This is a genomic window from Alkalihalobacillus pseudalcaliphilus (assembly GCF_028610675.1).
In the GTDB taxonomy this organism is placed as follows: domain Bacteria; phylum Bacillota; class Bacilli; order Bacillales; family Bacillaceae_D; genus Alkalihalobacillus; species Alkalihalobacillus pseudalcaliphilus.
The window spans coordinates 1-57,671 of record NZ_JAQQWS010000015.1 but is presented as its reverse complement, the minus strand read 5'-3'; the positions used below and the strand labels follow the sequence as shown (position 1 = coordinate 57,671).

Genomic DNA, 57,671 nt, shown 5'->3' with positions numbered 1-57,671 from the left:
ATTCAGGGATACCAGCTTTAATCGCAGATAGACGTGCTGGATTTTGACCAAGGCCTGCTTGCAGTACGTTACCCATAATTACTTCATCAATTTCATTGACATCGAGACCAGAGCGAGTAATGGATTCTTTTAATACTGTAGCTCCTAAATCAATAGCAGATACACTTTTTAATGAACCTAGGAAACTACCAATCGGTGTACGAACAGGTTGAACGAGTACAACGTTTTCAGCCATTATTCGCTCACTCCTTTAGCTAAATGCTCAGCCACTGTAAATTCGGCTTCTGTAATCGAACGAATTTCTTCTACAGATTCGTCACTAAGAATTTCGATTAACATCATGCCTTTGTCAGTAAAGTCAAAGACAGCACGGTCAGTGATTAAGCGGCTAACCACTTCTGTACCTGTTAAAGGAAGGTCACACTGCTTTTTCACTTTTGCTTCTCCAGCTTTATTCACATGGTCCATAATGACGATAACGCGTTTGGCTCCTTGAACGAGGTCCATCGCGCCACCCATACCTTTGACCATTTTTCCAGGTATCATCCAGTTTGCCAAATCACCTTGTTCAGAAACTTCCATACCACCTAAGATAGCTAGATCAATATGGCCACCACGGATCATACCAAATGACTCAGCATTATCGAAAAATGCAGCACCTGTTTGGGCCGTCACCGTCTCCTTACCAGCATTAATTAGGTCAGGATCTTCTTCACCTTCGACAGGGTAAGGTCCAATACCTAATAAGCCGTTTTCTGATTGTAGAAAAACAGATATGTCATCTGGAATTTCATTGGCTAAAAGTGTCGGCATACCAATACCTAAATTCACATACATACCATCTTGAATCTCTTGTGCTGCACGCTTAATAATTCGTTCACGAGGTTTTAACATGTCTTATCCTCCTTAATTCACTTGTTTTGGACGAGTTGTTTTACGTTCAATTCGTTTTTCATAGTTTTCACCTTGGACAATATGTTGTACATAAATGCTAGGTGTATGAATAAAGTTCGGATCTAGTTCTCCAGGTGCCACGATTTCTTCCACTTCAGCAATCGTTATCTTGGCTGCAGTAGCTGCTAATGGGTTAAAGTTTCGAGCTGTTTTACGATAAATAAGATTGCCGAATGTGTCACCCTTCCATGCTTTAACAAGAGCAACATCACCGATAATCGCTTCTTCAAGAACATAGGTCTTACCATTAAATTCTTTTAGTTCTTTTCCTTCAGCTACTTTTGTTCCTACACCGGTCGGGGTATAAAATCCAGGAATACCGGCACCACCAGCTCGGATTCTTTCAGCTAAAGTACCTTGAGGCACAAGTTCGACCTCTAATTCTCCATTGAGAAATTGTGTTTCAAAGAGTTTATTTTCACCAACATAGGAAGCAACCATTTTCTTAATTTGACGGTTAGCTAGAAGTAGACCGAGACCCCAATCGTCTACACCACAGTTGTTACTTACGAATGTTAAGTCTTTTACGCCGCTTTCAGCTAAAGCTAAAATGGCTTTTTCGGGGATGCCACATAAACCAAAACCACCAGCAATGACGGTATCTCCATCCTTAATAACGGAGATGAGTTCTTCCATTGAGTTCGCTTGCTTTGAGCTCATAATCAGCACTCCTTTAACGATTTTTTAAAAATATAATAAGTTAGATTGAAAGCGTTTACTTCATATAAGATCTACTTTACTAAAAATTCTACTATTAGTAAAATGAATAAATAAGATAACTATCATTCTTCAATGGAATAATTGTGGAGGTAAAGATGGATATAAAAGAAGTGCGTTGTTTTTTAAAAGTATGTGAACATCTTAGCTTTTCGAAAGCAAGTAAGGATTTACATTTGTCGCAATCGGCATTAAGTAAGATTATTCAGGGTATGGAGGATGAATTAGGATTTCGCTTGTTTGACCGTTCAACAAGACATTTGTATATGACAAACGAAGGAAAGGCGGTTATTCCTTATGCGAAAAAGCTATTAAGGCAAATGGAAGATTTTATGCATGTTGCTTCTGAGCAGCACCAAGCACAGTCTGGTCATATTCGCTTTGGCTTACCACCTGTCATTGGTTCTAGTTTTTTTCCGAAAATGATTGCGATGTTCAGAAAACAGTACCCCGGTATTGAGCTTGAAATTGTGGAAGAAGGCTCAAGGATTGTTGAGCAAAGAATTCTAGACGGACAGCTTGATATGGGGGTAGCTATTTTACCGATAACGAATAATGGCTTAGAAGTAACACCTATCATAGAGCGTAAACTGAAGCTGGTTGTATCAAATAATCATCGGCTAGCTAATAAACAACAAGTATGTGTTAAAGATTTAAGTAATGAGGGTTTTCTTATCTTTAGTCGTGGATTTGCTTTGTATGACCGCGTACGCGATGCCTGTATACAAGCTGGTTTTGAACCTCAAATCATTCAAGAAAGTACACAATGGGATTTTATGATGAAGATGGTTTCGGTAGGTAATGGAATTTGTATATTACCCGAAACGCTTTGTGAGCATGTAAGTCATTATCAATGTAAAGCTATTGATGTATTGGAACCAGTGATCCGTTGGGATTTAGCATTGATAAGAAGGAAAGAGAGCTACTTATTTTCAGCGATGTCAACGTGGATGAGTTTCATCAAAGAATCGTTAGAATCAAGTAGAGGATGGAATGAAGTAAATTAAAAAAACTGGATTGAAAAGTCACCCTTACCCTTATTTAATGAGAGGTTTGTTTTCTCAGCCAAACATAACAAAGGCCGGTGACATGCCACAAGGGAGAGTCACCGACCAATTAATTTATCAAAGAAGGCTAATGAATTTGTCTTTTTTTATCTAAAAGAATATGAACCCTATTGAAATTGGAATGAAGGCCCAGAATAAAATAACGAGGCAGAAGCCCATGATATCTCTAACTTTTAAACCGGCAATAGCAAGTGCTGGTAAAGCCCAAAATGGTTGAATCATATTGGTCCAAGCATCTCCCCACGCTACAGCCATCGCAACCTTTGCAGTATCGGCACCGAGCTCAATGGCAGCAGGGATCATGATCGGTCCTTGTACGGCCCACTGTCCACCACCAGATGGAACGAAGAAGTTAATGATACCAGCACTAATGAAAGTCAGTAGTGGGAAGGTTGCTTCAGTTGAGAAATGGACGAACCATTCTGCGATTTGTGCAGACAAACCTGATTCGACCATCATACCCATAATCCCAGCGTAGAATGGGAACTGGATGATGACCCCACCAGCGTTTTTCACTCCATCGGTGACAGACTTTAAAAATCTTCGTGGAGTACGGTGGAATAGAATGCCTAGAAATAACATAATAAAGTTAACGATATTAATATTTAAATCAAATCCATTTGAGGCAAAGTGATAAACGATAAACGCTAAGCCTAAAATACCGATAAGGAGAGAAAGGACCTGACTGTTCTCCATTTTTTCTGCAGGAGTATTAGCTTTTTCTTCTGTAGCCGCTTCTTCAGAATTCTTATCTAAGTTTAAGAAAGCAGGGTCAATGATGGTTTTTTCTTTAATTGCTCGTGAGGATAAATAGTTAACAATCGGTAATGTTGCTACTAATGTAATGACAATAAATAAGTTATAAGGCGATAATAGCGTTTGTGTTACAGGAATTGAACCAATAGTATCAAATAAAAAATGGTTATCGGTTGCAATGGTAAGTGGAATGGATGCTGAAAATCCACCGTGCCAGACCAAGAACCCACTATACGCAGAGGCAACAAGGATACGGTAATCAACGGTAGGTACTTGCTTAACAACATGTTTGGCAAATAAAGCACCAATTACAAGTCCGAATCCATAGTTAATTAAACAAGCAATGGAAGCAACAAGTGTAACTAAAACAATCGCTTGACCTGGTGTATGAGCAAGTAGAGCTAAGCGACTCATTAAGTTAGCCATGATTTTCGAGCTGGCTAAAATGTAACCAGTGATAACAATTAAAGCCATTTGCATCGTAAAGGCTAATAAGTCCCAGAATCCTACACCCCAATAATTGACCATATCTACTGTAGAACTGTCCGTCATAAAGATACCAAGTACAAATACAATAAGTGTTAAAATAATGGCAAAAATAAATGCATCAGGTAAAAAACGTTGAACCATTCGGTCAAAAAATCGAATGATAGCTCCAAACATAATAACTCACTCCTTTAAAAATATAGTAAAAACAAAGTGAAAGCGCTTACTATTGACTTATAATCTTTATTTATAGCATAGGACTTGAGGAAGTCAATTAGTAAATTTATAATTTTGAATATTATAACGTGTTAAACTCACTAGTGTTAGGCATTATGAATAATTGGAATGATATTGTGGTTTTTAGGAATAAGCGGATTAGACAAAAAAAGGATACATCAAAAGAGAGTCGCTCTGTTTGATGTATCCTTCTATAGGTACTTTTAGTATATCTGTAACCATCAATTTTTAATCAACTGAAGGAAATAAGGAATAAATATGGAACATTTACAAAGGGATTAAGAGGAGGGGTTGGTTTTGAAGAGTATACTAGTTGCTTTGATTGTCACGACTATGCTCCTGATTGGGTGTCAGGTTCAGTCAGAAACGAACCAAGAGCAACCAAATGATTCACAAGCATATAGGGAAATGATGGTAAAAGAAAATGACTATTTTAAAGTCTCTATATCTATACCTATCCATGTACAAATAAACTCTGAATTTATGGTCGAAGTGGAGCTGACCTATTTAGGGGATGAAGATTTAGAATTGTGGCAAGGACCGTCACCTTTACAATTAGAATTTGATGGGGATGAGAAACAGTCTGATTACCACTCTATTGCTATTCAATCTATATATTCAAAAGGTAATTTAGAGAAAATTAATAAGCAAGTGAACCCTAATCAAGCAGGTACATTTGAACTCTCTTTCCAATGGACTTTTGAGGGCGATGGAGTAGAGGAGCTTATAGATGGATTAGCCATTGAGCCGATCGATATTCATGTAGAGTAAATGGAAAATATGGAATAGGTGTCTGGAGGGAGAAACTAGAAGCGAAGGAGATGTTAGATGATGGAGTGGAGTGCGCCAGGTAGATGGCTTGCTTGGATGGGCTTTATACTGTTTATAGTTGCGTTACTTATTCGTTTTGAAATGATCCATTTTATTGAACTTGAAAATAAGATGTCGACGCAAGTACTAGTTATAGGTGTAGCATTACTACTTCTTAGTTTTGTATTTCGTAAAAGAACCTAAGGGGTAAATACCTGCACCATATACATTTAAGAAGCTATCATCGTTTTTTAACTGATTTAACCCTTTTAGACGTATTTAATATCACAACACCGCCAATAATGGGACTAATCCTGAAAAAGTTAAGATGTTAAAAGGGTCATTCCATATGATAATTCCAATGATTGCAGTAAGTGCTCTCCCGACTCCTGACCATATCGCGTAAGCCAAACTTAAGGGAATGTTTAAGACATAAAGAAAGAAAATAAAAGGCTGCGATAAACCCAAGAACAACCGCTATAGAAGGAGCCATTTTTTGAATTCGCTCTGACACTTTTAGCATGGTTGTTTCCAAAACTTCAAATATAATTGAAAAAGCTAATAATACAAGGGTTCATAACATAACCAACCGCCTTTGCTAACCTTTGCATATTGGGCAATGTTAGCAAGTGTAAAAGAGGTAAAATCATATTCAAGGAAATAGGATGTTGCTGCTTCTAGAATATGTTTTTTGGTTTGCTCTGCTTTAGTTTGCATATTGTTTTTCTCCTTTCCATTTATAAAACCGTCCAGACGGTCTTTTTGTTTGTGCACTGTTCTTTTTTAATGCAACGAATACGGAATCCATTTAGATAAAGATATAAAGACAAGGGTTCTTTTAAGCAGAACCCTTGTTATAGACGGAAAATCATGGTGTTTGCTCAGGGTTGAAGCTTCCGAATACGACTTTTTTCATATAGGTAGCAACTTCAATAGGTGATTGTTTCATACCTGTATCAAGCCAATGCTGAATAACACCGAGTTGAGAGGAGACGGAAATGGCACTAATATAATCGATTGGAACGGAAGAAGGGAGTGCCGCAGAATGTTTGATGATTAGCCTTTCCATGTTTTCCATCATCTCTTTTTTTAGTTTTACATGAAATCCAGGGTCTCCTTTTGGACCTAATAGTACAGACATCACTTCGGCATGCTGTTGAACACATTCGAGGAGTTTAACCATGTATGGGGATGGCTCGTTAGAGAAGCGACCATTTTTAATGAAATTTTGATAGTGCACAAATGTTTCGCTTCTTACCTTTTTAAATTCTTCAATGATTTCCATTTCCGACTTTTCGAGCAGGTCATATTTATCGCGATAATGTAAATAAAATGTGCCTCGGTTTATATTCGCTTTTTCTGTTATATCACGCACGGTTAGGCCTTCAAAACCTTTTGTATTCATCAATTGGGTAAGGGCCTCACGAATCATCTTTTTAGTCCGAACGATACGTCGATCTTCTTTCGTTTTTTCCACAATAAAAACATCCTTTTAAATAATTTGTTATTATTCAACAAAAACTAATGATATGTTGAGAAAGTAACAATTTTACCCTTTTTGTTTATTGAATTATAAATGCTTTGATCTATAATGGTCAATGTAGACATTATCGAACACAGTGTTGATAATTGTCGCATAGAAATGGGGAGTAAGGATGGAACATTCGAAAGAGATCATTAAGCCGGATTATACATTAATTGTTGTTTTGTTAGCCGGGGCTTTTGTGGCCTTTTTAGCTAATACGTTATTAAATATTGCGCTGCCGTCTATTATGAATGAATTCCAAATATCGCCTTCAACTGTTCAATGGGTGACAACGGGTTATATGCTTGTAAACGGTGTTTTAATTCCGATTACAGCTTTTTTAATTCAACGCTTTTCTACAAAAAAGTTATTCTTAACAGCTATGATCCTATTTACGTTAGGAACACTTGTTGGTGGTTTTGCACCTAATTTTGGCTTTTTATTAGCGGGACGTATGATTCAAGCATCTGGTTCGGCCATTATGATGCCATTATTAATGAATGTTATGCTTAACAGTTTTCCTGTTGAAAAACGGGGGCAGGCTATGGGTGTATTTGGTCTAGTTATGGTTTTTGCACCTGCGATTGGGCCAACACTTTCAGGCTATTTAATTCAATACTATGATTGGCCGATTTTATTTCATATCATTTCGCCAGTAGCTTTATTAGTTTTAATTGTGGCTGCTTTTAAAATTAAGGAAAAAAATGACCAAATTGACATTAAAATCGATGTCATTTCTGTTATTTTGTCAACAATAGGTTTCGGTGGGATATTATATGGTTTTAGCTCTGCTGGTGATCGAGGTTGGTCAGATACAATTGTATTAGTCACCTTAATTGCTGGTGCCGTGTCGTTAGTTATATATGTAATAAGACAATCACAGCTGGAAAAACCGATGTTAGACTTTGGTGTATATAAGTATCCGATGTTTTCATTGTCATCGGCTATCTCAATTACAATGAACTTAGCACTATTTTCAGGTATGCTTTTGATGCCGATTTATTTACAAATTATTCGAGGCTTTACGCCGTTGGAAGCTGGATTATTAATGCTCCCAGGAGCGATTGTAATGGGCTTAATGTCACCTATTACGGGCCGTTTATTTGATAAGTTTGGAGCGAAAACGCTAGCGATTATCGGTCTATCCATTACACTTATATCTAATTATATTTTTAGCCAATTAACGATGGAGATTTCTTATACAACTTTGGTGTTTATTTTTACTATTAGAATGTTTGGAATGTCGATGGTCATGATGCCTGTTATGACAAATGGACTTAACCAATTACCTAACCGTATGAACCCGCATGGAACGGCAATGAATAGCACCTTAAATCAGGTCTCTGGTGCAATCGGTTCTGCTTTGTTAGTTACGGTTATGCAAACGAAAGCGAATGTTGCAGAGGGGCGGTTAGCCAACGAAATTTTACCGATTAATAATAGTGCTGAAGCTTTGGAACAAGCCAAGTTACAAATAAGTTTGATTTCGCAGTTAGAAGGTATTAATTTTGCATTTTTTGTTTCAACACTTATCTTAGCGGTTACTTTATGTTTGGCCTTCTTTATTAAGCGTCCTGTGCCAGCTGAGAATGAGGAAAAGCAGACCATAAAAGGAATGTAACCAATAAAAAGAACTTTCCGATAACATGTACGGAAAGTTTTTTTATTAGAGTAACGAGTAACCTTTAAATGTTAGAATATTTAAAAAGGGGTGTGTGTATGGAACTGAATATAAAACAAATAGTTGAAGAATTAGGACTTGACGAACCAATGAAGGAAATACAATTCATTCAAACAAAACATCGAATGAAACTGGCTCATTTTTGGGATATCAAAAAAGGTGACAATGTGTTAGAAATTGGTTGTGGACAAGGTGATATGACAGCAGTACTTGCTGCTTGTGTTGGTGAGAGTGGTGCAGTGGATGCTATTGATAAAGCAAAACCAGATTATGGTTCACCTTTAACGTTAGGTCAGGCTATGGATAAAATAAAGGCAACAAAGCTAGGCGAACAGATTCATGTCGAATTTGACCAAGATATTCTGTTAGATGATGTTCATTTCCCGAGAAATATGTACGATCAAATCGTATTTTCTCATAGTTCATGGTATATGGCGTCGGAAGCTGAAGTATTTGAGCTTTTTAAGAAATTACGTCCATTAGGTAAGCGGTTATGTTTTGCAGAGTGGTCTACACATATTGAAGAAATGGTTCAGTATCCCCATTTATTAGCTGCCATGATTCAGTCCCAATATGAGGCCTATAAGAAATCAAGTCAAGCAAATATTCGTACCTTACTTACCCCTGAGAAAATAATAAGTTTAGCTAATTTAGCAGGCTGGGAAATTGCTCATAAAACGATTATTCATTCACTAGACCTTCAGGATGGACAGTGGGAAGTTCAATATGTTTGTGAGGACTTTGAAAAACAGATGAATGCGATTAATGATATGCCTGATAAAGTAAAAGAAAATTTGCGTGCACAGTGGCAAATTCTAAAAACTTGTCACGAGAACATGAACCAAATAATAAAGCCATTACCTGTGTTTGCCTTTACAGCCGAATAAGTTGAAATTTATTCTTCTGAAACCAGACCAAATTTTTCATCACATGTGAAACTTTTTGATGGACATACTTTAAATACAGTCCATTGGAGAGGTAGGTGAAAAGTGATGAAGAAGTGGTTAATAGGTACAGTTTCTACTGCAATGGCATTAACGATGCTAACGGCTTGTGGTGGAACAGAAGAGCCAAATGATCCAATGCTGGACGAGAATGTTCCTACTGAAGATCCAGTAATTGAAGATGATCTAAATGATGATTTAAACGATGATTTAGATGGCGACCTTGACAATGATGGAGTTGACACCCAGGGAATGCGTGGGAAATACCGTCGTAATCAAGTAGAGCCTTATGATATCAGGATTGATCGTAATGATATGAGAGATTATGATCATAACTAATAAGTAAAGTTAGAAACCCTGCAATTTTTGCAGGGTTTTTATATTTGAGCCATTTACATAAAATCGAAAAAGGGTGAAGAGGTTAGACGCGGAAGATGTGGGAAAAGCGAAGAAGTAGCAACATAAGCAGAGCAAAAGCATTGCAATGTTGTAGGAGAAGCGAGGAAGTAACAACATAAGCGGAGAAAAAGGATTGCAATGTTGTAGGAAAAGCGAGGAAGTAACAACATAAGCGGAGAAAAAGGATTGCAATGTTGTAGGAAAAGCGAGGAAGTAACAACATAAGCGGAGAAAAAGGATTGCAATGTTGTAGGAAAAGCGAAGAAGTAGCAACATAAGCCAAGTAAAAGCATTGCTATGTTACTAGCAATGCTTTTACCTGGTGGCTTTTTATTCAACAATGACTTTGGGGATTCTCACACTTCGCCACCAACAAAAATGAAAGTTGGATATTGCCTTTAACATTTTGGCTCTTTATTCACCTTGTTCTTGTTCTTTTTTACTATTTGTTGTAAGAATGCTTTTGAACTTGAGAATCAGCATTAACCGAGCGGACGAAAACATGCGTAGACTCCCATGGGACGTAGTGGCAAATCCGAAATCCACTAGCGAAGCTAGTTAGTTCGGTGCCACCCCATAGGACGCGGAGCATGATTTTCGGTAGCGGCAATTAGTGCTCCGCATTCCAGCGTTAGTTCATACAAAAATACAGCAATTTCAAGGAATACGATCTATAATAAGATTATTCATTTCGGATGACGGAATTTTAGGGCTATGCCCTTTTTATTGCGACTAAATAGAGAAAATAGAAAGAAGGTAGTAGGGATGGAGAGAAACCCCACTGGAAAAAAACGAATAGCATTGGCTTTCATCCTCGGCTCATTAGCCATGCTTGGGCCTTTTAATATCGACATGTATCTCCCTAGTTTCCCAGAGATTGGTGCTGACTTAGGGGCAAGAGCTTCACTTGTTCAGTTTAGTTTAACAACGTTTTTAATAGGTTTAGCAGTGGGACAGCTTATTGTGGGTCCCATTAGTGACTCTATTGGACGAAGAAAGCCATTATTAATTTCTTTAACCTTATTTTCTTTAGCTTCATTAGTCTGCGCACTGGCACCAAATATCACCGTTCTTATTATTGGGAGGTTCCTTCAAGGCTTAACAGCCTCAGCGGGTATCGTTTTGTCGCGGGCGGTTGTGAGTGACGTGTTCACAGGAAGGGAGTTCACGAAATTTTTTGCGTTATTAATGGTCATTAATTCTACAGCACCTATGATCGCACCAATGGCAGGTGGAGCTGTCTTATTATTACCGTTCGCAACGTGGCATACGATTTTTTATTTCTTAAGTGTCTTAGGTTTATGTATTGTGTTTATTGTTGCGACTAAGTTAAAGGAATCATTGTCTGTAGAGAGAAGACAACCTGTATCAATAGGAAATTCAATTCGTACGATGGGTAGTTTAATTCGAGATCGGTCCTATATTGGTTATGCATTAATAGTCGGAATCATACACGGTGGAAGTTTTGCTTATGTGGCAGGAACACCGTTTGTTTATCAAGGAATATATGGGGTGTCACCTCAAGTATTTAGTATATTATTTGGTATTAATGGTTTAGCTATTATTGCGGGTAGCTTTTCAGTAGGTAAGTTAAGTGAGAAGTATGAAGAAAGAAGTTTATTAAAGGTCGGTGTAATCATTGCTATTAGTGCTAATACATTGTTACTAACGATGGCCATTGTAAAAGGACCATTAGTCATGATTGTGCTGGCGATTTTTCTCTATATGTCTTCTATTGGTATTATTATTACAAGTGCCACTACATTAGCGATGCGTACACAAAGGCATCGAGCGGGGAGTGCTAGTGCATTAATTGGAATGCTACCACTCATTGTAGGTTCGGTGATGGCACCCCTTGTAGGTATTAATGAGAGTTCGGCAGTGCCAATGGGAGCGATTATGTTTACAACATCGGCAATTGGCGTCATTATCTTTTTTACACTAACAGGAAAAGGAAATTCTACGCAACATATTCATAAAGTAAGCTAATGGCATCATAGAAATGAAGCATACGTTTTGGAGGCGTATGCTTTTTTGGTTTATTGTGTGAGGCTACCGATAAGTACAAGCAAATCAATTGTAATAAGCTTGTCTGCATGTGTATTAATAAAGTCTTGTTTTTGTTGAGCGTTAGCACGCCAAGTTAAAGGAGTCATATAAACCAATGCCGTTAATTCATCTCGGTCTAATTTAACTTGATAGGTCACTCTCTTTTCTTCGAACTGTGGGAAATGCTCTTGAAAAAGAGAGAGTGTGTCATCATTTTGATACGTTTCTTTTTGTTGGTTTTCATAAAAGAACGTTCGTAGTTCGCTTAAATAATTTGAAGCAGGTATTACCTTAATTAAAGTTCCTTCGTTCTTTAATATACGCTTAAATTCCTCATAATTAGACGGTGAAAGAATATTTAATAAGAGATCAAAACTTTTGGATTGAAATGGCGATTTAGCGAGATCGCCAACAAGCCATATTTTATGTGTATAGGCTTTTGCTGCTGCTATGATACCTTCTTTAGCGATGTCTAACCCAAATCCAGTATAATTCGTTAACTTTTCATGTTGTAATAATGTATGTAAGTGAGAGCCTTCTCCACAGCCGATATCAAGTAGAGTAAGTGGATGTGACTGTTTAATCGTATTGGATTGGATGATTTGGACTAATTCTTCGTGTAAAGGGTGGAAGAATGGTGTTTTGGCAATCAGGTGTTGACGGTGTTCGAATAACTTTTTGTCATAGTCTGTTTTTGAAGGTTGTGTCATTAGATTTAAGTAACCTTGTTTTGTGAAATCAAAGCTGTGATTATTCTGGCAGGTGAAGCTTTTGAGTTGTTCGACTGTAATTGGTTTTTCGCAAAGTGGACATCTAAAGTGATGTTCAAATTTTTGGACGAGCTCTGCGTTTATGATTTTTTTACTTTTTGTCAAAGTAGGAAACACCTCTTACTTTATTTATAGATAAGGGGATTTTATCATACTAAAAGGACGTTACATAATTTTTTGTATGAAAGTGGACTTAGGGGCGATAGGTTGTGCCTTGAAGTTAGCTAGTCATCCATCTTGCGATAGACGGCCTTAACAGGACAATGCTCCCTTTTTGGTCGTGCGGAATCCTAATCGTGATGGAGTTGTAAACGGGCCAACTGTTTAAATAGTCGCCACTACTTTCATCTTTGTTGGTGGCGAAATGAATGGGGCTTCGCCATGTGCGTTTTGTATGAAAGTTACCCTCCGCTAGGGCTGGTGCAGGCTTCTTAATTAGTGTGCTTCCCATACAAATTAATAAAAAGTAATCAAGAGCAATAGGGTTTGCATGTGCGTTGCTCGTCGCTAGGGGGTTACTCTTTGTTTTGTAGTTTTTTGTATAAAAAATAGTAGGTGTAAAGAAGTTTGAAACTTATCTTTAGTTGAGTCGTATATAGTAGAAGTGGTTGAAAAAATGGAGCATTTTAATAGGGAGATGTGAAATTTTTGAATCAATGAATAATAGTATAAACTTCTAATACTTTCGTGTTAAAATAGTATCATTACATTTATTTCAGGAGGATCAGAATGGGTAAAAGGATATTACTTTTCTTATTAACAAACATATTGGTCATGACGACAATTTTAGTTGTCTGGTCGGCAATTATTTATTTCACTGATTGGAACTTATCATTCCAAACAGCTGATGGTGGCATTAGTTTTGGAGCGATTATGCTCTTTAGTATTATCGTTGGTTTTTCCGGATCTTTTATCTCATTAGCGATGTCACGTTGGGTTGCAAAAATGATGATGAAGGTGCAAGTGTTAGACCCAAATGGAAACTTGTCTCCAACTGAACGTTCTGTTGTTGAAAAAGTTCACCGTCTTTCACGTGCGGCAGGATTAACACACATGCCTGAAGTAGGTATTTATCAATCTTCAGAAGTAAACGCGTTTGCAACGGGACCATCGAAGAAACGTTCATTAGTTGCTGTATCAACGGGATTATTACAAGCTATGGATGAAGATGCGGTTGAAGGTGTTATTGCCCATGAAGTTGCTCACGTTGCAAACGGTGATATGGTCACGATGACTTTACTACAAGGTATCGTCAATACATTTGTTGTATTCTTAGCTAGAATTATTGCGATCGTTGCTTCTCGACTCGTTCCTGAACAGTATTCGTTTATTGTTCACTTTGCTTCAATTATTGTGTTCCAAATTTTATTCACTATCTTAGGGAGTATCGTTGTGAACGCATATTCTCGTCATCGTGAATTCCACGCAGACCGCGGGGGTGGTGACTTAGCAGGTAATGACAAAATGGCACATGCCCTTCGTTCATTAAAAGCACATATGGAACGTGCACGTATTGAAAACGATCGTACGGATGATTCTGCAGTCGCTACGATGAAAATTAACGGAAAAAGAAAGTCAAACCTTTTCTCCACACACCCTGATATTGATGAGCGTATCGCTCGTTTAGAGGCACGTTAATGAGGAAAAAACCTCTCCTAAATGGAGAGGTTTTTGTTTTTTTGAGATTTAAACAAACGTTTGATTAAAATAGATCAACCTATGAGCTTTTTCATTTTGACAAGGCGGACATCTTGTTCTTCCTCTGTTGCCAAGTCAAACTTCTTGAGCAGATGAAAGAGTTCGTTTAATTCGTCCTGTGGTTTTTCGATACGTAAATAATCTGCTAACTGCTGAAAGAAATCTTGTCTTAAAAAGGTTTCTTGAGAATATAGTTTTTTGATTACATCTTCACGGGAATGATCGAGATTACATGAGCCCATCGTAACGCCTCCTTATTCTATAATTCTTTCTGGATGTGAATACACATTAAAAGAACCGTTTCGTATAAAGCCTACTGCCGTAATATTTAAGTCATTGGCAAGTTGTATCGCTAAGTCAGTTGGAGCTGATTTTGATAAGACGATTCCAACACCTATCTTTGCTGCCTTGGTTAATATCTCTGAGGAGATGCGTCCACTAAACACAAGGACTTTATCTCGTATTGGAATTTGGTTTAAGAGTGAATAGCCAAATAACTTATCTAGTGCATTATGCCGACCGATATCAGTACGGCTAACAATTAAATCTTCGCTCGTACAAAGTGCTGCATTGTGGACCCCACCAGTTTGTTTGAAAACAGTACTTTCCTCTTGCATGGTGGTCATAAGGTTTATACATTGTTGAGCCGTTAACTTTGTTTTAGACGTAGACGTTTTAGCTGTTCGTACATCGTTTTGAAAGTAAAATTGACGACTCTTTCCACAACAAGAGCCAATAAATCTTTTTGAAAAGGTTTGTTGACTAATGATCTTCTCTTGATGTAGCTGTATATGTGCGAATCCTTGGCTTGCATCGATCTTCATATCTTTAATATCTTTTCTAAAACGAATAACACCCTCAGACGCTAAAAAGCCAATGACAAGCTCTTCTAAGTGGTAAGGGCTACAGACCATTGTGGCAAACTCTTCGCCATTGATCATGATGGTTAATGGAAATTCAACAACAATTTCATCTTCCATTGCTGAAAAATGCTCTTGTCTATACCGTTGTATTTCACGTTTAATCGTCAAAGAACCTTCCATATTCATCAACCTACTTCCTCAAGCTATTGCTTTCATCTAATCACAAAACAAAAAAGCTGACAAGAAAAATGCTAAAGTTTCTTCTCTTATTGAGGGGCAAATAGTTGAACGCGGACATCTCATTTATATAACTCACATGGGTTACCAGCTAACTTTAAGGCACAACTCAACGTACCTAAGTAACTTTCACACAAAATTTTGAGAAATTATATTGAAAAAGAATGATAAACAAGGTATTATTTACATGAAGCATTCATAAATTTGTAACATTTAAGTGCAGGAATAGCGTACCTGTTTGCTGGCTTAAATTGATACATATTGTCTGTAAGCGATTTCTATTGGGGATTAAGTAGCGTAACCTGCTTAAAACTAATCGTCGCCACTTTAAAAGAGGATAGCTTATTTAGCTATATTCTTAGAAGTGACGACGGTTTTTTTATTGAAAAGGGAGGAATAAACAGTGAGTCAGAACGGAAAAAAATTAAAGAACAGGTGGCTGATTGCATTAGCGGCAGTAGGGATTCATATCTCTATCGGTTCGGTTTATGCGTGGAGTGTATTTACGAACCCATTACATGATCAATTTGGTTGGGGATTAAGTTCTATTTCGTTAACATTTAGTATTGCCATTCTTTTCTTAGGACTTTCAGCAGCATTTATGGGTCATTTTGTAGAGAAATATGGACCAAGGGTTTCTGGAATGGTATCGGCTAGCTTTTTTGGGATAGGTATGGTTGGTGCTGGTTTTGCAACAGCGATGGAATCATTATGGTTATTATATGTATCTTATGGAGTATTAGGTGGGATTGGCCTCGGGGTAGGTTATATTACACCGGTTTCAACACTTGTAAAGTGGTTCCCAGACCGTCGTGGTCTTGCAACTGGTTTAGCTATAATGGGATTTGGCTTTGCAGCAATGATTGCTAGTCCAATTATGGAATCATTAATTGATTCTGTAGGGATTTCACAAACATTTTACACACTTGGAGCTGTTTATTTTGTGATTATGATTTGTGCCGCTCTATATCTAGAGCGTCCACCAGAAGGTTATATGAAGGAATTTGCTCAGGGTGGTTCAAAGGTAAAACAAGATTTATCACAATTGACAGCAAATGAGGCTGTGAAAACTAGAAGATTCTGGTTCTTGTGGTTAATGTTATTTATTAATGTTACGTGTGGTATTGCGATCTTAGCAGTAGCCTCTCCAATGGCTCAAGAGTTAGCTGGTTTGTCAGTAGCAGCTGCAGCAACAATGGTTGGTATCATGGGTGTATTTAATGGTTTAGGTCGAATTGGATGGGCATCAATCTCAGATTATATCGGTAGACCTGCGGTTTATACGACATTCTTTGCGATTCAAATCGCTACGTTCTTTTTATTACCAAGCATTACGTCGGCCATTGTATTTCAAATTATTTTATTCCTTATTATGACTTGTTATGGTGGAGGATTTGCTTCCATTCCAGCATACATTGGTGACATATTTGGAACTAAACAATTAGGTGCTATTCATGGATATATTCTAACAGCTTGGGCAGCTGCTGGTTTAGTAGGACCAATGGTTGCAAGTTGGATTCGTGAAGCGACAGATAGTTATGCGGGTACGTTGTATATTTTTGGCGGAATGTTTATAGTTGCATTAATTGTTTCTCTTGTGATAAGAATTGATATAAAGAAATTAAGAGAGGCAAATCAAGCGAAGCAAATAGCTAGCTAACAATTATTTGTCACTCGAATAGACGAGGGTGAACAATGAATAAATACGAGGCTGAATTTAGTAATCTGGTTCGTGCTTTTCGAAAGAAGCATATGGGTAAAGGGCCTAGCAAAATAAGTACAACCTTTTGTAAAAACTGGGCGATTTGCGAAATGGAGGGTAACCTCTCTCCGGTAGAAAAGTTTATTGCGACAGCAGATGAAGGGAAGCAAATGCTTCGTGCAGCTAGAACAGAAATGGTTAAAGAGATGTATCGAAAGAATCCACCGGTAGAAATGGAAGAATTTCTCCAATCGAAATTGGTTGAACTTTTTGTAGATATCGATATTGAAAGAGATTTTGGTATGTCGATATTTGTGTTCAAGGATGATATTGAGGAGAGGTTTAACAACAAGAAATAGATATGGTTAGGGCACTTAGTAGCGTTCCTGCAAAAGGCTAAACCATCGATCGCTACTAAATTAAACCTTAATAGCAATCGGTGGTTTTTGTCTTTTTTAGGCTTTCGTTATTGTTGGTAAGAAATGAAGCATATGTTATGAAAAGAACCAATTTTTTAGGAGTTGATTGAAATGGGTAAGACAAAACATACAGGACCAATTAAATTGCCAAAAACACCTAAGCCAGATTTGTGGGTAAGTAAGGTACCATTTGGGTTAGGAAAGGTAAAGCCTCATCACTTTACAGATACAATGAAAGTTGTTTGGAAAAACAAGGATAACTTAAACTATGCAAAAAATATTATCACAAAAGGTGTGTGTGACGGCTGTGCTCTAGGAGTAAGTGGTCTTTATGATCAAACTTTAGCTGGGCCACACGTTTGTACGACGCGATTAAATGTATTACGTCTAAACACAATGCCTCCAATGAAAGAAGAAGTGGTTCATGCTGATATAGATGAACTTCGCAAATATTCGAGTGCGGAATTACGTGAGCTAGGTCGTATTCCTTATCCACTTATTCGTCGTCCAGGAGAGCGTAAGTTTTCTCGAATTGATTGGGATTCGGCGATGGATATGATTGCTGATAAGATGAAGAAGCTAGATCCAAAGAATTATGGGTTCTTCTTAACATCTCGTGGGATTACTAATGAATCCTATTATGTGGCTTCAAAAGTATCCAGATTTTTAGGAACTAATAATATTGACAATGCATCACGTATTTGTCACTCTCCATCTAAGACCGCTCTAAAGCGTTCATTAGGTATTGGTGCAGCAAGCTGTAACTATAAAGATTGGATCGGTTCTGATGTCATCGTATTCTGGGGTTCAGTTGCAGCAAATAACCAGCCTGTCTCCACAAAATATATGTATGCAGCGAAACGTAAAGGGACGAAAATTATCTGTATTAACCCTTATCGTGAGCCGGCAATGGAAAACTACTGGATTCCTTCAGTTGGAGAATCCGCTTTATTTGGTACAAAAATTGCGGATGATTTCTATCAAGTAAATATTGGTGGAGATATTGCGTTCATGCACGGTATTATGAAGCACTGGTTTGAAATGGAAGAAAAAGAACATGGTTCAGCGATTGATCACAGCTTTGTTCAAGAGCATGTAAATGGCTATGAAGAATTAAAGCAAAAGGTCCAAGAGCAATCGTGGGATGAAATTGTAGAATCCTCAGGTGTAACGAAAGAACGTATCGGTGAATTAGCGTTATTATTAGCAAAAAGTAAATCAGGTATTTTTGTTTGGTCCCTTGGTTTAACGATGCATACCTTTGCTTCTGATAATATCTCACAAGTCGCTAACCTTTCATTATTACGTGGCTTCTTAGGCCGTGAACATTCAGGCGTTATGCCAATTCGTGGACACTCTAGTGTTCAAGGTAGTGGAGAGATGGGTGCTGATCCATTCGTATTACCTGGTGGCGATTTTGATGATAAGAATGTTGAGCGTATTGAGAAACTTTGGAATTTTGAACTACCAAAATGGCAAGGTGATGTACTAGGTGTCTCATTAGAAAATTGTCTACTGCCAGAAGACCATGAGCGAAAGGTTAAGCTATATTACTTATCAGGTGGTAACTTCCTTGAGACGATGCCAGATCCGAATTTCGTTGAGAAGGCATTAAGTAACTTGGATATTCGTGTGCACCAAGACATTATTTTTAATACTTCTACACTTGTAGATGCCAAAGAAGCCGTTATTGTTTTACCTGCAAAAACTCGTTATGAGCAAGATGGTGGCGGTACGTCGACATCAACAGAGCGTATGGTATACTTCTCTCCGAAAATTGAAGGGAATAAATTTGAGATTGAAGAAGCACGTTCTGAGTGGAAGATTTATATCGATTTAGCAAAACGTGTGAAGCCAGAAACGGCTCATCTTGTTGATTTTGCAGATGGTGATGCGATTCGAGCGGAGATGGCCGTAGCTAATCCAAACTATGATGGCGTTCAAAACTTGAAGAAACAAGGCGATGTCTTCCAATGGGGTGGAGCTTGGTTATGTGAAGACGGCATTTGTCCTACTCCAGATGGCAAAGGTAACTTAATCCCAGTAGACATTCCTGATTTGAATAAAGTTGCTGGTGATTTCTATGTAACAACTAGACGTGGAAAGCAATTTAACTCTATGGTGTATAGTGAAACAGATGGCTTTAATAATGCAGAGCGTTATGATGTATTATTAAATGCTGAAGATGCAAAGGATTTAAGCATTTCTGAGCGTGAGCTGGTTGTGGTTTATAACCAACATGGCGTATTTACTGGAAAAGCAAAGTTTGTTGATATTGCACGTGGTAACTTAGAGGTTCACTTCCCAGAAGGCAATTTCTTATTACCTAAAGGTGTCTATGAAAAGCTTGCAAAGATTCCTAGTTACAATGTCGCTGTAAAGCTTGAGAAGGCTGAAAGATTTAACGCAAGAAAAGATATCGACTACTTAGAAAAGCCAGTAGAAGATCTAGAAATGACGGCAAACTAAGTACGTGAAATGAAGCTACACATCCGATTACGAGCGGTGTGTAGCTTTTTTATAGATCACAAAGGATCTTGAAGGAATGGATCATGATACTGTGGAGTAAGTAAAAAAGACCGCTAGAGCAGTCTTTTTAAAATCATAAATTTGTTGTTATTAATTTTTTTCGAAAAGAGGTGATAAGCACCATCAATATGAAAAGGATTATTGAAAAAGTAAAGAGTGTATAGAGTGTTACTTGGATAGGATAGTGATCCATAATACCGCCGATAAGCCTTGGTAATAAAGCCCCGCCTAAACCTCCAAGAGCCAACATTAAGCTCGTCGTTCGATCTTCTAATCCTGGTATTCCGTCATTGACCACTAACAGCCCGAGTGAGAAAATCCCACCCATCATAATCCCTGTTAAGAAGATAGCGAATAAGCTTATGATATAGGTCGAAGACATAGCGAACAAACCTAGCGTTAATGTCTGTCCAAAACAAGTGATAACAAACAAGCGATGGAAGCCCACTTTATCTATAACAAATATCATAATAAAGCGACTAATGGTCATCGCACCCCAAAAAATGGTGATAGATAATGCGAGAACAGAAGCAGATAGATCGGTAGTTATGCTTAGTATAGAAGGTAAATAGTTTGGAAAGGTCATCTCAAGACCGACATACAAGAAGAAAAAGAATGAACCTAATAGTACCATACCGTATGTATGCTTAGGATATTTTTGTACTTGAATATTCGTATCCGTTTTCTTCTCTTTAATAAGCAGATATTCATATTCATCGAATCTGATAAACACCCAAAGAATAAGTGTAATAGAGACGATAATACTAATCACAATAAACAGTTCATTCCATTGTCCAACCGCAATAAAAATAGCAGCAAGAATGGGTACAGTTAATGCGCCTATTCCAAATAAGGACTCAGTTAATACCATAATAGAAGCTTTCTTTTCTTTTAATTTCCCAACAATTAAACCGGCTATCGTCGTCTCGATTAGACCTATTCCAGCTCCTCCGAGGGGGGCGATGGCTAACAACGCAGTCCAAGGGATGAGTAAGCCTAGGGCTAGCTGGGAGAACGCAAAAAGAAATAAAGATAGGATTAACGTTTTTCTCCTACCGAGAGTTCTAATCAATTTGGGAGCAAATAAAACTCCAACTAAAAAACCTAAAAATTGATTCATAATCAATTGGCCGCCATCACTATAATCAAGATGATAGTGAGTAATCATCTGTTCTAAAACCGAGCCGATGATGATATGACCAAAGCCAGTTAATAAATAAGCTAAACAAATCATCCATATAAATTTACGCATCAATTTCTCCCCTAAATATATTCTTTATAACTTAACACTTATTAAAGTAACTTTAATAAGTGTTAAGTCTACAATAAAATCAGTATAGTGACAACACTTTTTATAGCAAAGAAGCGGTATGATATGATAAAAATAAAGAAAGTACGCTGTAAAGAGTGAGGGTATGATGAAATCTAACCATAAGGACGTTAAAAAGTTAAATAAGAATAAAGTGAGGACGGTATTAAGGAATAGAAAATCAACAACGAAAGCAATCATTGCACAAGAAACAGGGCTAACTGTCGTAACCATTCAATCATTGCTTAAAGAGCTCATGGTCGAGAAAGAGGTCATAAAAGGCACTTTAACTCCGTCTACAGGAGGAAGACCTGCCTCCTCATTTGTTTATAATCAAAATTTTAAGTTAGGTTTAGTTGTTTTGTTAAGAGAGTACGAGGGAGAGGATTATCTTTTCTTGGATGTAATCGATTTATTCGGAGACTCCATATTTAATGAGGTAATTAAATCACCAAACTATTATTACGTAGATATCCTCTATGCGATCGAATCTGTGCTCAATCAATTTAGAGCGATTGTCACTATTGGAATCGGTATTCCAGGTCAGTCTGATCATGGAATCATTACGGTGAGTAGTCATGAATTATTAAAGAATGTTAATTTAATCACCAAAGTAGAAGATGCATGCAAACTCCCTACCTTTCTCATCAATGATATTAATGCTGCTATATATGGGTTCAGTTATTTAAAACCGACATATAGGAAGTCCTCCCTAATTGGGATTTATTTTCCAAAGAAATCGCCGCCAGGAATGGGAATTATGCATAAGGGTCTTATTGTAGAAGGAAAAAATGGGATGGCTGGTGAGATTAAATATTTACCCATTCAAGTCGATTGGGACAAGCTATCAGAAGCAAAAGAAGCGGATTTTATCAAGGTTTTCTGTCAGGTCATGCACATTATCAATGTAGTATTAGCACCAGAAGTTTCAGTTATTTACCAAGATTTGATAAGTAGTGAAACGCTATCTAAAGAGTGGGCAGATTATTGTCAAAGAAACGAGATGCCGTCCACACCTTTCTTAACGTTCTCTAACGAATTCCATACAGACTTTTATGAAGGCGTTAAATTAAATACGTTAAAACGTATCATTTATCAAATAGAAAAAGTTTAGATATCAATATGTTTAGCGATTCACTTAAATTTGGTTTTAAGCCTTGACTGGGGAATTTTGTTTATCTTGATTATGCACCTTTATATTAGTAAATTTGTTTGCACTTTGATTTATGTAAGAAAGTTACATGGTGGTGCACATTTCTCGAGATAAGTTGACATTTCGGTCTTTGTTTTTGGTCCGTTTTTGAAAATCGAAATGACCTCACAGACGAATGAATTCGTCTGAAGGTTCATTTCGATTTTCAAAACTTCACGCAGTCGCGTGAAGTAGCCAAGCAAGCTTGGCTAACGATCCAAAAACAATTGGATTTTAATTGCTAATTCTGATGAGTGACTACTCTCTCTTTTTTGTTGGTGGTGGCTGTTTGTATGGTGCGCTGAATCTTCTTGGGGGGCTCTTACGAGCGATACCCAGAAAGAGCGGGGCTACAGCCGAATGTGAGAATCCTCAAAATCATATTGAATCAAGTACTAACAGTTAAAGAGCAAAACCACAAGCAAGAAAGTGGTGCTTGCCTTTGTTTTCTGCTTTGGTAGCGCTTCATTCACTTTGTTTTTTTGTACTTAATCATTTTAGAATATTATAAGAATTATTTTGAACTTGAGAATTAGTAGTAAACCAGCCGACGAAAATATGCGGAGACTCCCGTGGGACGTAGTGGCAGAGCTGAGATCCAGCGGCGTAGCCGATTAGCTCAGTGCCACGTGATTGTCTCGGAGCATGATTTTCGGGAGCGATGAGCAAAGCTCCGCACCCCGAGTATCAGCACTAACTTTCATACAAAAGTAATCATTGACAAAAATTAATTAGAAAATTAAGATTAAATTACGAAAGCGCTTTCGGAAGAGGGTTAATTATGACAACAATTTATGATATTGCCAAAAAAACAGGTTTTTCAATTACAACAGTTTCTCGAGCACTTAATAATTATTCTGACGTAAGTGAAAAAACAAAAAAGAAAATTTTAGACGCTGTAGAAGAGATGGGCTATTATCCTAATTCAATCGCACGGTCGCTCACGACTAAAAAATCGTGGACAATTGGTATTATCTTCTCAGAGGATTTAGGCATTGGGGTCAAGCATCCATTTTTTAATGCGGTGATTGAAGCTTTTAAACAAGCCGTTGAAAAGTATGGTTACGATATTATTTTTTTAAGCAAACGTATAGGAGGAGAAAATAAGAGTTATGTCGACCATGCCAAATATCGCGGTGTTGATGGAGTCGCCATTTTCAGCACTCATTTTGACGATGAAGAAGTCAACAAGTTGATAGACTCTCCTTTACCATCGGTAGTATTTGATTTACATAGTCATAAGACAAGTGTTGTATACAGTAATAATCAGCATGGTAGTGAGTTAGCGGTTGAGCATTTACTTCAATTGGGGCATAGGAGAATTGCTCATATACACGGTCATTTTAATACGTTTGCTGGCCAAGAGCGATATAAAGGCTTCATGGCAGCTATGGCATCAAACAATCAAGGAATCCCAGAAGACTATATCGTAAATGGACACTACTTTTCACATGAGGGTGGCTATAGAGCGATGCAAAAGCTATTGAGCTTACAACAACCACCAACGGCCGTAGTTGTATCAGGCGATATAATGGCTATAGGGGCCATTAATGCGATCCAAAATCAAGGGTTGCGCGTGCCAGAAGATATTTCTATCATCGGGTTTGATGATATTGAATTTGCCAAGTATGTCACACCTGCATTAACAACCGTTAAGCAAGACATGGAGCTTTTGGGGGAAAGTGCAGCAGAGGCTCTTCTAAAACAAATCAATGAGAAAAGCAAAGTGTACTCAGCATTAACCATTCCAGTTGAACTAATAGTAAGAAGCTCAACGGCGACCGTTCGGGAATAATGTTGAAGCGACTTGATTACTCGGATAGTTTGGAGTAATAAGTTGTGCTTTTATTTTTCGAAAGCGGTTTCGGATATAAGTTAAATACATTGAGAGGGGTGATATAGATATAAAATAAGTAGATAAATAGATGCTTACTTATGAAATGTAAACGCTTTATTTGGTATCTATCTTTATATTCTTTTATTTATTAGAAACAAATCAGTTTTTGTCGAAAGCGGTTTCGGTTAATCGAATTTCAAAAATTTTAGGGGGAACATTCCATGAAAAAGCTCTTATTGATTAGTTTTTCTTTTTGTATCCTTATGACATTAGCTGCTTGTAATGTGTTTAGCTCTGGTAATAGCGATAAGCTCGTTATTTGGTCCTTTACAGATGAGTTGGAGAAGGAAGGAGCGATTGCTGCTTATGAAGAGAAATATGGTGTTAAGGTTGAATTAACGATCGTACCGATTGAGGACTACCCGACGAAACTCAGACCTGTATTAGAAAGCGGTAAGGGTGCCCCTGATATTTTCACGGGGGAATTGGCTTTTATCAAGGAATGGGTGGAACAAGATTATTGGGAGAATCTTTCACAGGAGCCCTATAACGTTGAGCAGTGGAAAGATGATTATGTTGAGTATGTTTTTGAACTTGGTCGTAGTTCAGAAGGTGATATAAAGGCCGTATCCTGGCAAACAACCCCAGGTGGGATTTTCTACAGAAGGAGTATCGCTAGTGAGGTTTTAGGGACGGATGATCCACAAGTAATAGGCGAGATGTTTGCGACAATGGATGGTGTGTATGAGGTTGGTGAAAAGTTAAAGGCGTCAGGTTATCGCTTATTCCCTGACGAAGGGGCTATTCGTTGGTTTGCACAAGGTCAAAATCCTGAGGCATGGGTAAATGAAAATGATGAACTTATTATGACTGAGGGTAGACTCAATCATTTTGATTATGCTAAAGAGCTGAGAGAAAAGGATTATACAGCATTCGCTCCAGAGTGGTCACCGGCTTGGTTTGCATCAATGGATGGACCGATTAATTATAACGCTGGATGGGATGAGGTCGATGAAAATACAACAGATGAAGTAGAGGTATTTGCCTTTGCCCTACCTACTTGGGGTCTTCACAGTGTTTTAAAAGAAAATACGGAAGAAACGATTGGTGACTGGGGCTTAACAAGTGGTCCAAATCCTTATTTCTGGGGTGGAACGTGGTTAGGAATCTATCAAAATTCGGAAAAGAAAGATGAGGCATGGGACTTCATTCAAATGATGACACATGACGATGAGTTTTTAACGGAATGGGCGCAGCAGACAGGTGATGTGCTTTCTTATTTACCAGTTACAGAGAAAATAAAGGATGAGTTTAAAGAACCATTTTTAGCAGAACAAAATAACTATACGTTCTTTTTAGAAGAAGCACAGTCTATTAATCCAAATATCATAACACGGTATGACCAGCAGATTGATACGTTGTTTGGTAATGCGGTTAGTGAATATGTCGAGGGTACGAAGACAAAAGAAGAAGCAATTCAAGAGTTTTATAATCTTGTGAAAAACGCCTACCCGCATATACAAGCACCTGAGTAAGCGTTGGTGAAGTGGGGGTAATTATCGATATGTTAGATTACTCCCACGAATATGTAGAAGGAAAGAAAATTCAACAAAGAAAGGTGTTTGGTATGAAAAAGGTCGACAACTATGGCTACTTGTTTATCTTGCCCTTTTTTATCATTTTTATCATTTTTAGTATTTATCCAATTATCCTTACATTCTACTATAGCTTTACCAATTATTCTGGTATGGGTGCTCCAGATATTATCGGCTTATCCAACTATGCTAGGCTTTTGACTGATTCGTATTTTGTTCAAGCTTTTTATAATACGATTTATATTTGGGGTATTAATTTCTTCTTTCAAATTGTGATTGCTTTATTGCTAGCGTTGTTATTTTCTGATATTCGTTTAAAGCTCAAAGGGCTTGGCTTCTTTAGAGCGGTATTTTACTTACCTAATTTGATTACCATAGCGTCTGTCGCTTTATTATTTGGGATTTTGTTAGGGTGGCACCATGGAACCATCAATCATTTATTGCTCCAGCTAGGCTTAATATCGGAGCCGATTAATTGGTTGAACAACCCAACAACTGCTAGGTGGTCTGTTGCCCTAATCGGGGCATGGATGTGGTTTGGTCATACCTTTATCATCTTGATGGCAGGTATTTCAGGAATATCAAAAGATTATTTTGAATCGGCATTAATTGATGGGGCCAACCGTCTCCAAACATTTACAAAAATAACATTACCGTTATTAAAACCAATTTTACTTTATGTGCTCATTACTTCGTTAATTGGTGGACTACAAATTTTTGACCTACCGATGTTAATTACTGATGGCTTAGGTTCACCAGAAGGGTCCTTAAATACCATGGTTCTTTACTTATACAATCAAGCCTTCCGTTATAACAACTTTGGCTATGCTGCTGCAGTTGCCTATGGTCTTTTCCTGATTACGGTCTTGTTCTCATACATTACTTTCAAATCGATGTATAGGAATACGACGAATAAGGGGGCAGGGCGATGACAAAGCGTGGAATGGTAAAAGTTATCATTTACACCGCTCTAATTCTTTTGGCGGTAATTAGTTTAATTCCTTTTTATATGATGATTATCAATGCAACGAGATCGAATGGTGAAATATTACGACAAGGCTTTACACTTATACCTAGTGGATCATTAAAGGACAACTATGAAGTTCTGATTAGCTATATGAATGTTTGGCGTGGTTTTTTTAATAGCTTATTTGTCGCTGTAAGTGTGACGATTCTTAGTTCCTATTTTTCAGCACTGACGGCCTATGGGTTTGCCATGTATAACTTTAAAGGGAAAAATATCCTGTTTGTGACCATTTTAGTTTTAATGATGGTCCCAGGTCAGCTTGGCTTAATCGGTTTTTTTGACTTAATAAAAACACTAGGCTTTTTAGATACGTATATCCCTTTAATATTACCATCGATTGCTGCACCTTTTGTTGTCTTTTTTATGCGTCAATTTCTTGTTACAACGTTGCATATGTCTTTAGTTGAAGCGGCAAGAATAGATGGGGCAAGTGAGCTGCATATTTTCCACCGAATCGCGATGCCTATTATGATGCCAGCAATTGCGACGATGGCGATTTTTACCTTTATAGGTTCTTGGAATAATTACATCTTACCACTTGTGGTTTTATTTAGTCCTGAAAAATATACATTGCCAGTGATGATGGGTGCTTTAAGAGGTTCGCAAGTTGCACAAAATTTAGGAGCTATGTATTTAGGGATTGCGATTTCGGTCATTCCTATTATGATAGCATTTCTATTTTTATCAAAATATATCATAAGTAGTATTTCAGCAGGTGCAGTGAAAGAATAATAGACGAGGTGTTATGAATTGCTTAAATTTGATGATGAGTTTATCTTTGGGACAGCGACTTCTTCTTTTCAGATAGAGGGTGCGACATATCGGGACGGAAGGACGCCTTCTATTTGGGATGAATTCTGCAAAAAACCTGGTAAGGTAAGGAACGGAGATACAGGGGATGTTGCGTGTGAGCATTATATTCGATACGAAGAAGATATTGAATTAATTAAGGAGCTTGGTGTTAATTCCTATCGTTTTTCAATTGCTTGGCCACGTATTTTCCCTGAGCAAGGTGTTTTTAATGAAGCAGGTATGGCATTTTATCGGAATTTAGTCATAGGGCTAGTCGATGCAGGCATTAAGCCTGTTGCTACTTTATATCACTGGGATTTACCGATGTGGGCTTATGAGAAAGGTGGCTGGCTCAACAGAGAATCAGTGGTTTGGTTTTTAGAATATGCACAAAAGTGCTTTGAAGAGCTTGATTCATATGTTGATAGCTGGATTACTCATAATGAGCCATGGTGTGCGAGCTTCTTAAGTTACCATCTTGGTGTGCATGCTCCGGGTCATCGAAATATAGAAGAGGGTTTAAAGGCTGCCCATTATATTCTGCTCTCCCATGGGAAAGTTGTTGAGTATTATAAAAACCAATTCCATGGTCAAAAGCCAATTGGTATAACATTAAATTTAGCACCTGTTTATTCCGCATCGGAATCATTTGAGGATCAGCTCGCGGCCAATAATAAAGATGGTTATACGAATCGTTGGTTTTTAGATGCTATTTTTAAGGGGACTTATCCGGCTGATATGGTGAATTTATTCTCTAAGCAAGTTCATAGTTTTAGTTTTATAGAGAAAGATGATTTAGAGGTGATTTCCATTCCGTGTGATTTTTTTGGAATTAACTATTATGCGAGAGAATTAGTGGAGTTTGATAGTCTGTCTCCTACATTAAGTACAGAGGCTTATTCCAATTATCCGAAAACAGGGATGGGTTGGGATGTATCTCCAAAAGAATTTAAAGAGCTAATTTACCGTTTGCGTAAAGAGTATACTGAGCTTCCTATTTATATTACAGAAAACGGAGCAGCGTATGATGATGTACTCCTTGATGATGGGCGAGTTCATGACGCGGAGAGAACGAAATATTTGGAGGAGCACTTACAAGCCATCCATGAATTAAATGAAGATGGACAGAGGGTGGCTGGATATTATTTATGGTCACTATTTGATAACTTTGAATGGGCTTTTGGTTATGAGAAGCGGTTCGGCATTATGTATGTCGATTTTAATACTCAAAAGCGGTACTGGAAGGACAGTGCTAGAAGGTATCAAGAAATAGTCAGTAAGAGAGAACTATCGATGCAAATATCAGTAAAATAATGACAAGGCTTCCTTAGGAGATGCTCTAGGGGAGTCTTTTTGTTGTGGTGTTCATTATAAGTTTGGATTATTTTTCCAATATAAAAACTACATAAAATTGGTATTTAGAGGGGAGATTGTAACCAAGAAAGTTAAATTTTTGTAAGGGGTGATGGTCTTTGGCAGAGCAAGAACAAAAATCGACCATGTCAAGGAGACGATTCATTAAGAATTCTGGCTTAGTTGCTGGTGGTTTAGTAGGTGGAGGGATCATTGGTGGTTTAATCGGGGCTAACACAAATGGTGGCAATCAAACGGTTAACCCGGAGACTGATGGAGAGCAAACTGGTGATGCGGTTAACTATCAGCAAGCTCCTCTTTATTTTTCTAATTTAGAAAGGTTTGCTGTATTAGAAGCCGCCTGTGAAAGAATATTTCCAGAAGATGAGAATGGTCCAGGTGCGATCGGCTTGGGAGTCCCTTTCTTCATTGATCATCAATTAGCGGGAGCGTGGGGACATAATACGAAGGAGTATATGCAAGGTCCTTTTTATCCAGGCTCGCAGTTCCAAGGTTATCAAACCGCCTTATTAAGGCATGAAGTATTTGATGAAGGAATAACAGCTATGCAAAAGTATAGTGCAGACCAATATGATGGAGCATTATTTAATGAGTTGGAAGGAGAGCAGCAGGACGAAATATTGACCGTTTTTGCCAATGGAGAAGTCGACATGCATGGTGTGACATCCGATACCTTTTTCCGCTTACTACGTGCAGCGACATTAGAAGGAGCTTATGCAGATCCGGCCTACGGAGGAAATAAAAATATGCAGGGTTGGCTTATGAAGGGCTTCCCGGGTCATCAGATGAGCTATTTAAATAATATTGAAGCCGAAGAGTTTGTGGAGTATGAGCCTAGTAGTTTAAGAAGTTATACGAATCATCATTAAAAGGGGGTATGTATAAATGGCAACAGAATTACCGAAAAAGGAAGCTGTTATCGTTGGTATGGGTTGGACAGGAAGTATTATTGCTGCCGAGTTAGCTAAAGAGGGTGTTGAAGTACTTGGTCTAGAACGTGGTAAGGCAAGAGACTTAAAAGACTATTTTGTCGTTCATGATGAACTACGCTATGCGATGCGTTATGAACTGATGCAGGATTTATCGAAGGAAACGATTACGTTTAGACATCATTTAGACGAGCAAGCTTTGCCAATGCGACAAATTGGTTCTTTTTTACTGGGAGAAGGTTCGGGCGGTTCAGGTGTGCATTGGAATGGACAAACGTATCGTTTTTTACCGTATGATTTTGAAATCCGGTCGCAAACCATTGAAAAGTATGGAGAAGATAAAATTAATCAGCTTGGCCTACAATTACAAGATTGGGGAATCACGTATGAAGAGTTAGAGCCATATTTTTATGAATTTGAGCGTGCCGCTGGTATTAGTGGAGAGCCTAACCCTCTTTTACCCGAACGAGCGAATGAGTATCCGAATCCACCGATGAAGGATACGCCGATTATTAGAAAGTTTAAAGAAGCGACAACGAATTTGGGGTATCATCCAAGTCATGTTCCTTCATCTAATATGAGTCAAACTTACGAAAATCAATATGGGGCAACATTACCCGCCTGTCAGTATTGTGGTTTCTGTGAGCGATTTGGCTGTGAATATGGGGCAAAAGGAGATCCAACTGTAGCGGTTATCCCTTTTGCAAAGGAAACAGGGAATTTTGAGTTGCGTAACTTTGCCAACGTCACGGAAGTCATTTATGAGGGAGGCAAAGCGACAGGTGTTCGATTTATTGATGTCAAAACAAAGGAAGAGTTTATTCAACCAGCTGATGTTGTCATTTTAACGGGCTATGTCATGACAAATACTCGTTTATTATTAACATCGAATATAGGTCGTCCGTATAACCCTGAAACCGGTGAAGGTGTTATCGGTAAGAATTATTGCTATCAATTATTGCCAGGTGTGACAGGCTTCTTTGATGATGATCGCTTTAATTCTTATATGGGAGCAGGAGCATTAGGGGCAAATATCGATGATTTTAATGGAGATTTCTTTGACCATTCTAATCTCGATTTTATTCATGGTGGTAATATTGCCTGTACACAAACAGGAGCAAGACCTATTGCATCCAATCCTGTTCCCGCAGGGACGCCAAGTTGGGGGAAAGAGTTTAAGGCGGCTTCCATCAATTATTATACGAGGTCAATCAGTATTTCAGCCCAGGGTGCTTCTATGCCTGTACGTGAAAACTATCTCGACCTTGATCCGACCTATACGGATGCATATGGTATTCCGTTATTACGGATGACTTATAACTTTACTGATCAAGATCGAAATTTATATCACTATATTGGCGAGCGCTTAGATGAAATTATGTTAGAGATGGGAGCTTCAGAGATTAGCGAACGAGCAAATCTAGAGCATTATGACATTGTTCCATACCAAACGACACACAATACAGGTGGTGTTATTATGGGTTCTGATCCAGCTACCTCTGCTGTTAATAATTATTTGCAGATGTGGGATGCTGAGAATATCTTTGTAGTTGGAGCTTCTGCATTTGCCCATAACAGTGGATATAATCCAACTGGAACAGTAGGAGCCCTTGCTTACCGAGCGGCAGAAGGTATTTTAAAATACCGAAGCGAGGGTGGAAGTTTAGTTTAGTTTTGATGGCTTATAAGAATCAGTGAAATGGTGAATGGAAAGAGCCGTCAATGTTGTGTGCAACTGAATTACGCGACAATGAAGCCGGAAAAAGAGCCGACAATGCTGAGGAAACGGAAATACGTAGCAATGGAGTCATGAAAAGAGCTGACAACGCTGTACAAATCAAAATACACAGCATCAAGTTGAAAAAAAGCTTAATGCAGCTGAACTAGAAATACGAAGAAATGGAACTTCACTAAATAAGTGATTTTGCTTTTTAGCTGGCGGAACTTTAATTAATTGAATTTTCCTTGCTTGGTGGCTTTTATGTCATTTGATATTAGCTTTTCCGTGACTTTAATCAATAGCCTTTTGAGGAAAAGAGCACATCAGCTTTAGTACACTTTCATACAAAGAAAGGAGTAATCACAATGGGCATTCCTAATATTGGTATACCAGGGTTAATTATTATTTTGGTCATTACGTTAATCATTTTTGGACCAAAAAAATTACCCGAAATTGGGGCGGCGTTTGGTCAAACCCTATCAGAATTCAAACGCTCAGCCAATAACATCATGTCAGATGATCAAAACAATGACATAAAAAAAGACACAGAATCAAATGAAACAAAGTAGTCGAATTCACATTTAAAGGGATGATAGTATGCAGAGTGAACAACTAGAAGCACAGCAGGCACAGCAATCGCTTGTCGAGCATTTAACGGATTTACGAAAAGCGGTCATCTACTCTGTCATTTTTTTCTTGCTCTGTTTCATTGGGATTTTACTTTATATTAATAAAGTGATTCCGCTCATCACAAATGATCATAAATTGGTGATGCTTGGACCTTTAGATGTGATTCGCTTTTATACTGGTATTGCAGGAAGTCTTAGTCTTGGGCTTTCTGCACCCTTTATAGGCTATCAAGTCTGGAGATTCGCCAAACCTGCTCTAACGGAACAAGAGAGTAAGACAGCATTAACTTTTATTCCAAGTCTATTTATTAGTTTTCTCGTTGGTTTAACATTTGGTGCTTTTGTTATTTTTCCAACCGTCTATTCATTTCTTATGAGCTTAGGTGTCAAGAATTTTGAAATTATGATTACGGCAAAAGAATATTTCTCGTTTTTAATGATGACGACGATTCCGCTTGGATTTTTGTTTGAAATCCCACTGCTGTTTATGTTCTTAACATCAATAGGTATCGTCACACCGATGAAGCTAAAAGAAGTGAGGAAATATGGGTATCTATTAATGGCTGTAGTGTCGGCACTAATCACACCACCGGATTTCTTCTCGCAGTTAATGGTCCTCTTTCCGTTAATGATGTTATATGAGGCAGGTATTTTATTGTCCAAGGTGTCCTATAAAAAGAGACAGAAGAAATTAACAGAAGCAGAAGAGGAAAGCCTTTTAGTAGAACCAAATAAAGCGTGAAGAAAAAAAGAGCTAATGCCGTAGCTCTTTTTTTACTTCTATAAATGTTCACCTACTTCGAGTGTCGGAGCGAGAACGTTAACAGATTCCGGGTATTTAATGCCCATCCCGGTGTTTAAGCAAACGACTTTTTCTTGCGCTTGAATCCAATTATTGGCTCGTAGTTTTTTTACTGCTGCAAAAGTGGCAGCTCCTTCTGGACAGATAAATGCCCCTTCAAGCTCTGCTATTTCTTTTTGCTCAGCTGAAATCTCACCATCTTCAATGGCGATGGCTGTTCCGTTTGTTTCATAAATTGCCTCTAAGATGAGAAAATCACCTAATGCTTTAGGGACATTGATCCCAAAAGCTGCGGTTGAGGCATTTGGCCACATTTCTGACTCCTCTTGATTGTTCTCAAAAGCTTTTACAATCGGAGCACAGCCCTTCGCTTGCACGGCTACTAGTCGAGGTAGTTTATCTTGCTCCAACCAGCCAATTTCGATTAGTTCTTTAAATGCTTTGTAAATGCCAATAAGGCCAACACCTCCACCAGTCGGATAAAGAATGACATCAGGAACTTGCCAATCAAATTGTTCAGCAATCTCAAAGCCCATCGTTTTCTTTCCTTCAATTCTGTAAGGCTCTTTGAGTGTAGAGACGTCAAACCAATCTTTTCCTTGAACGGACTCTGCGACGACTTTACCTGCATCACTTATGAGGCCATCCATTAAATATAAATTAGCCCCCGAAATTGATACTTCATTTCTTGTAATTAGTGGTGCATCTAAAGGCATGACAATATGACTTTTTAAGCCAGCTCTTGCTGCATATAAGGCCCATGCTGCACCGGCATTTCCGTTTGTTGGCATGGCAATTTCGGATAAACCTAATTCTTTTGCTTTAGAAACCCCCACAGCTGCACCCCTCGCTTTAAAAGATCCTGTAGGAAGTAAGCCCTCATCTTTCATCCATAAATGTTGAATTCCCAACTTCTGACCATAACGGTTCATGGCTACAATTGGCGTCATACCCTCTCCCATACTCGTTATATAATCGGGATTCTTAATAGGCAATAATTCGTGATAACGCCAAAGAGTCGGTTGACGGTCTTTTAAGATGTCATGAGAAAGCTCTTCTTTCATTTTAGGATAATGATAACTAACAAGTAAGGGTGAACCACATACACATAAATTACGCACTTGATCGCTAGAACAAGTAAGTGAACATTTGGGGCAGAATAGATGGGAAACATAGCTAAAGGTCATGGGCTTCCTCCTCATTTATAATAAAATAATCTTCATATATGGTTAAATCAACAGGACAAAATATTAAAGGGAAATGTTAACAAAAAAAATAGCTAATTAGTTATATACCCTTTCCAGCAAGCATCAAACAACGTTAAAAGAGGTGCTGCGGCTTATATGAAATCCCACCGATATAGTGAGAATCAAATGGGTATAGTAAAATAAATATATAAAAGAAGTGGAACATGAAAAAGCTCAAGTAACAAAGTTAAAAACTGTGGTTTGAATTTGATTGATATCAAACGGCAGTTTTTTTATCTACCCGTATCTATTTTAAATAAAATAACGTTTATAACAATAAGAGTGACTTGAAAGGAGGCATTCATATGGAAGTGGTAATGGAGAGTCAAGAAAGTCAACAGAAACGGAAGGGTTTGGAATTAGAGCAGAAGCTGCAACTTTTTTATCCTGCTTTTTTTCACTATTGTTTGAAACTGACTTCAAACAAATGGGACGCAGAAGATTTAATGCAAGGTTCAATCATGAAAGTATTAAATGTAGACTATCAAGACATTAATTATCGTTTATTAACAAAGGTCGCCTCTCGCCTTTGGATTGATCAGTGGCGGAAAAGAAAGTTTGATTATGATGAAAACATCTATGTAAATGATGTAGCAATCGGTACTTTCACTAGCGTGGAAGAGGTAGAAGCAGCAATGGAAAAGCTGGTCAATGTTTTGACGAAGCGACAGCAAGTTCTATTTTTGTTGGTGGAGGTTTTCCAATTTAGGGCCAATGAAGTAGCAGCGTTTTTTCAAACGACAGAAGGGGCGATTAAAGCGGCCTTGCATAGGATGCGAAAAAGACTAGAAACAAGCAAAGGGAAGAGGAAGGCAGATTTTTCAGCCATTCGAGTTCAGGCACTTGCCGAGGCATTTCGTAAAAGTGATATTAAAGCGTTGATTCTGCTTGGAACGGAAGAGGAAAGTTACTTGCATATGGTTCGACAAAACCAACAGTGTCAGGCAACGAACAAATTTAATAGTAGAACAGGCAATGATTATGGCCATTTATTTATGGCTGCATAAAAGGAGGGTGATTATGGCAACATTTATTCCGCATGTTATAGAACAAACACAAACAGGTGAAAGAGGATATGATATTTATTCTAGATTGTTGAAAGACCGAATTGTCTTTTTAGGTTCTGCCATTGATGATCAAGTAGCAAATAGCATTGTCGCACAGCTTTTATTTTTAGCATCTGATGATGAAGGAAAAGACATTTCTCTTTATATTAACAGTCCGGGTGGTTCTATTTCAGCTGGATTGGCGATTTTTGATACGATGCACTATATAAAACCAAAAGTTAGTACCATTTGTACGGGGTTGGCTGCATCCATGGCTGCGTTTTTATTAATAGCAGGTGAAAAGGGCAAGCGTTTAGCACTCCCTAATTCCGAGGTTATGATCCATCAGCCAAGCGGGGGAGCTCAAGGGCAGGCAAGTGATATCGAAATATCAGCGAGAAGAATTATTCGTATGAAAAAGCATATGAATAAGATAATGGCAGAGCGAACGGGGCAAACTATAGAAAGGATTGAGAAAGATAGCGAACGTGATTATTTTATGACCGCGGAGGAAGCCGTGGCATATGGCGTAGTAGATCGAATTATTGACAGAAACTAACGGTAAATGGAATTAAAAAGCGAAAGACATGTTAGCTCGTTTAACATGTCTTTCGCTTATATTTGGTGTTAGGTAAGTTGTATGAAGTAGTGGAACTGGAACGCTTTTTTACATTTTGATTTCTCATGGCTTTCATATAATTATCTTCATTTTTATTAAAGATATGATAAGCATTGTTGCTTCATCTAATGGAATATGAATGAAGATCGGAACCACATTTTGCTGTGGAAGTTACTTTAATTATAACGTCTTGTCGGCCTTCTATATTAGGTGCCTGTATCTTTTTAACTTCTACTGCATTTTTCCTTGATAGGTTACAGCTTTCGTTATGGTCTCCTTATGTTTTGAAATGAACAGAATTAAACTAAATGAAATAGAGCAATTGGTTTATATAATTGAGGTTATCTTTTGCTTATCAGCCATCTATTCTAATTAATAAAACAATGTAAAAGGATATTTAGTTAAAGTGACATATACATAGAACAAAAATAGGTTGGCAAACTAAAGAAAACTCATTGGATAAATAGAGGAGGAACAATGGCACACGCTAGCAGGAAAATCCGAAGAAGGAATGTCATATCAGGGTTATTATTTGGGGCAGGATTAGTTGCATTTATAGACGAGGTTATATTTCACCAATTATTAAGGTGGCATCACTTTTATGATTTATCTTCTACTAGTATAGGTTTAATTTCAGACGGTATTTTTCATGCATTTAGTTGGTTTGCTACTATTTTTGGTTTATTTTTATTCGCTGATTTAAGAAGGAGAGATGATTTCATCTCCCGATTATGGTTTGCTGGAACTTTTATAGGGATTGGATTCTTTCAATTATATGATGGTTTTATCCAGCATAAATTATTAGGCATTCATCAGATTCGTTATGTTGATAATGTGTGGGTGTACGATATTGTTTGGAATTTGCTAGCATTACTGATTTTGGTAGTTGGATTAACTCTTCTTAGAGGAAGTGAACGGAAAAGTGAGATAGTAGGAAATGGCACATGATCATTTAGAAATGGAGTATTTTACTTTTATGTCCATGTCGATTAGTTTATTCTGTGCACTTATTTTTATAGGCTACTTTACTTTGGCATTAATACAGAAGAATTATAAACGCAGGTGGCCGTGGTCTAGAATCTTTTATATGTTTATAGCTTGCAGTTGTCTAATTATGCTGATTTTTTCCCCTATCGTTGAACAATCTCATGAGTATTTCAGCTTTCATATGCTTGTACATCTCGTAGTAGGAATGTTTGCACCTTTAATGATTGTACTTGCAGCTCCTTTTGTTTTAATAGTGAGGAGTTTACCTGTGAGAGTAGCTAGAATCATGATTAGGATATGTAAAAGCTTGTATTTTCGAATCGTTTTAAATCCTTATATTAGTGGGGTTATTAATATCGGTGGTTTATGGGTTTTGTATACGACGCCCTTGTATACGCTCATGCACGAGTATGCTTTGCTTAATATCATCATCCACTTACATATATTTATAGCTGGTTATTTTTTTACGTTATCTTTAGTTTATATTGAACCTGTTTTTCATCGCAAAAAATATTATCATCGTTTTATTGCTTTGATAATAAGTATCGCATTACATGGAATGTTAGCGAAATATCTCTATATTCATCCTCCTGTAGGGGTAGATGTTGTAGAGGCTCAAAAAGGGGTGCTACTGATGTACTATGGTGGAGATATAGTAGATGGGATCATTATGTTTATTATAGGCTACCAATGGTACTTGGAAAATAAGATGGGGCTAATCGTCAAAGAGGAATCTGTACAAGCTTAGTAGTCAAAAGCTAATATGTTTCGAATAAAAAATATAATTAAGAAGAAACTAATCTCAGTACGGCAATTTATAAAACAGGAGTGTATGATATGTCATATGTGAAGTCGTTTATAATAAAATGGTTTATTAGTACGGTAATTATAGGTGTAATTTTTGGGTTTGCAGGATTAAATATGGGGACAATCCTAACAATTAGTACGATATTAACGGCTGTTGCTTATTTAGGTGATTTATTTATTATGCCACGAATCGGGAATAATTGGGCTACAATCACCGATTTTTTCTTAGCTTGGGCAGGAATTGCCCTATTAGCAGATTTATTAACAACCATGCCGATCGCTCTTTATTCATTTATTACAGCAGTATTAATTGCAATAGCAGAGTTTTTTTACCACCCTTATCTGTTACAGCAGATGTCTCGTGATCAGAGCAATCACCAAGTCAAATCGATGGATGTCCAGACAGAGTTTGGTGAAGATATGGATGTAAGGGATGAGTTAGAGAGGGAGCGAAAGGATTAATTAATATTTGTTGACGGTTTTATTTAAAGTAAATTAAAAACGAAACGATAACCAAACGTAGCAACAACACAAAATTAGTGATTTAGAGAAGTAGATGCTCTCTTTTAGGGCTCTGCTTTTTTATTTTTGAATTTAAAAGGGCTTTAGTATGAAAAAAGCTATAAGATCTACATTATAGGCTATTGAAAATTGAAAAACATGTATAATCATAATAAATAAAATTATTAGTTTATTATATATTAGGGGGGATGATGAGATGATTGGAGTAATTGCTCCCTACTCTCAGTTTAAAGAAGATATAGAGAAAGTAGCAAAGAAATTACAGGTTGATATCGTTGTTGAAATTGGGGCATTACGAATTGGTTTGAAAAAGGCCCTCAAACTAATACAAGAATTTGGCGTAAAAGTTATGATCGCTCGTGGTCCAACAGCCGATTTTTTTAGAGAACACCTCGACATTCCTATTATCAAAATTGAGGTTAATAACTTCGATATTTTGAAAACGCTTAATCATGCAAAGCAGTTAAACAAAGAAGTTGTTTTGATTGACCATGTGAGTAACAAAGAACGAGTTGATTTAAAAACGATCGCACATATTGCTAATGTAAATATAAGCTTAAGGCAGTATACAAATGAAAGGCAAATCACGAAGCATATTTTAGAGATGGCTAAGTTTGAGGGTGATAAAACGATCATTGGAACCGCGGAATGTATGGATATTACTGCTAAAAGTAAAGGCATGCAGTCTTTTATCGTTTTTTCTCAGTCAGACTCTCTGACAGAAGGAATTCTGAGAGCGCAGGAAGCTTTAGAAAACTATTTAAAAGAGGAAATCAAACAGAAGCATTTAGAATCTATTATTTCTCATAGTCAAAGCGGGATTGTTTCGACGAATCGCCAAGGTATCGTTTTTGTCTGTAATGATGTAGCTGCAGATAGCCTAGGAATAAGTCCTAACGAAATCATTGGTAGGAATCTAGGTAATATTCAAATGCCATTATTCAAAAAGCTACTTGGAGATTTTACTGAAGTAACGAAACGTGTCATTAATCATGGGAATCAAAAATTTTTAATCGATCGTTTCCATTTGTACGAACAAAGTGTCGTTATTATGTTCCAAAAAACAGAGAGTATTTTGCAGATTGATACGAAGGTGAGAAGTGAATTATACCACCGAAGATTTTATGCGAAATATTCCTTTGATGATATTGTGTTTAAAAGTAATAAGATGAGTGAAACAATTTCATTGGCTAAGTCGTATGCAGGTGTTGATAGTAATGTCTTAATTTATGGTGAAAGTGGAACAGGAAAAGAGTTAGTAGCTCAAAGTATTCATAAAGCAAGTGAAAGAAAGGAGGGACCATTCATAGCGGTGAACTGTGGTGCATTTCCAGAAAACCTTTTAGAAAGCGAAATTTTTGGATATGAAGAGGGAGCTTTTACTGGAGCTAGAAAGGGAGGAAAGCCTGGACTATTTGAAATGGCCCATAATGGCACGATATTTCTTGATGAAATTGGAGAAATGGCGATGTCTTTACAAACGCGCTTATTGAGGGTCTTACAGGAAAGAGAAGTAAGACGAATTGGTGGTGTTAAGATTATTCCGGTCAATGTAAGGGTCGTTGCTGCGACAAACAAAGACCTCATTCATTCGATTCGGCAAAATCAATTCAGAAGTGACCTTTATTACCGGTTGAATATTTTATATATTCAAATCCCGCCTTTAAGAGAACGGAAAGAGGATTTAGATATTCTTATTAATAGGTTTTTATTAAAATATCAAAGTCATCCGCAGGTGATTAGTGAGCAGCAACGTCATCAATTAATGCAATACCAGTGGCCGGGGAATATTCGAGAATTGGAGAACTTTATTGAGAGAATTATTGCGGTGCCACCTTCCTTGCATTATCAATTATACGATGATTTACTAAGTGTTCAGTTTAAAGAGGATAAGGAAATACAAAGTGGGAATCAGGATATTGAAACTGAAAAGAATTACATTAAAGTTAAAATTAATCGATTAGAAGAGATGGAAAAGCAAATATTTATTAAATTATACGATCATTACGGCCGAAATAAGAAATTATTAGCAGAGAACCTAGGAATTAGTCGGACGACATTATGGAAAAAACTTAACCAATAGCGATAATGAAATGTTCATTATTTGTGCGTTGTTTAAAAAATGAACAAATTTGTTCAGAAAGTGAACGTTAGCGTTTGTTTATTTTTCTAGAGTAAGAGAACTCACGAAAAAAATAATGGTAATTTTGCTGATAAACCGTGGAGATTTTTTAAATTTTTACGGTTTTTTTATTTTTGGCACAAAAAATGCAATAAGTACAAGTGAATAAAAAAAATGGAGGTATGTAGAGATGGATCATTTTTTAAACCCACCACAACCTGAGGATATGGACTTGAAATTTGTAAAGTACGAAAAGAAAGATGGTGTAGCGACGGTCACGATTAATCGTCCAGACGTTTATAACTGCTTAAACTTTAGAACGTTAAGAGAGATGGCTCACGTATTTGAAATCGCTTCTTGGGATGATGAAGTAGGTGTTGTTGTTTTAACAGGAGAAGGAGATAGGGCTTTTTGTACAGGTGCCGATATGAAAGAACAAAACAATGAAATTTTAGAACGCCCAAGAAATTACTGGAAATGGATGGGGCAATTTATTGAAGCTCATAAAAAACTTTTAGATATAGGTAAACCAACGATTGCTAGGTTAAACGGGATAACGGTTGGTGGAGGAAATGAATTTAATATGAATTGTGATTTGGCAATTATGGCTGACCATGCTTATATCAGGCAAGTAGGTAACTCTCATGGTAGTGTTGCAGCTGGAGGAGCAACACAATGGTTACCGATTATGGTTGGTGATCGTAGAGCCCGAGAAATACTTTGGTTAAATGAAGAAATCACAGCGGATAAAGCATTAGAATGGGGTCTTGTTAATCAGGTTGTTCCTTATGACCAACTAGATGAGGCTGTTCATACGATGGCACAGAAGTTATTAAATAAACTACCTGAATGTGTACGTTATACAAAGGAGCAATCTAACTTCTGGAAAAAGATGCCGCTTGATATGACGGTTGGTCATGCTAGAGATTGGTTAACTGTTCATACAGCAAACTTTGAAACACATGAAGCGATGCGAGCTTTTGTCGAGAAGAGAAAGCCTGATTATGCGATGCTTCGTGAAAGATTGAGTAGTGGAGATTCTTATGAACATAAATGGGGTGCTCCTTCTGTTGAATGTACTGAATGTGGAACGAAGGATATTCCTGAGCACTTTAAGCATTGCGGCGTTTGTGGATCCTTATTAAATAAATAATGAGAATGGGTGTCTCTTAGCTTAGGGGCACCCGGTATTTGTAAGCGTTTTATCCGAATGGAAGATGGGGGAGGGTAAGGCAGTGAAGAAGAATTTATCAGAACGAATAGCTGATTGGTATAGTCGATTTTTTCCTGATGCGTTTATATTTGCCCTTGTTCTAACACTAATTGCACTCGTTGCTTCTGCTTTGTTTACAGAATCTACGACATTTGAAGTATTAGGTTATTGGTTTGATGGTTTTCCAATGTTATTTACATTTGCTTTTCAGTTAATTATTACTTATGCGGCTGCTCTTGTTTTAGTAGATACACCTTTTGTGAAGAAAAGAATTAAGCAAATGGCTAGTCGAGTAAAGTCGCCAACGACGGCCTATGTATCAACAAGTATTGTTGGGGCATTAACCTCATTTTTAGGTTGGTATTTTGGTCCTGTCATCACGTCTTTATATGCCAGAGCTTTAGGTCAGAATGTACAAGGTGTTGATTACCGACTTCTAGCAGCTGTTGCTTATTGCTCCTTTACGATTTCCTTAACCGGTATATCTGGGACGATTCCACTTTTTGTGGCGACAGAAGGTAATTTGACAGATTTATTAGGTGGTATTTATACCCTTGATCAGACGACTTTTTCAACGTTAAACCTAGTTACGGCGTTTGCGATCGTGACGGTTACAACGGTTATGTTTTATTTCATTGGAAGAAATAAAAAGGATATCGTCACTTATGAAGACTTAGCAGTTGTTAAAAAAGGTGAGGTTGCCGCAACAGCTGAAGAAGAAGAGGAAGTAATGACTAAGCAAGCGAAAAAGGATTTATCCTTCGCTGAGAAATTAAATGTATTTCGACCGTTTTTACTTTCAATTGGTGTGCTTGGTTTAGTTTATCTCATTTATTTCTTTGCGCAGAATGGATTAAATGGTATGAACTTAAATTCTGTAGCTTTCATCGCTATTGTCTTAGGTTTTCTAGCCCAAAAAAATCCAACAACCTATATCGAATCCTTTACGAAGAATTTGCCTATTACTAGTAGTATCGCTTTACAATTTCCGATATACGGCGGTATTGCGGCTGTCCTCATTGAGACAGGTATCGCTAATAACATTACTGCATTTTTGGTTAGCTTTGGAAATGAAGTCACATTCCCAATTATCACATTCCTTGTAACGAGTTTTATTAACCTTTTCGTTCCATCAGCAGGTGCCCAATTTACAGCGACTGCACCATTTATTATCCCAGCAGCTGTGGAGTTAGGCGTCGACATTCCAAGAACGATTATGGCAATCACATTTGGTGACCTATGGACAAACTTAGTTCAGCCTTTCTGGGCATTGCTTTATTTCCCAATTTTAGCGTTAGGAACTCGCTTAACTGTGCGTGATTTTATGGGATATTGTTTTCCAATTTTCCTTGCAGTGGGGGCAATTTGGATATTGGGATTATTATTTTTACCGTTATAAACAGGATCGATGGATATCTAGAAGGAGGCACTATTGTGAAGACAACAAAAAAGACTCCGTACTACTATCAAGCTGTTAATTTTGAGAAGCTTGTTAATGCGTATGAGCCGCCACTAGAGTTTATGGATGGAGCATGGAAGTGGAGTCGTGCACAAATAGAGGATAATCAGCTTAAACGATTAAAGGAAACATTAAAAAAAGGGGCAGAAATCCCATTTTACCAAAGGCTTTGGGCGAAGCATGATTTCACTCCAGAAGATATTCAGAGCTTAGAAGACATGCATAAAATTCCTCTATATACGATTGATGATATTCGAGAGAGTATTCAATTAGAGCCACCGTTTGGTGATTATCAAAAATATCATTTTGATGATGGTACACATGAGCCTTTAAGATTTTATACGAGTGGTGGTACGACTGGTGCACCGAGGCCAACGATTTATTCTGCTTGGGACCGCGAAGTAGGGGCTATTTTAAGTGCAAGAACGTTCTATTTACATGGTATTCGTCCTGGTGATGCGGTGATGAATTCATGGGCATATTCGACACATAATGCCGCTTGGATTATGGATCATGGGTTATGGCAATGGTTAGGTTGTACACCCATAACGACAGGAACAGGAAATGTTACGCCAACAGAAAAACAAGTCGAGTTCTTGCAAACCTTTGGTGTTTCTTCTATTTTGGCGACTTCAGATTATCTTGTCCATATTGGAAACACAGCGAAAAAGATGGGAATAGATCCAAAAGAAGATTTGCACATTAAGACATTATCTGGATTTGGAGCGAAAGAGCCTGTACAGGACGTATTCGGATGTCCTGTCTACGATTCTTATGCCTTCCATGAGGTCCAGTATGTGGCAGCAGAGTGTGAGGCAGAGGAAGGGCTTCATATTTTCGAAGATGCTTTTATTATTGAGGTCGTTGACTTTGAAACAGGTGAACCGTTGCCGCCTGGTTATCGTGGCAATATTGTAGTGACGGCTCTATATAAAACGGGGACCCAACAAATTCGTTATAACATTCAAGATATTTCAGCAAGTTATGAGATGAAGTTATGTTCATGTGGAAGCTGGCATAAGAAAATCGATTATTTTAAAGGTAGAAGTGACAATATGATTAAACTCAGAGGCATTAATGTTTGGCCAGAAGCCTTAGGTGACATTGTCTCCAAAAGTGAAAAAACGAATGGGGAATATTTTTGCTTACTTGAACGTTTGGAATCAAATGGTCAAGCAGCTCGTGATGAGATGACTATTTTAGTCGAGCCTAAATTTGTGAGTAGTGATCGCTCAGCATTACAAACTGAATTAGAAGGCCAGCTTAAGCAAAAAATAGGTGTGAAAATTAATGTGAATATTGTCGAACCGGATTCGTTAAGAGAGCTAACAGGTCATGGTGTTAGAGCCAAATTAAAACGGTTTGAGGATCGACGATAGGAGGACCGAAACCATGGACACTACGGGAAAGGTGAAAGGAATAGTTATAAAGGAACATGGTTCTCTTAATCAATTGGACTATAACACAGAATTAGAAAGAGCCCCCCTTCTTAACGAAGAGATTAGCATTAAGGTTTCCTATTGTGGGATAAACCATTTAGATGTGTGGTTACGAGAAGGTGGAAATGGAGAAAAGTTGTCTTTACCTCGAATTCCTGGTGCTGATGTTGTTGGCAGAATTGAAGAAGTGGGGAAAGGGGTAACACATTTACATGTCGGCGATTATGTCACGGTTTATCCTGGAAAAGGTTGTGGTTTATGCGAAAGCTGTAGTCATGGACAAGAAACAGCTTGTCGACATTTTCAAATTTTAGGCTATCACTTTGATGGTGGTTATAGCCAATATGTTCATGTTCAAGCGAAGCGAGCTGTGAAGGTGGCCAAGGAGGATATTCGTTCTTGGGCAGGTGTCCCGGTTTCTTATGTAACCGCTTGGAATGCTTTAGTGACCAAAGCACAAATGAAAGCAAGTGATACCGTTGTTATTTGGGGTGCATCTGGAGGGCTAGGGTTTGCGGCCCTTTCCATTGCAAAAGCTTTTGGTGCTTCCATCATAGGTATCGTAAGCTCTCAGGAAAAAATAGATGCATTAAGAAAACTAGGCTTTGATGATGTGACGTTTATTTTAAGAGATGAACAAACGGCGTCAAATGTAAGAAAGGCTACAGGCAAGGCTGGGGCAGATGTAGTCTTAGATCATGTTGGAGCCAAGACCTTTCAAATAAGCTTAAAAATGTTAAAACGGAATGGTAGGCTGGCATTTTGTGGTGTTACTACCGGGTCAATGGCCGAAGTCGATTTACGTCTTATTTTTGGTAAACAAATAATGATTACAGGTTCTTGGATGGGTGATTTACAAGATTTCCATGAATTAGTTAGATTCCTAGAGAGGACGAGAGCTTTCCCACATATCGATCAAGTTTTTCAATTAGAAGACATTCAATCCGCACAACAACGTTTGCTGGATGGGAAGCATATCGGAAAAATTTTGCTAGAGGTATAAATAGAGTGGAGGGGAATTATATGAAGATATTAGTAGTAGGTTCCGGCGTTATGGGTACAGGGATCGCTTATGCAGCCGCAATCAGTGGATTCGAAACGACGATTCACGATGTGAGTAACGAGAGCTTGAAGAAAGCTGAGTCTTCGATTACGGATTTACTTAGTAGACAACTAGCTAAAGGTTATCTGACAGAGGAACAAAAAGCTTTCGTTGAAAATCATTTAATCTATGAAACGAATTTAGAGAAATGTGCTGGCGATACGGATTTCGTGATTGAAGCTGTACCAGAAGTAAAAGGAATTAAACAAAAAGTTTTTGAGCAACTAGATCGCTTTACGAAAAAAGAAACGCTTTTAGCTACCAATACATCAACTATGAGTCCTACGGAAATAGGTTCATATACAGAACGTCCTGATAAAGTGATTGCGATGCACTTTTTTAATCCCGTTCATCGAATGAAACTCGTTGAAATAGCTCGTGGGCTAGAGACGAGTGATGAAACCGTAGAAGTGGTAAAAGATGTAGCGATCAAAATGCAAAAGGATGTTGTTGTGATTAATGAGATGCCTGGTTTTGTTACGAGTAGAATTAGTAGCCTCGTTGGTAACGAAGCTTTTAATATGCTCATGGAAGGTGTAGGTACTCCTGAAGAGATTGATCGGGCGATTGAGCTTGGCTTAAATTATCCAATGGGACCATTTAAATTAGGTGATTTGGTGGGGCTTGATACTCGATTAAATAACTTACAATATTTGCATGAAACATTAGGGGAGCGCTTTAAGCCAAGTCCGCTTTTAGTTAAATATGTTAAGGCTGGACGTTTGGGGAGAAAGACAGGTAAAGGTGTTTATAGTTATGAGTAGAGAGGGGGATAAAGCTTGAATTACCAATACTTGCAATTAGACATCAAGGATTACATTGGCACGATTCAAATTTATCGTCCAGAAAAAAGGAATGCGATGGACCCGCAGAGTTGGGATGAGCTAGATCAAGCGGTAAAGGAGTTAAATACGAATCCGCTTGTACATGTGATCGTCATTACTGGTCATGACAAAACTTTCGTAGCTGGAGCAGATATCCAATGGATTCACGATCGCAAGCCTATGGATATATATGGGTTAGCTGTACAGGACATTTTATTAAACGTATATAGATCACAGAAACCAACGATTGCGGCAATTAATGGCTATGCTTTAGGCGGAGGCTGTGAATTAGCTTTAGCATGTGATATTCGAGTAGGCTGCGTGGAGGCAAAATTTGGTCAGCCTGAAGTGAATCTTGGTATCTTACCTGCTGGTGGGGGAACACAGCAGTTAACTAAAATTGTCGGATTAGCAAAAGCGAAAGAGTTAATTTTAACCGGGGATATTATTGATGCCGAAGAAGCACATCGGTTAGGGCTATTAAATCATGTCGTTTCTAAGGAGATTTTAATGGATAAAACCTATGAAATTGCCCGCAAGATTGCCAGTAAGTCAGCCGTAACGGTGAAGATGTTAAAAATTGCACTAAATGAAAGTCCAACGAGTGACTTGTCATCAGGTCTTGCCTTAGAGAAATCTTTGCAAGCGGTTTTGTTTGGAACGGAAGATAAAAAAGAAGGAACGCGTGCCTTTTTAGAAAAAAGGAAACCACAATTCAAAGGGTCGTGATGTGTAAGAATCACCTTGGGGAAACAAGGTATTACAAGGACAAAGCCATCGACAAATACAGCCTGCTCCTTCTATTAGGAGGAGGCTTACTTTTTCAATTGATGGGACTTGTGAAAGTTTCGAATTTACGGGGTTATGCGATGTAAAAGCGTGTGCAAGCCCGAGTAATTCCCTCACTTAGTTTTCCTGGACATTATGTAAATAGGTATTCTGAAATTCAAATAAAAATAAATAAATGGAGGAATATAATCATGGTTAGAGAAGTTGTTATTGTTGATGCTGTGAGAACCCCAATAGGAAGATATAAGGGAGGGTTAAAATCTGTTCGACCTGATGATCTAGGAGCAATCGTTGTTAAGGCTCTTATTGAGCGGAATCCACAGTTGAATCCTATCGAGATCGAAGAAGTGATTTTTGGGAATGCCAACGGTGCAGGTGAGGATAATCGTAATGTCGCAAGGATGTCAGCTCTTTTAGCTGGATTACCTGTTGAGGTTGGTGGTACGACCTTAAATCGACTTTGTGGGTCAGGTCTAGATGCGGTTAATTATGCAGCACGAGCTATTGCTGTAGGTGAGGGTGATATTTTTATAGCTGGTGGAACAGAAAGTATGACACGAGCTCCTTTTGTGAGCGGGAAGGCGGAAAGTGATTATCCACGTGGAAATATCACGATGTATGATACAACGATTGGCTGGCGTTTTATTAATCCGCTTTTAGATGAAATGTACGGAACGGACTCAATGCCTCAAACTGCTGAGAATGTTGCTGAGCAATTTGATATTAGTCGTGAGGCACAAGATACCTTTGCTTATAAAAGTCAACAAAAAGCGAAAAAGGCGATGGGTGAAGGGAAGTTCGATGATGAGATTGTTCCTGTCACCATTACCGACCGTAAAGGTAACGTAAAGATTATTGATAAGGATGAACATCCAAGACCTGAAACGACTTTAGAGAAGCTAGGTACACTTAGGCCGATATTTAAAAATGGGACGGTAACGGCGGGTAATGCCTCAGGTGTGAATGATGGTGCGTCGGCCTTACTTATAATGAGTGAGGAAAAGGCAAATCAGTTGGGGTTAAAACCGTTAGTCAAATATAAGGCATCTGCTATTGCTGGTCTTGATCCGCGCATTATGGGGATCGGGCCAATATTTGCTACGAGGAAAGCCCTAGAGAGAGCAGGTTTAACGGTGCAGGACTTGGATTTGGTAGAGTTGAACGAGGCATTTGCATCGCAGTCACTAGAATGTATAAAACAATTGGAGCTAGAAGAAGAGATTGTCAACGTAAATGGCGGGGCTATTGCTTTTGGTCATCCATTAGGTGCGAGTGGCGCACGAATTTTGACAACACTTATTTATGAAATGAAAAGAAGAAACGCCCAAAATGGACTAGCGACGATGTGTATCGGGGTTGGTCAAGGGATTGCCACGATTGTTGAGAATATTAAGGTGCATTGATTTTTTATGGGAGGGCAAGACTGTGAGTAAAGTGATATACGAAGAGAATAATCATATTGGCTATGTGACTTTTAATCGACCAGAGTCTTTAAATTGTTTTGATTTTGAAACATTAAACCAACTCCAAGAGATTGTCGATTCTTTACATATTAATAACGAGGTACGCGTCGTTATTTTTACTGGAGCGGGAGAAAAGGCATTTAGTGCAGGAGCTGATTTAAAAGAAAGGAAAACGCTTAATCAGACGGAGGTTAAGCGGAATGTTAAAGCGATTCGAGATGTCTTTTCTGCAATAGCTGCATTACCGCAACCGACTATAGCTGCTATCAATGGCTATGCACTTGGTGGAGGGCTTGAGTTAGCATTAGCTTGTGATTTTCGTTACGCTGTGCAAAGTGCAACACTAGGATTAACAGAGGTGAGCTGGGCGATTATTCCTGGAGCAGGTGGCACACAGCGTTTAACTAGATTAATAGGAACATCGAAGGCTATGGAATTAATATTAACAGCTAAAAAGTTCGATGCTGAGGAAGCCTTGCAGCTAGGAGTCGTTAATGGCGTAGCGGAGCGATCCGAACTGTTTTCTATTTGTGAGAAATTAGCATACGCGATTACGGCTAATGGTCCGATCGCTGTACAACAAGCTAAATATGCGATTTTACATGGTAGTGAAGTGAGCTTGCAATCAGGACTTGCCATTGAACAGAAAGCGTATGAGGTAATTATTCCAACGAAGGATCGTATCGAGGCTTTAGAAGCATTTGCGGAGAAAAGGAAACCAAATTTTAAAGGTAAATAAATGTATTTGGTTCATACTGCTAACATTAGAAAAAGCGAAAAGCTAGTGGTAGCTCTTCGCTTTTTTAGTTTGAAATTTTCGAGGACCACGTTATAGCTTGTAATCTTGTCTTTTTGTTTGATATAAAACAATGTTCGAACGTATGGCCTCTACATTGTTGTCTAAAAGTATATAATACCGTGCTCAATGTCTATTAATAGGTAGAAATCTAGTGAATGGTATAATCATAGGAAATGGATAAATTCCACTCGTGACGTGGGAGAAATCCCCTGCCATATTTGGATTGCTTGCATATATTGCTAATACATTGATAGAAAAGAAGTCTATCAGTGATGCCATCTTAGAGGAGGAATAGATATGTGTAATTACGGAAATTGTTATTATGATAGCGAATCCAAATGGGATGATGAGCCAATCCGTTGCGACTATGACGCTTATTCCGGAAAGTATTTACCACGAGGTAATAGTAATTTCGTAGGTGTAAGTATGAATGGATATATGGGTGCCAACACGCTTCCAATAGCAAATGGTTTAGCTAATTGGCCAAGCAAAAAGGTCCCTTTACACTGTACAGAGCTTTCATTACGTTTTAAAGAGAATGACGGGCTTGGTACGATTAGAAAGCTTAATCTCGATTTTGCCGAATGTACGCCAGTTACTAACGAACCAGAGGAAGAGGAAGAGAATGGGGAGGTAAACGGTAACGCGGAGTAAAATAGCAATGGTAACGCAGTGAACTTTGAGATGTGATGGCACTTAAGTAACGGTGTAGGCGCTTTGCTTATTGTTCACCTCAAGAAATAGGATATCAACATTTGATCCCAGAAAAATTAAAGAGACCTCTACACTTCTTAGAAAGAGGTAAATAACAAGAACTTGTTTTCTATTAAATGACACGATAATGTTGTTAGGGCGATATGAGCCATCCTCAATATAGAGCATTTCTATATAAGGATGGCTTTTTTTATTAAAATAACTGGAAATGGGTAGTGGTTTGATTTTGTCCATTTATATACAGGATAAGCTCATGTTCACCGGAATAGTGAGTACGTGTAGATAGATTCATAAAGGAATGACTTCTTGTGTATGTGTGATCACCGTGAGCGAACGTTTTTTCTGTTAATTTAAAACGTTTATAATAAAGCTTACCGTTTTTCTTTCTGTAACCAATTGCATATTCGATGCGCAGATTCGTAGGCTGTAAGTTTGGTTGATGAAACGTAAATGTAAAAGAAAGTTTATCGCCAATTTTGATATTTTTCTGTAAATCGAAGCTTATAACTTGGATACCAGAAATAGGTGGGAAACCAAATAGCGCTAAAATATCTGGGTCGCTTTGTTTAAGTAAAGTTCGGCAACCATGTTTTAAAATCCAGTCTGTATGTTTATGTTGGCCATACCACTGACTTGCTAATTTCTTCACAAGCTGAGGATGATCTTTTGAGATGTCATTTAAGTGATTAGCAACGCTTTTTCTAACGTATAAACTTGTATCCGTCTTTAAATCTTCTAAGATAGGTAAAACAGGGGAAGGATCTTTTTTCAATTGGTGTAAGGGTTTGGCCCAAGGTAGCCTAGGGCGTGCACCTTCACTCGCTAAACGTCGGACATGCTCATCGTTATCATGAGCCCATTCATACATAAGAGCAAGCATTGTATCTTGATCCTTTTCAATAAAAGGACGAACAGCAAATTCAGAGCTGGAATAGGGAGTAAATTCTTTTAACGCTTGAACCGATAGTTTCCAATTGTCTTGTCCATAAACTTCAATAAAATCAGGGAAAAATAAATAACCGAAGCCTTCGCATTTTGGTGCGATTTCTCGTAAGTAACCGATAGCTTTTTCATAGGGATGAATGGTTTGACCAATGGCTGTCGCAATTCGCCTTATTCTTTGTTTCAGCTCAAGGTCTTCCCAATCACTTGTAAAAATCAACTCATAAAATTGTTGGTCAGGAAAATTTGGATACACGTTTTTCATGTTGGTGACAAAGGGTAGTAAATAGTCTTTTGTATAAAGGTTTTTGAGTGGTTCCATGGCGCCTCCTTGAAATGAAGTTTTGTTTCTTTGATTATAGAACATATATTCGCTATTTTCAAATTAGGATGAAAAAAGACTTCCAAGTAAGAGTCGGAAGTCTTTTAAATGAAAGTTATTTATGGGCAATAGGTTGTGCCTTGAAGTTAGCTGGTCATCCATCTTGCGATAGATGACTTAACAGGAGACTCCTACCTTTTTGTGCGTACGACTCCTCATGGTGATGGAGTTGTAAACGGGCCAACAGTTTGAACAGTCGCCACTACTTTCATCTATGTTGGTGGCGGAGTGAATGAAGAGCCACCAGTTTGAAGAGCGAAACACGATTTCCTATTTGTGGTGAGTTGCGGTTTTGGCACCGTTTGAGCGGGGATAGGGCAATTTCCTTCCTTTGTATCACAAAAATTACAAAAGAGGTTGATCACAACCTACGTGATTAGTTTGTGATCGTAGAGTTGCTGATTTCTGTTAGAATGCTCCGTTACCACCACCGCTACCGCCTGCGCCTGATCCACTAGAGGAATGACTAGAGCTACCGCTATCCGTTATATAGAATGCTTGATTAGAGTTACGAGTGCTTTGTGAGATGATTGCTCCCAGATATAAGTAGGAGAGCGGGTCGGCGTGTGAATAAACGTTGTGATTGGTCGCCGTGACATTAGCTTGATTCTTAAAGCTTTCAACGAGTTTATCGTGATCTTTCATGAAATGCTTATTTTTTGTGCCGAGACTATAGATGATGGCTTGTTTTAATTTGTCAGGGTCCCATTGTGTCCAATCTTGTTGTGGAGTTTGATTAAATGATTTTTGAAACGCCTGCCATTCGTAAATGACTTCTTCTCCTAAGAGAGTTTTCGTTGAATAGAAGCAACTGAACAATAGAAAGAATAAAGCTAAGATCAGAGTGAATACAAACTCAGCGATTAAGCCATTCAGTGGAAAAAAGAATAGAAATGGGACATTAATAAGCATAAGGATAAGTGAAAAAATCCTAGTCATCTTCTGAGAGTCAACGAGGTTCGCTTCCTTTGTTTCCATTTTGACGGCATTAATCCAGCTATGATATTGGTTCATGTATGTTTCTCGGTTCTTTTTATTTTTTGCGTATTTATCCATATCTTTAACAGAAAAAGAGTCACCTTGACCGATTGTGTTAAATAGCCAGTAAGTAAAGGTCTGCTCGTGCTTATTCATGCCATCTTTCGTTTGAAGAGTAAAGTGACCACGTTCTTCTTCTTTGACGTAACCTTGCCTGACTAGATCAAGTAGAGCAGCAGAAATCGCTTCAGGTGGAAGTTGACCGTAATTTGTATAAAAAATAGCAGCTGGTATGCTAATTATTTTTTTAGGATGGTCCTCGGTTTTTGCGTACTGATATTTCATAGCCGCGATGTTACGTTTTTTGATAAGAACAGCTCTTATAATTAGCCCCGCAGCAAGGACCGTCATAAGGGGAATAAGCAGTTTTCCTATAAAGGCATATTGTTCTTTGCGTTGCTCTGCTTTTTCAACAGCTACTATAACTTCTTGTTGGTCTGCAAGAAATGAATCCTTTATTGTTGCATGGGCCGTCATGGGTGCATCAGAAAATAAATCCGCATCCATAGCGAGGTAAACAGAACCGTCATCTCCTGCACGTAATTCATTAAGGTGATAGGAAACGACACCATTTTGATGGATTTGTTCTTGGTTAAATAAAGTGTCAGTTCCATAAGTGTAAACTTCTTTCGGCTCTCCTGGTGGGTAGATACTAATGATATAGTTAGCAAAGTCAGTGTTGTTATTGGAATCATGGAAAGACCAGGCGAAGGTCGCTAAGTCTTCATACACTTTTAGAGCGTGATGAATCGAATAGCTTAACGTAAACGTGACAGTTTCATTTTCTTTGCCCTCACGATAAATATAATATTGACCATCCTTTAGCTCGACATTGAGCTGGTTGTTTTGCTCAAAAGCAGTAAAATCATGTATGGTCGTATTTATGGCTGGGAAGAGCTCACGCGTCATCCCATTAAAGTCATCTTCGAACGTATAGGTGAAATGTTCTTCCACGTGTATCTCACCATTCTCTTGTAAGTGGACATCTATTTCGCTGTTTGTAATCGTAAAATCAACAGCTAAAGTCTGTGTTGGGATAAGTAATAAAAATATAGCAATCATAATGATAAAGACTAACTTTTTGTGCATCATCAACACCGTCCTTTCTTTCTAGTTTATACATACGAGTATTAAGGGTAAATGGTTTCGTTTCTATCAAAGAGGGTAATGCGTCACGTAAGAAATGCTTATGCTATAATGGATTATATACAAAATTTTGCAAAAATCGTCAAAAGTTGAAACTATTCTCATTACCTAACGTAGATCATAATAGCAAGAAAAGGGAGTTTAAAATTAACAGGCCTATTGCTTATCATCTGTACAGCACATGCACCATCCTTTCATGAACATGCCAAATACACAAACATGAAAATAGTGATTTGCCTTTACTTGTTGGCTTTCCATTCAATTTGTTTTTTTAGAATGTTTTGTAGAACTTGAGAATTAGTAGTAACCTAGCTGAGCTCCGCACATGAGCATCAGCAGTAACAAATATACATAGAAAGAGGAGAAGAACTATGCTAGATCGAATCCAAGAGCCCACACAGCAAATATCAACAGAAGCCGTTAAGGTTTGGAGGCTATCCGCCGTATTGCAGCAAGCTGTATCATTTATCGTACTCGTTGTCTTACTTTTTCTCCATTTTTATTTTGATTGGATTACCTGGATAGGTTATGCTTTAATCGCCATTCTTGTATTTGATATTCTATACGCCATTTTTGCCATCTTTATTAGACCTAATCTTTTGCAACGAACGTGGCGTTATGAGGTAGATGAGGACTTTATCCAGCTTAAATTTGGGATTTTTATCAAACGTCATTATATAATACCGATGGTAAAGGTTCAGTATGTGAATACGAATCAAGGTCCGTTGCTAAGACGGTTCCATCTTTCTACCTTATCTGTAGGGACAACAGCTTCTACACATGAGATACCAGCTATACCGGAGCTAACAGCACAAGAATTACGTGGTAAAATTGCTTCATTTGCTGAGTTAAGTGAGGCGGAGGAAGGTACGGTAGATGAGGAGTTGAATCACGATGATGAAAGATGATAAGCATGAGCTACTAAAGGATGGCAAGCGCCTACACCCTTTATGGATTCCTTTTGAAATCGTTAAGTCCATTTATGGCTTAATTATTCCGATCATTATCTTTTTTGTCGTCAACTCAGGTGAGCCATCGATGTTTACAAGAATTGCTCAAATTGCAGTTATCGTCATTTTTGTTTTCATGCTCGTTTCATTAGTGTTTAAGTGGATTAATTTCCGCTATAGCTTTAGTGGTGATGAAATTCGAGTGAATGAAGGTCGCTTTATTCGTAAAAAAAGGTTTGTGCAACTCGAAAGAATTCAAGGGGTGCAGATGACAACTCATTTCATGCAACGCCCTTTTGGATTAACGACCGTGACCATAGATACGGCATCGAGTGCAAGTGGTTCCTCGATTAAGCTTGAATGTATAAAAAGAGAAGATGCTCTTTGGGTTAAAGAATATATCTCCAATTTTCGCGAACAAATAGCGGAAGATAATGAAGTTAGCGATATAAAAGATGAAACCATGGAAGAAAATGAGCGTGTGGAAGAAAAGGAAGAGAAAAAACTGCATTATACCATTACGTCGAAAGAAATTATTTTTGCCGCCTTTACATCTTTAAGTGTCATTGCCTTAGTGCCGGTATTATTCGGTTTCTTAAGTCAACTAAGAGACGTCATCAATATTGATGAATACGTCAGTGAAGCTTATCAAATGATCAGTCAAACGTGGACACTTATTTTATTCACGATTCTTGTGTTATTGATTTTTTCCTTATTATTTGGTTTACTTACGACTTACTTAACCTATGGTAATTACCAGGTTGAAACAAATGCAGAGCGTGTTTTTGTAAAAAAAGGGGTATTATCACAATCAGAATGGACGATTCAAAAGGACAAAGTTCAAGCGGTTAAGTTTACAAAAACTTTTGTACGAAGATGGTTTGGTATTGTTGGAGTAGAGCTCGTATGTGCAGGGGCAACAGGCGATGAAAAAGTGGAACAGACGATGTTGTTTCCTTTTATAACAGAAAAGCGAGCCAACCAATTACTTCCTAAGGTTCTTCCTGCTTTTAAAGTGGAGCAGCCCTTACAGAAGCTGCCGAAAAATGCTTTAGTCGTAAAAATGCTTCGCCCTAGTTATTTTTGGTTAATCGCATCAGCAGGAATCTTCATTTTCTGGAGCGAAAGATGGTATCTATCCCCAATATTACTAGCTGTCATTGTGTTTATGCGATATATTGATTATCTTCATAGCGGACATGGTTTATTTTCACCATTTGTACAATTACGCTCTGGAGCATTTTCTGTGGATATGATTATTGCGGAAAAGAAGAAAATTGAAGAGGTCCAAGTTTCGCAGTCTAAGCTACAAAAAGTATTTGGGTTATCAACGCTGAAAATTGCGACGCGAGGCACACCAGTAAACTTTGCATCTATTGAGGACTTACCATTAGAGGATGCCTATGATTACTATGAGTGGTATCAGCAAAAACGTAAAAGAAAAACCATAGTAGAGCAAGATAACCTAGAAGTTTCAGAATTTCAGGGAATCTGAACGGATGAGTATGTGTTAGATGAAAGCTGCGGGGAGGTGGGTAACCTTTTCCCGTAGCTTATTTTTGAGTGAAATGGTAAGTGGCTATTCATGAATAATGAACATAATTATGGTAGGATAGTTGAAGATAATAAGTAGAAATGAATAAGAAAAAAATGAGGGTGAATGTATGTGATTACATTAAAATCTAAACGAGAGATAGGTCTCATGCATCAGGCGGGAAAATTACTGGCAAATTGCCATAAGGAAATTGCCAAGCTGATTGAGCCAGGTATAACAACGATGGAGATTGATGCATTTGTTGAAAAGTACTTAGCTGAGCATGGTGCTACGCCAGAACAAAAAGGGTACCAAGGCTATAAGTATGCTACCTGTGCTTCAATCAATGATGAAATCTGCCACGGGTTTCCCCGTAAAAAAATGCTGAAAAAAGGTGACATCGTTACGATTGATATGGTTTTTAATTTGAACGGGGCGTTGGCTGATTCTGCGTGGACATATGCAGTGGGAGAGATCTCTGAAACGGATCAAAAGCTTTTGAAGGTGACAAAAGAAGCATTGGATCGGGGTGTGGAACAAGCTGTCATCGGCAATCGTCTTGGTGATATTGGTCACGCGATACAATCCTATGTGGAGGGAGAAGGTTTTTCGGTCGTTCGTGACTTTACGGGTCATGGAATTGGGCCGACCTTACATGAAGAGCCCCAAATTCTTCACTATGGTCAATCTGGAAAGGGGCTGCGTCTCAAGGAGGGGATGGTCATCACGATCGAACCAATGGTGAATGTAGGAAAATGGCAAAGTAAGATGGACAAAAACGGTTGGACGGCACGGACAACGGATGGTAAACGCTCTGCTCAATATGAGCACACACTAGCGATTACAAAAGATGGCCCGCTTATTTTAACGGAACAATAGATGAATAAAGGATGGATGAAGCGATGTAACTTGAGGGTCTCATCGCTTTTTTGTATGGAGCAAAGCAAAGCAAGAGCAAGAGCAAGAGCAAGAGCAAGAGCAAGAGCAAGAGCAAAAGCAAGAGCTAGGGAGATGGTGTTCCTGGCAATAAAGAGGAAGTAAGAGAAAAGAAAGCCCGAGCAAACGTTGAATCACGGGGTTGCGGGCAGAAAAAGCGAGAGAAAGCCCGAGCAAACGCTGAATCGCGGGGTTGCGGTCGGGAAAAGAAGGAGGAAGCCCGGGCAAATGCTGAATCGCGGGGTTGCGGGCAGAAAAAGCGAGAGTAACCCCGAGCAAACGATGAATCACGGGGTTGCGGGCGGAAAAAGCGAGAGTAACCCCGAGCAAACGCTGAATCGCGGGGTTGCGGGCAGAAAAAGCGAGAGTAACCCCGAGTAAACGCTGAATCACGGGGTTGCGGGCGGAAAAAGCGAGAGAAAGCCCGAGCAAACGCTGAATCACGGGGTTGCGGGCGGAAAAAGCGATTAAGTCCATATAATTGTGTAAAAAGAAAAGACATCATTAAACTCCTGTTACAATAGTTTCAACGACGAAAAACT

General features: G+C 38.2%; 53 protein-coding genes and 2 pseudogenes (1 of these 55 running past the window's edge). 39 read left to right on the top strand and 16 right to left on the bottom strand.

The features are described from left to right. The 3 genes in view from PQ479_RS19520 to PQ479_RS19510 are tightly spaced (at most 12 nt apart) and all read right to left on the bottom strand, a layout consistent with a single transcriptional unit that may run on beyond the window. On the bottom strand, positions 1–235 hold the start of the coding sequence (locus tag PQ479_RS19520) for an acetyl-CoA C-acetyltransferase (protein WP_047988142.1). The gene continues 953 nt to the left of window position 1, outside the view; the window shows 235 of its 1,188 coding nt (coding positions 1–235); the start codon lies at positions 233–235; its stop codon lies beyond the left edge, outside the window. Continuing rightward, a complete protein-coding gene (locus PQ479_RS19515) occupies positions 235–894 on the bottom strand; it encodes a 3-oxoacid CoA-transferase subunit B (RefSeq protein WP_047988143.1) in 660 nt (219 codons plus the stop codon). The genes PQ479_RS19520 and PQ479_RS19515 overlap by 1 nt, the downstream gene beginning before the upstream one ends. A gap of 12 nt (positions 895–906) precedes the next feature. Further along, positions 907–1,614, bottom strand: a complete 708-nt coding sequence (locus tag PQ479_RS19510) for a CoA transferase subunit A (protein WP_047988144.1) — start codon at positions 1,612–1,614, stop codon at positions 907–909. Positions 1,615–1,769: 155 nt separating this feature from the next. Between PQ479_RS19510 and PQ479_RS19505 the strand changes: the two genes are divergently transcribed. Beyond that, a complete protein-coding gene (locus PQ479_RS19505; protein ID WP_047988145.1) occupies positions 1,770–2,678 on the top strand; it encodes a LysR family transcriptional regulator in 909 nt (302 codons plus the stop codon). A gap of 150 nt (positions 2,679–2,828) precedes the next feature. Here the strand turns inward: PQ479_RS19505 and PQ479_RS19500 are convergent, their stop codons facing one another. After that, positions 2,829–4,157 carry a short-chain fatty acid transporter gene (locus PQ479_RS19500; RefSeq protein ID WP_047988146.1) on the bottom strand — a complete coding sequence of 443 codons (1,329 nt, stop codon included), beginning with the start codon at positions 4,155–4,157 and terminating at the stop codon, positions 2,829–2,831. A gap of 357 nt (positions 4,158–4,514) precedes the next feature. On the opposite strand from PQ479_RS19500, the gene PQ479_RS19495 reads away from it, so the two are divergent. Together PQ479_RS19495 and PQ479_RS19490 are read left to right on the top strand one after the other, a co-directional pair. Then, positions 4,515–4,988 (top strand): hypothetical protein, encoded by a 474-nt coding sequence (locus PQ479_RS19495; protein WP_047988147.1) that lies wholly within the window; start codon positions 4,515–4,517, stop codon positions 4,986–4,988. 57 nt (positions 4,989–5,045) lie between these two features. Continuing rightward, a complete protein-coding gene (locus PQ479_RS19490) occupies positions 5,046–5,231 on the top strand; it encodes a hypothetical protein (RefSeq protein ID WP_047988148.1) in 186 nt (61 codons plus the stop codon). 37 nt (positions 5,232–5,268) lie between these two features. Here PQ479_RS19490 and PQ479_RS19485 read toward each other — a convergent pair. From PQ479_RS19485 to PQ479_RS19475, 3 genes and pseudogenes are all read right to left on the bottom strand, one after another. After that, positions 5,269–5,550: pseudogene (locus PQ479_RS19485) on the bottom strand (DMT family transporter). A 35-nt stretch (positions 5,551–5,585) separates the two neighbouring features. After that, positions 5,586–5,744 (bottom strand): TetR/AcrR family transcriptional regulator, encoded by a 159-nt coding sequence (locus PQ479_RS19480; protein WP_273717175.1) that lies wholly within the window; start codon positions 5,742–5,744, stop codon positions 5,586–5,588. A 151-nt stretch (positions 5,745–5,895) separates the two neighbouring features. Next, positions 5,896–6,504 carry a TetR/AcrR family transcriptional regulator gene (locus tag PQ479_RS19475; protein ID WP_047988149.1) on the bottom strand — a complete coding sequence of 203 codons (609 nt, stop codon included), beginning with the start codon at positions 6,502–6,504 and terminating at the stop codon, positions 5,896–5,898. A gap of 178 nt (positions 6,505–6,682) precedes the next feature. Between PQ479_RS19475 and PQ479_RS19470 the strand changes: the two genes are divergently transcribed. The 4 genes from PQ479_RS19470 to PQ479_RS19455 all read left to right on the top strand — a co-directional run bounded on the left by PQ479_RS19470 (position 6,683) and on the right by PQ479_RS19455 (position 11,565). Continuing rightward, entirely contained in the window at positions 6,683–8,173 is a 1,491-nt protein-coding gene (locus tag PQ479_RS19470; protein ID WP_047988150.1) for a DHA2 family efflux MFS transporter permease subunit, read from the top strand. 98 nt (positions 8,174–8,271) lie between these two features. Then, entirely contained in the window at positions 8,272–9,120 is an 849-nt protein-coding gene (locus PQ479_RS19465) for a class I SAM-dependent methyltransferase (protein WP_083991204.1), read from the top strand. Positions 9,121–9,222: 102 nt separating this feature from the next. Continuing rightward, entirely contained in the window at positions 9,223–9,516 is a 294-nt protein-coding gene (locus PQ479_RS19460; RefSeq protein WP_273717174.1) for a hypothetical protein, read from the top strand. 825 nt (positions 9,517–10,341) lie between these two features. Beyond that, positions 10,342–11,565, top strand: a complete 1,224-nt coding sequence (locus PQ479_RS19455) for a Bcr/CflA family efflux MFS transporter (protein ID WP_047988152.1) — start codon at positions 10,342–10,344, stop codon at positions 11,563–11,565. A 50-nt stretch (positions 11,566–11,615) separates the two neighbouring features. On the opposite strand, the gene PQ479_RS19450 is transcribed toward PQ479_RS19455, so the two are convergent. After that, positions 11,616–12,500 (bottom strand): putative RNA methyltransferase, encoded by an 885-nt coding sequence (locus tag PQ479_RS19450; RefSeq protein WP_047988153.1) that lies wholly within the window; start codon positions 12,498–12,500, stop codon positions 11,616–11,618. A 624-nt stretch (positions 12,501–13,124) separates the two neighbouring features. Here PQ479_RS19450 and htpX point away from each other — a divergent pair. Continuing rightward, positions 13,125–14,033, top strand: coding sequence for a protease HtpX (gene htpX / locus PQ479_RS19445; RefSeq protein WP_047988154.1), 909 nt, complete (start codon positions 13,125–13,127; stop codon positions 14,031–14,033). 74 nt (positions 14,034–14,107) lie between these two features. Here the strand turns inward: htpX and PQ479_RS19440 are convergent, their stop codons facing one another. Next, a complete protein-coding gene (locus tag PQ479_RS19440; protein WP_047988155.1) occupies positions 14,108–14,335 on the bottom strand; it encodes a hypothetical protein in 228 nt (75 codons plus the stop codon). Positions 14,336–14,347: 12 nt separating this feature from the next. Then, the gene (gene fdhD, locus PQ479_RS19435) at positions 14,348–15,136 is read right to left on the bottom strand and encodes a formate dehydrogenase accessory sulfurtransferase FdhD (RefSeq protein ID WP_047988259.1); all 789 of its coding nucleotides are present in this window, start codon (positions 15,134–15,136) and stop codon (positions 14,348–14,350) included. Positions 15,137–15,596: 460 nt separating this feature from the next. Here fdhD and PQ479_RS19430 point away from each other — a divergent pair, with 460 nt between their 5' ends. The 3 genes from PQ479_RS19430 (at position 15,597) to PQ479_RS19420 (ending at position 19,783) form a co-directional block, all read left to right on the top strand. Beyond that, entirely contained in the window at positions 15,597–16,853 is a 1,257-nt protein-coding gene (locus PQ479_RS19430; protein WP_047988156.1) for an L-lactate MFS transporter, read from the top strand. A gap of 35 nt (positions 16,854–16,888) precedes the next feature. Next, positions 16,889–17,254: a Na-translocating system protein MpsC family protein gene (locus tag PQ479_RS19425; RefSeq protein WP_047988157.1), complete on the top strand. Its 366-nt coding sequence runs from the start codon at positions 16,889–16,891 to the stop codon at positions 17,252–17,254. Positions 17,255–17,425: 171 nt separating this feature from the next. After that, entirely contained in the window at positions 17,426–19,783 is a 2,358-nt protein-coding gene (locus PQ479_RS19420) for an FdhF/YdeP family oxidoreductase (RefSeq protein WP_047988158.1), read from the top strand. A gap of 133 nt (positions 19,784–19,916) precedes the next feature. Here PQ479_RS19420 and PQ479_RS19415 read toward each other — a convergent pair whose 3' ends face one another. Beyond that, a complete protein-coding gene (locus PQ479_RS19415) occupies positions 19,917–21,095 on the bottom strand; it encodes an MFS transporter (protein WP_047988159.1) in 1,179 nt (392 codons plus the stop codon). A gap of 163 nt (positions 21,096–21,258) precedes the next feature. Here PQ479_RS19415 and PQ479_RS19410 point away from each other — a divergent pair, with 163 nt between their 5' ends. The 10 genes from PQ479_RS19410 (at position 21,259) to tatC (ending at position 32,989) form a co-directional block, all read left to right on the top strand. After that, positions 21,259–22,266 carry an ROK family protein gene (locus tag PQ479_RS19410; protein WP_047988160.1) on the top strand — a complete coding sequence of 336 codons (1,008 nt, stop codon included), beginning with the start codon at positions 21,259–21,261 and terminating at the stop codon, positions 22,264–22,266. A gap of 859 nt (positions 22,267–23,125) precedes the next feature. After that, positions 23,126–24,139, top strand: coding sequence for a LacI family DNA-binding transcriptional regulator (locus PQ479_RS19405; protein ID WP_047988161.1), 1,014 nt, complete (start codon positions 23,126–23,128; stop codon positions 24,137–24,139). A gap of 263 nt (positions 24,140–24,402) precedes the next feature. After that, a complete protein-coding gene (locus tag PQ479_RS19400) occupies positions 24,403–25,716 on the top strand; it encodes an ABC transporter substrate-binding protein (protein WP_047988162.1) in 1,314 nt (437 codons plus the stop codon). 92 nt (positions 25,717–25,808) lie between these two features. Further along, positions 25,809–26,708 carry a carbohydrate ABC transporter permease gene (locus PQ479_RS19395; RefSeq protein WP_047988260.1) on the top strand — a complete coding sequence of 300 codons (900 nt, stop codon included), beginning with the start codon at positions 25,809–25,811 and terminating at the stop codon, positions 26,706–26,708. Beyond that, the gene (locus PQ479_RS19390) at positions 26,705–27,535 is read left to right on the top strand and encodes a carbohydrate ABC transporter permease (protein WP_047988163.1); all 831 of its coding nucleotides are present in this window, start codon (positions 26,705–26,707) and stop codon (positions 27,533–27,535) included. Before PQ479_RS19395 ends, PQ479_RS19390 begins: the two co-directional genes overlap by 4 nt. An 18-nt stretch (positions 27,536–27,553) precedes the next feature. Continuing rightward, on the top strand, positions 27,554–28,909 hold the full coding sequence (locus PQ479_RS19385; RefSeq protein WP_047988164.1) for a GH1 family beta-glucosidase: 1,356 nt from the start codon (positions 27,554–27,556) through the stop codon (positions 28,907–28,909). Between the two features lie 158 nt (positions 28,910–29,067). Next, on the top strand, positions 29,068–29,838 hold the full coding sequence (locus PQ479_RS19380; protein WP_273717173.1) for a gluconate 2-dehydrogenase subunit 3 family protein: 771 nt from the start codon (positions 29,068–29,070) through the stop codon (positions 29,836–29,838). Between the two features lie 16 nt (positions 29,839–29,854). After that, positions 29,855–31,570, top strand: a complete 1,716-nt coding sequence (locus tag PQ479_RS19375) for a GMC family oxidoreductase (protein ID WP_047988165.1) — start codon at positions 29,855–29,857, stop codon at positions 31,568–31,570. 413 nt (positions 31,571–31,983) lie between these two features. Next, positions 31,984–32,187 carry a twin-arginine translocase TatA/TatE family subunit gene (gene tatA / locus PQ479_RS19370; protein WP_047988166.1) on the top strand — a complete coding sequence of 68 codons (204 nt, stop codon included), beginning with the start codon at positions 31,984–31,986 and terminating at the stop codon, positions 32,185–32,187. A gap of 28 nt (positions 32,188–32,215) precedes the next feature. Further along, the gene (tatC, locus tag PQ479_RS19365) at positions 32,216–32,989 is read left to right on the top strand and encodes a twin-arginine translocase subunit TatC (protein WP_047988167.1); all 774 of its coding nucleotides are present in this window, start codon (positions 32,216–32,218) and stop codon (positions 32,987–32,989) included. Between the two features lie 38 nt (positions 32,990–33,027). Here the strand turns inward: tatC and PQ479_RS19360 are convergent, their stop codons facing one another. Continuing rightward, the gene (locus tag PQ479_RS19360; RefSeq protein WP_047988168.1) at positions 33,028–34,236 is read right to left on the bottom strand and encodes a threonine synthase; all 1,209 of its coding nucleotides are present in this window, start codon (positions 34,234–34,236) and stop codon (positions 33,028–33,030) included. A 365-nt stretch (positions 34,237–34,601) separates the two neighbouring features. On the opposite strand from PQ479_RS19360, the gene PQ479_RS19355 reads away from it, so the two are divergent. Next, entirely contained in the window at positions 34,602–35,303 is a 702-nt protein-coding gene (locus PQ479_RS19355) for a sigma factor-like helix-turn-helix DNA-binding protein (RefSeq protein WP_047988169.1), read from the top strand. A gap of 13 nt (positions 35,304–35,316) precedes the next feature. Then, positions 35,317–35,901, top strand: coding sequence for an ATP-dependent Clp endopeptidase proteolytic subunit ClpP (gene clpP / locus PQ479_RS19350; protein WP_047988170.1), 585 nt, complete (start codon positions 35,317–35,319; stop codon positions 35,899–35,901). Between the two features lie 193 nt (positions 35,902–36,094). Here the strand turns inward: clpP and PQ479_RS19345 are convergent. Continuing rightward, positions 36,095–36,231: pseudogene (locus PQ479_RS19345) on the bottom strand (glutathione-dependent formaldehyde dehydrogenase); the annotation flags it as partial. A gap of 207 nt (positions 36,232–36,438) precedes the next feature. Here PQ479_RS19345 and PQ479_RS19340 point away from each other — a divergent pair. The 13 genes from PQ479_RS19340 to PQ479_RS19280 all read left to right on the top strand — a co-directional run bounded on the left by PQ479_RS19340 (position 36,439) and on the right by PQ479_RS19280 (position 50,141). Next, the gene (locus PQ479_RS19340; RefSeq protein ID WP_047988171.1) at positions 36,439–36,909 is read left to right on the top strand and encodes a DUF2243 domain-containing protein; all 471 of its coding nucleotides are present in this window, start codon (positions 36,439–36,441) and stop codon (positions 36,907–36,909) included. Next, a complete protein-coding gene (locus tag PQ479_RS19335) occupies positions 36,899–37,696 on the top strand; it encodes a cytochrome c oxidase assembly protein (RefSeq protein WP_047988172.1) in 798 nt (265 codons plus the stop codon). The genes PQ479_RS19340 and PQ479_RS19335 overlap by 11 nt, the downstream gene beginning before the upstream one ends. A gap of 89 nt (positions 37,697–37,785) precedes the next feature. Beyond that, on the top strand, positions 37,786–38,217 hold the full coding sequence (locus PQ479_RS19330) for a DUF2512 family protein (RefSeq protein WP_053070345.1): 432 nt from the start codon (positions 37,786–37,788) through the stop codon (positions 38,215–38,217). Positions 38,218–38,473: 256 nt separating this feature from the next. Continuing rightward, a complete protein-coding gene (locus PQ479_RS19325; protein ID WP_047988173.1) occupies positions 38,474–40,360 on the top strand; it encodes a sigma 54-interacting transcriptional regulator in 1,887 nt (628 codons plus the stop codon). A gap of 229 nt (positions 40,361–40,589) precedes the next feature. Next, positions 40,590–41,552, top strand: coding sequence for an enoyl-CoA hydratase/isomerase family protein (locus tag PQ479_RS19320; protein WP_053070346.1), 963 nt, complete (start codon positions 40,590–40,592; stop codon positions 41,550–41,552). A gap of 82 nt (positions 41,553–41,634) precedes the next feature. Next, positions 41,635–43,011 carry a TIGR00366 family protein gene (locus PQ479_RS19315; protein ID WP_047988174.1) on the top strand — a complete coding sequence of 459 codons (1,377 nt, stop codon included), beginning with the start codon at positions 41,635–41,637 and terminating at the stop codon, positions 43,009–43,011. Positions 43,012–43,046: 35 nt separating this feature from the next. Further along, positions 43,047–44,450 carry a phenylacetate--CoA ligase family protein gene (locus PQ479_RS19310; RefSeq protein WP_273717172.1) on the top strand — a complete coding sequence of 468 codons (1,404 nt, stop codon included), beginning with the start codon at positions 43,047–43,049 and terminating at the stop codon, positions 44,448–44,450. Positions 44,451–44,463: 13 nt separating this feature from the next. After that, complete coding sequence (locus PQ479_RS19305) at positions 44,464–45,513, top strand: zinc-binding dehydrogenase (protein ID WP_047988176.1); 1,050 nt, start codon at positions 44,464–44,466, stop codon at positions 45,511–45,513. 20 nt (positions 45,514–45,533) lie between these two features. Next, positions 45,534–46,376: a 3-hydroxyacyl-CoA dehydrogenase gene (locus PQ479_RS19300; protein WP_047988177.1), complete on the top strand. Its 843-nt coding sequence runs from the start codon at positions 45,534–45,536 to the stop codon at positions 46,374–46,376. A 15-nt stretch (positions 46,377–46,391) separates the two neighbouring features. Then, a complete protein-coding gene (locus PQ479_RS19295) occupies positions 46,392–47,165 on the top strand; it encodes an enoyl-CoA hydratase/isomerase family protein (protein WP_047988178.1) in 774 nt (257 codons plus the stop codon). Between the two features lie 251 nt (positions 47,166–47,416). Then, positions 47,417–48,628 (top strand): acetyl-CoA C-acyltransferase, encoded by a 1,212-nt coding sequence (locus PQ479_RS19290; protein ID WP_047988179.1) that lies wholly within the window; start codon positions 47,417–47,419, stop codon positions 48,626–48,628. A gap of 22 nt (positions 48,629–48,650) precedes the next feature. Next, complete coding sequence (locus tag PQ479_RS19285; RefSeq protein ID WP_047988180.1) at positions 48,651–49,427, top strand: enoyl-CoA hydratase-related protein; 777 nt, start codon at positions 48,651–48,653, stop codon at positions 49,425–49,427. A gap of 357 nt (positions 49,428–49,784) precedes the next feature. After that, positions 49,785–50,141, top strand: a complete 357-nt coding sequence (locus PQ479_RS19280; RefSeq protein ID WP_047988181.1) for a hypothetical protein — start codon at positions 49,785–49,787, stop codon at positions 50,139–50,141. 253 nt (positions 50,142–50,394) lie between these two features. On the opposite strand, the gene PQ479_RS19275 is transcribed toward PQ479_RS19280, so the two are convergent. Beyond that, positions 50,395–51,465, bottom strand: coding sequence for a DNA alkylation repair protein (locus tag PQ479_RS19275; RefSeq protein WP_047988182.1), 1,071 nt, complete (start codon positions 51,463–51,465; stop codon positions 50,395–50,397). A gap of 468 nt (positions 51,466–51,933) precedes the next feature. Then, positions 51,934–53,652 (bottom strand): DUF2207 domain-containing protein, encoded by a 1,719-nt coding sequence (locus PQ479_RS19270; protein WP_273717171.1) that lies wholly within the window; start codon positions 53,650–53,652, stop codon positions 51,934–51,936. A 428-nt stretch (positions 53,653–54,080) separates the two neighbouring features. On the opposite strand from PQ479_RS19270, the gene PQ479_RS19265 reads away from it, so the two are divergent. The 3 genes from PQ479_RS19265 to map all read left to right on the top strand — a co-directional run bounded on the left by PQ479_RS19265 (position 54,081) and on the right by map (position 57,072). Further along, the gene (locus PQ479_RS19265; RefSeq protein ID WP_047988184.1) at positions 54,081–54,617 is read left to right on the top strand and encodes a PH domain-containing protein; all 537 of its coding nucleotides are present in this window, start codon (positions 54,081–54,083) and stop codon (positions 54,615–54,617) included. Next, positions 54,604–56,154: a PH domain-containing protein gene (locus tag PQ479_RS19260; protein ID WP_047988185.1), complete on the top strand. Its 1,551-nt coding sequence runs from the start codon at positions 54,604–54,606 to the stop codon at positions 56,152–56,154. The genes PQ479_RS19265 and PQ479_RS19260 overlap by 14 nt, the downstream gene beginning before the upstream one ends. Before the next feature lie 171 nt (positions 56,155–56,325). Beyond that, positions 56,326–57,072, top strand: coding sequence for a type I methionyl aminopeptidase (map, locus tag PQ479_RS19255; RefSeq protein ID WP_047988264.1), 747 nt, complete (start codon positions 56,326–56,328; stop codon positions 57,070–57,072). 39 nt (positions 57,073–57,111) lie between these two features. On the opposite strand, the gene PQ479_RS19250 is transcribed toward map, so the two are convergent. Then, positions 57,112–57,606, bottom strand: coding sequence for a hypothetical protein (locus tag PQ479_RS19250; protein WP_273717170.1), 495 nt, complete (start codon positions 57,604–57,606; stop codon positions 57,112–57,114). Positions 57,607–57,671 lie beyond the last annotated feature (65 nt).

Coding starts and splice junctions, on each gene's coding strand:
- PQ479_RS19410 (WP_047988160.1), top strand. CDS start 21,259: ATGATGAAATCTAACCATAAGGACGTTAAAAAGTTAAATAAGAATAAA.
- PQ479_RS19290 (WP_047988179.1), top strand. CDS start 47,417: ATGGTTAGAGAAGTTGTTATTGTTGATGCTGTGAGAACCCCAATAGGA.
- PQ479_RS19320 (WP_053070346.1), top strand. CDS start 40,590: ATGGATCATTTTTTAAACCCACCACAACCTGAGGATATGGACTTGAAA.
- PQ479_RS19395 (WP_047988260.1), top strand. CDS start 25,809: ATGAAAAAGGTCGACAACTATGGCTACTTGTTTATCTTGCCCTTTTTT.
- PQ479_RS19300 (WP_047988177.1), top strand. CDS start 45,534: ATGAAGATATTAGTAGTAGGTTCCGGCGTTATGGGTACAGGGATCGCT.
- PQ479_RS19330 (WP_053070345.1), top strand. CDS start 37,786: ATGTCATATGTGAAGTCGTTTATAATAAAATGGTTTATTAGTACGGTA.
- tatC (WP_047988167.1), top strand. CDS start 32,216: ATGCAGAGTGAACAACTAGAAGCACAGCAGGCACAGCAATCGCTTGTC.
- PQ479_RS19480 (WP_273717175.1), bottom strand. CDS start 5,744: ATGCAAACTAAAGCAGAGCAAACCAAAAAACATATTCTAGAAGCAGCA.
- PQ479_RS19500 (WP_047988146.1), bottom strand. CDS start 4,157: ATGTTTGGAGCTATCATTCGATTTTTTGACCGAATGGTTCAACGTTTT.
- PQ479_RS19420 (WP_047988158.1), top strand. CDS start 17,426: ATGGGTAAGACAAAACATACAGGACCAATTAAATTGCCAAAAACACCT.
- PQ479_RS19455 (WP_047988152.1), top strand. CDS start 10,342: ATGGAGAGAAACCCCACTGGAAAAAAACGAATAGCATTGGCTTTCATC.
- tatA (WP_047988166.1), top strand. CDS start 31,984: ATGGGCATTCCTAATATTGGTATACCAGGGTTAATTATTATTTTGGTC.
- PQ479_RS19260 (WP_047988185.1), top strand. CDS start 54,604: ATGATGAAAGATGATAAGCATGAGCTACTAAAGGATGGCAAGCGCCTA.
- PQ479_RS19465 (WP_083991204.1), top strand. CDS start 8,272: ATGGAACTGAATATAAAACAAATAGTTGAAGAATTAGGACTTGACGAA.
- PQ479_RS19375 (WP_047988165.1), top strand. CDS start 29,855: ATGGCAACAGAATTACCGAAAAAGGAAGCTGTTATCGTTGGTATGGGT.
- PQ479_RS19505 (WP_047988145.1), top strand. CDS start 1,770: ATGGATATAAAAGAAGTGCGTTGTTTTTTAAAAGTATGTGAACATCTT.
- PQ479_RS19340 (WP_047988171.1), top strand. CDS start 36,439: ATGGCACACGCTAGCAGGAAAATCCGAAGAAGGAATGTCATATCAGGG.
- PQ479_RS19355 (WP_047988169.1), top strand. CDS start 34,602: ATGGAAGTGGTAATGGAGAGTCAAGAAAGTCAACAGAAACGGAAGGGT.
- clpP (WP_047988170.1), top strand. CDS start 35,317: ATGGCAACATTTATTCCGCATGTTATAGAACAAACACAAACAGGTGAA.
- PQ479_RS19265 (WP_047988184.1), top strand. CDS start 54,081: ATGCTAGATCGAATCCAAGAGCCCACACAGCAAATATCAACAGAAGCC.
- fdhD (WP_047988259.1), bottom strand. CDS start 15,136: ATGGAAGGTTCTTTGACGATTAAACGTGAAATACAACGGTATAGACAA.
- PQ479_RS19400 (WP_047988162.1), top strand. CDS start 24,403: ATGAAAAAGCTCTTATTGATTAGTTTTTCTTTTTGTATCCTTATGACA.
- PQ479_RS19390 (WP_047988163.1), top strand. CDS start 26,705: ATGACAAAGCGTGGAATGGTAAAAGTTATCATTTACACCGCTCTAATT.
- PQ479_RS19280 (WP_047988181.1), top strand. CDS start 49,785: ATGTGTAATTACGGAAATTGTTATTATGATAGCGAATCCAAATGGGAT.
- PQ479_RS19335 (WP_047988172.1), top strand. CDS start 36,899: ATGGCACATGATCATTTAGAAATGGAGTATTTTACTTTTATGTCCATG.
- htpX (WP_047988154.1), top strand. CDS start 13,125: ATGGGTAAAAGGATATTACTTTTCTTATTAACAAACATATTGGTCATG.
- PQ479_RS19275 (WP_047988182.1), bottom strand. CDS start 51,465: ATGGAACCACTCAAAAACCTTTATACAAAAGACTATTTACTACCCTTT.
- PQ479_RS19425 (WP_047988157.1), top strand. CDS start 16,889: ATGAATAAATACGAGGCTGAATTTAGTAATCTGGTTCGTGCTTTTCGA.
- PQ479_RS19305 (WP_047988176.1), top strand. CDS start 44,464: ATGGACACTACGGGAAAGGTGAAAGGAATAGTTATAAAGGAACATGGT.
- PQ479_RS19250 (WP_273717170.1), bottom strand. CDS start 57,606: ATGGACTTAATCGCTTTTTCCGCCCGCAACCCCGTGATTCAGCGTTTG.
- PQ479_RS19440 (WP_047988155.1), bottom strand. CDS start 14,335: ATGGGCTCATGTAATCTCGATCATTCCCGTGAAGATGTAATCAAAAAA.
- PQ479_RS19270 (WP_273717171.1), bottom strand. CDS start 53,652: ATGCACAAAAAGTTAGTCTTTATCATTATGATTGCTATATTTTTATTA.
- PQ479_RS19490 (WP_047988148.1), top strand. CDS start 5,046: ATGATGGAGTGGAGTGCGCCAGGTAGATGGCTTGCTTGGATGGGCTTT.
- PQ479_RS19510 (WP_047988144.1), bottom strand. CDS start 1,614: ATGAGCTCAAAGCAAGCGAACTCAATGGAAGAACTCATCTCCGTTATT.
- PQ479_RS19325 (WP_047988173.1), top strand. CDS start 38,474: ATGATTGGAGTAATTGCTCCCTACTCTCAGTTTAAAGAAGATATAGAG.
- PQ479_RS19360 (WP_047988168.1), bottom strand. CDS start 34,236: ATGACCTTTAGCTATGTTTCCCATCTATTCTGCCCCAAATGTTCACTT.
- PQ479_RS19515 (WP_047988143.1), bottom strand. CDS start 894: ATGTTAAAACCTCGTGAACGAATTATTAAGCGTGCAGCACAAGAGATT.
- PQ479_RS19415 (WP_047988159.1), bottom strand. CDS start 21,095: ATGCGTAAATTTATATGGATGATTTGTTTAGCTTATTTATTAACTGGC.
- PQ479_RS19470 (WP_047988150.1), top strand. CDS start 6,683: ATGGAACATTCGAAAGAGATCATTAAGCCGGATTATACATTAATTGTT.
- PQ479_RS19405 (WP_047988161.1), top strand. CDS start 23,126: ATGACAACAATTTATGATATTGCCAAAAAAACAGGTTTTTCAATTACA.